The organism is Microbacterium californiense (assembly GCF_047246625.1).
Taxonomy (GTDB): Bacteria; Actinomycetota; Actinomycetes; order Actinomycetales; family Microbacteriaceae; genus Microbacterium.
On sequence record NZ_JBFOKQ010000002.1, the window covers coordinates 56,109 to 112,199 of the forward strand.

The following is a 56,091-nucleotide window of genomic DNA, read 5'->3' on the forward strand; positions in this document are numbered from 1 at the left end:
GCGCGGCACCATGGGCAACCACGCGTTCTACCTGTCGATCCCGCCCAAGGACTTCCCCCTGGTCGCGAAGCAGCTGAAGGACTCGGGACTCGTGGGTGAGGATGCCGATGACGACACGCGCTGGAGGCGCGTCGTCATCGAGAAGCCGTTCGGTCACGACCTCGAATCGGCGCGGGCCCTCAACCAGGCGCTCGAGGTGGCGTTCCCCGCGGACTCGATCTTCCGCATCGATCACTACCTCGGCAAGGAGACGGTCCAGAACATCCTGGCCCTGCGCTTCGCCAACGAGCTCTATGAGCCGATCTGGAACCGCAACTACGTCGACCACGTGCAGATCACGATGGCCGAGGACATCGGTGTGGGCGGCCGGGCCGGCTACTACGACGGGATCGGCGCCGCGCGCGACGTCATCCAGAACCACCTGCTGCAGCTCCTGGCGCTGACCGCGATGGAAGAGCCGATCAGCCTGTCGGCCGAGCACCTGCGGGCCGAGAAGGAGAAGGTCCTCGCTGCGGTGCACGTGCCCGACGACCTGGCGCAGGCCACCGCGCGCGGACAGTACGCGGGCGGCTGGCAGGGCGGCGAAGAGGTCACCGGCTTCCTCGACGAGGAGGGCATGAACCCCGAGTCGACGACCGAGACCTACGCCGCGATCAAGCTCGAGATCGACACGCGTCGCTGGTCGGGGGTGCCGTTCTACCTGCGCACCGGCAAGCGGCTCGGGCGCCGCGTCACGGAGATCGCCGTGGTGTTCAACCGTGCGCCGCAGCATCTCTTCGGCCGGGGCAACGCCTCGGAGCTCGGGCAGAACGCCCTCGTCATCCGCGTCCAGCCCGACGAGGGCGTGACGATCCGCTTCGGCTCGAAGGTGCCGGGCAGCGGCTCGAACGTCCGCGACGTCACGATGGACTTCGGTTACGGGCACGCCTTCACCGAGGCCAGCCCCGAGGCGTACGAGCGCCTCATCCTCGATGTCCTCCTGGGCGACCCGCCGCTGTTCCCGCGGCACGAGGAGGTCGAGCTCTCGTGGAAGATCCTCGACCCGGTAGAGAAGTACTGGGCGGCCGAGGGCGGCCCGGTGGAGCAGTACGCCCCCGGCTCGTGGGGTCCGGCATCCGCCGACGACCTGCTGGCCCGCGACGGACGAGTCTGGAGACGACCGTGATCATCGACCTTCCCGACACGACCGTCAGCCAGGTCGCCAAGCAGCTCGTCAAGGTGCGCGAGGAGGGCGGCGCCGTGGCGCTCGGCCGCGTGCTGACCCTCGTGATCTCGGCCCGCAACGACGTCGCCGAGGCGGCGATCGACGCCGCCAACGACGCATCGCGCGAGCACCCTATGCGGGTGATCGTCCTCACCACCGGCGAGGGCGAGTCCCGCGTGGACGCCCAGATCCGCGTCGGCGGGGACGCCGGGGCGAGCGAAGTCGTCGTGCTGCACGCCTACGGCGAGGCCGCGGGCAACGAGGAGAGCCTCCTCACGGGCCTGCTGCTGCCCGACGCGCCGGTGGTCGCATGGTGGCCCGAGGAGGCGCCGCCCGCGCCCTCGTCGTCGCCGATCGGGCGCATCGCCCAGCGGCGCATCACGGACGCCGCCACGGCGACCGACGTACGCGACCGTCTGGCCCTGCTCGGCAAGACCCATGCCCCCGGCGACACGGATCTGGCGTGGACCCGGCTCACGCACTGGCGCGAGCAGCTCGCCGCCGTGCTCGATCAGCCGCCCTTCGAGCCGATCACGGCCGTCGAGGTCCGCGGCGCCGCGGCGTCGCCGTCGACCGCCCTGCTCGCGGCCTGGCTGCAGATGGCGTTCGATGTGCCGGTGCGCTGGTTCTCGGAGAGCCCCGAGACCTGGCACGACGGCATCCGCTCGGTCCGGCTCACCCGCGAATCCGGCGACATCCTCCTCGAGCGCCCGGCACCCGGCGTGGCCGTGCTCACCCAGCCCGACCAGCCGGACCACGACCTGCACCTCCCGCGGCGCACGCTGCGGGAGTGCCTCGCCGAGGAGCTGCGCCGCCTGGACCCGGACCTGCTGTACGGTCGAGTGATCACCGACGGCTGGGAGCAGCTGGGCCCGCCCGAGACAGGAGAGTGACGTCGATGTCGGCAGCATCCGCCGAGAAGCGGGTCGTGATCGAGGCCACTCCCGCCGCCGTCGCGACGCGCGTCGCCGACAGGTTCCTCACCCGCCTGCGGGCGAGGACCGAGAACGGCCGCCTCGCCCACATCGCTCTGACGGGCGGCTCGATGGGCGGAGCGGTGCTGCGCGCGACCCTCGAGGATCCGCGGTCGTCGACCATCGACTGGGCCCTCGTGCACTTCTGGTGGGGCGATGAGCGCTTCGTGGCGCGCGACGACGACGACCGCAACTCCCTGCAGTCGCGGCAGGCGCTCCTGGACCACATCCCGGTGCCGCCCGAGAACATCCATGAGGTCGCCTCTCCCGAGAGCGGTATGACGCTCGACGAGGCGGCGGCGGCCTACGCCGAGGAGCTCGCCCGCTACGGCACCGACGAACACCCCTGGCCGGCGTTCGCGGTCTGCTTCCTCGGCGTCGGTCCCGACGGGCACATCGCCTCGCTCTTCCCGGACCGCGAGGAGGTCACGGTGACGGATGCCGCGGCACTCGCCGTCCGCGACTCGCCCAAGCCCCCGCCCGAGCGCGTGACGCTCACCCGCCCGGTGATCAACTCGTCCAAGCGCGTCTGGCTCGTGCTCACCGGGGCCGACAAGGCCTCCGCGCTCGGTCTGGCGCTGGCCGGCGCGAACTACGCCAACGTGCCCGCCGCGGGCGCCCGGGGTCGCAAGCGCACCGTGTTCTTCGTCGATGAGGCCGCGGCTTCCGAGGTCTCCCCCGATCTGATCGATCAGGCGTACTGAGCCGGCAGCCGCACGGACCGGGGCGGCCCCGCCTCGTGTGAACGGGTGCCGCCTGTCTCAGGGGCGGTCGGTGTCGCCGGTGCCGCGGTCGGCGCCGGGCGAACCGGGAACGGGCGGCTGCGCGCCGGAGCCGTCGCCGGTGGGCGTCGCGGTCGTGCCGCTGCCGCGGACGATCCCCAGTTCCTGGCTGTCGCTGAGCACCTGCGGGTGGTAGCGGGCGAGCCCCACGACACCCCACACCGCGACCGCGCCGGCGACCCCGAAGATCACGAGCACCCACGGCGGCGCCGCTGCGGCCTCGCCGAGGATGACCATTCCGATGAGCACCGCGATGAGCGGGTCGACGACGGTGAGACCGGCGATGACGAGATCGGGGGGGCCGGAGCTGTAGGCGGTCTGCACGAAGTAGGCGCCGACCGCCGCGGCGGCGACGAGGGCCAGCACGCAGACGGCCGTGATCCACTCGAACTGACCGGCCTCGATGCGCTTGATGACCACCTTGGCCAGCGTCGCCACGAAGCCGTAGAGGATGCCCGCACCGATCACGTAGAACAGGGCGCGCATGCGGTGGCGGAGGATGAGCCAGCAGGCCCCGAGCACGATGATGACGACGAGGAGGATAGCGAGGATGACGAAGAGCTCGCGGTCCGTGACGTCCTGCTCCGTCGCGAACATCGCGGCGAAGAAGACGAAGAGGAAGATGCCGCCGACGCAGCAGACGATGGCCGTGATCGATTGCCTCGTCGGGGAATGCCCGGAGATACGGGCGTTCAGCAGTGTCGTGATGACCAGGGCGATCGCGCCGAGCGGCTGGACGACGATGAGCGGGGCCTGCACGAGCGCCGCCAGCTGGCAGACGATCGCGAGCCCGAGCATGAGCGTTCCGGCGATCCAGGACGGGCGCGTGAGGAGCCTCTTGATCTGATTGAGGCTCAGGCCGCTGGCGCCCTGGGCTCCGCTCAGACGCTCCACCTTCTCGACGCCGCGGTGCTGATACTGCGCGCCCAGCGACATGAAAACGGCTCCGGCGAGGGCCAGCGGGATGCCCAGGAGCAGACCGGGATTCTGGAAGGCGCCGACGAGCTGTTCGCCGACGTCCTCCGCCGTGTTCATCCACACCCCTGCAATCACCCTACGACCCTACCCGGCAGACCCCGCCCAGTAGGGTTGTGACGTGGCCGTACTTCCGATTCGCATCATGGGCGATCCCGTCCTGCACTCCCCCGCCGCCCCCGTCGAGGAGATCACCGACGACGTCCGGCGTCTGGTCGCCGACATGTTCGAGACGATGGATACGGCCCCCGGCGTGGGGCTCGCCGCCCCGCAGGTCGGCGTGCCGCTGCGCATCTACACGTACGCCTACGTCGACGACGACGACCAGCCGTGGCGCGGGGTGATCCTCAACCCGGAGCTGTGGATGACGCCTCTCGAGCCGGGCGAGCCCGACCCCGATCTCGAGTCGGAGGGCTGCCTGTCGTTCCCGGGCGAGCGATTCGCTCTGCGGCGGTCCGAGCGGGTCCGGGTGACGGGGCTCGATCTCGACGGGGCGCCGGTGTCGATCGATGTCGACGGCTGGCGCGCGCGCATCATGCAGCACGAGTTCGATCACCTCGACGGCATCCTGTACGTGGACCGTCTGTCCGACGGTGACTGGAAGACGGTGCAGAAGATCGCCCGCAAGCGCGGCTGGGGGCGTCCGGGCGCGAGCTGGATGCCGGGCGTCGACGACCTCGAGGGCTGAGTTCTCCCGGTCAGCGGGAGCACGGACGGAGTTGCGGCGCAGGTTGCGCCCCCGATACCGTTTCCCCCGTAAGGCATGCTGATATGCCCAGCTCCCTGACGGCCTGGAGGAACGGCGATGAGGAAGATGCGCACGCGACGGACGCTCGCACTGGTCGGTTCCGCGGTGGCCCTCACGGTCGCCCTCAGCGGATGCAGCGCGATCAACAGCATCCTCGGCGGCGGCTCGGGCGACGCGGACCGCGACGAGGAGACCGGTCAGGTCACCGAGAGCGCGAACATCGACATCTTCGCCCTCAAGCTCGGCGACTGCAAGATGGAGAGCCCGAGCGGCCTCATCGAGGATGCGGACGTCGTGCCGTGCGAGGAGCCGCACGACGAAGAGGTCTACTACGAGATCACCATGGACGACGGCGAGTACTCGGAGGACGCGATCAACGCCGCCAGCCAGGAGTGCATCGGCGACGCCTACACGAACTTCGTCGGCATCGGCTACGACCAGTCCACGCTGGAGGTCTACCCCATCACGCCGACCAAGGACACGTGGGACGGCTACGACGACCGCATCGTGCAGTGCGTGATCTCCGACCCGGCGGGACAGACGACCGGGTCGCTCGAGGGCGCCGCTCGCTGATCGCAGCGTCGCCCCGGCAGGCCTGCGGGGAACCCCTTGGCGTGCGCGCCACGGAGATCTAGCCTGTCAGCATGTGCCGGAACATCGTGCCTCTCAACAATCTCGCCCCCGCCGCGACCGACGAGGAATGCCACGACGCGGCGCTGCAGTTCGTCCGCAAGATCTCGGGCAGCACGTCGCCGTCGCGCGCGAACCAGGCCGCCTTCGATCGCGCCGTGCTCGAGATCGCCCGTGCCGCGCGCGTCCTGCTCGACGACCTCGTGACCACGGCTCCGCCCAAGAACAGGGAGGAGCAGGCCGCGAAGCGCCGGGCCCGCTCCGCCGAGCGCTACGAGGCGATCCGGGTGTATCAGGACGCGAAGCGCGCGAGCCGGTCGTCGGCGTCCGCGTGATCCCGATACCTCGCGCCTCCGGAACGGTCAACCCCCTCCTCCCGTCACGTCCCGCGGGTCACCGTGGGACTTCCACGACGAAGGGAGTTCCTGATGTCCGATGCGAAGGACCCGCGCGAGGAGCAGGCCACGGAGGTTCCTGTGGGCAAGACGCGCGACGACGATGCCGGCTTCACGCCGACCGCGCCCGGCCCCGGCGGCCAGAACACGCCGCCGACCGGCCTCGATCACGACAAGAAGAACTCGGCGTCGCGCTTCTGACCGCAAGGGCCGCCGGAGGCGCTCCCGTACATGCGAGAAGCCCCTCCCGAAGGAGGGGCTTCTCGTTGGCTCCCCGGCTTGGACTCGAACCAAGAACCTGCCGGTTAACAGCCGGCTGCTCTGCCAATTGAGCTACCGAGGAATGTGCACCGCTGTGCGGGCAACTCGACAAGCTTAGCAAACTCCGAGGGGTGCACGTGACATCGGGCGGCGTTCGCGCGACGTCGGGCGTGTCGCGTCAGTGGCGCGAATCCGCCTCGGCGTTCGGAACCCACAGGAGGTCTTTGCCCACGCCTCTCGCGACCACGTGCCCGGATCGGAGCATGAGCGTCTCGGCATTGAGCTCGCGGATGAAATCGGCGTCGTTCGTCACCAGCAGGGCAGCCATGGACTGCTCCTTGCGGCGGCGCGTGATCGCATCGAACACCACAGGACGCACCTCGAGATCGAGGTTCGCGAGGATCTCGTCGGCGATGAGCACCTGCGGATCGAGGATGAAGGATCGCGCGATCGCGACCCGCTGCCGCATCCCCGCACTCAGTTCGTACGGGAAGCGGTCGGCGGTGCCCAGCGGCAGATGCAGTTCGTCGAGCAGTGTGGCGACGCGGATGGACAGCGCTCGGGCGTTCACCCGCTTCTCCCGCACGAGGATCGGCTCGGCGATCACCTCGTTCACGGTGAGCCGCGGAGGAAGGTCGGCACCGGCTCCCTGCGGCACGAATCCCGTGCGGTAGGTCAGCAGGCGGTGCCGGCGCCCCGGGCGACGCGCGTCGACGCCGCACACCTCCGCCCGGCCTCCGACGACCTTGACCGACGGATCGGTGGATCCCGCCAGCGCAGCGACGAGACTGGACTTCCCGGAGCCTGTGGGGCCGGCGACGCACAGCAGCTCACCCGGAGCGAGAGAGAACGTCACGCCGTCGACGGCACGGGTCGGCAGGCCGTGCCCGATCCGGTCGATGACCAGATCCGAGCATTCGATCGCATTCGAGGAGGCGTGCCGACGGGACATGTCACCATCCTGCCCTGCCGCTGCGCGCCGAGGCGAATCAGGACTCGGCGAATCGCTGGCGCTCGATGTCGATGTCGCGCAGGCGCACCCGCAGCGCGCGGCCGCCGTCGGAGTCCGCCGGCACGCGCTGCACCGCCCCGAGCAGCTCCTGCTTCTCCTGCTCGAGCTGGCGCAGGATCAGCCGGCGCGCCAGGTCGGTCGCCGAGGCCACCGCGCCCTCCTCGTCGCGCGCGGGGAACGGCATCATCAGCAGTTCCCCCGCCAGCGAGCGGTAGGGCTCGCGCACGCCGTTCACCGCCTCGGTGGCCCACCCCGTCCGAGTGCGGTCCGGGGCCGCCGCGACGGCGGCGCGCACGGCCTCGAGGGCGGGAGTGCGGAACGCGCCGGCGAGGGCCCGCGCCAGCAGCGGCTGATCGATCCGATGACCGTACTGCAGGGTGCCCATCAGCGCGTCGCGCTCGACCGCCACGTCCGCGGAGCGCGGCAGCGTGGCGAGCGTCACCGGCGCGATCCCCGGAGCGCCGGGATCCCCGTGCGCGGGCTGCGGCTCTCTCGCGCGCGCCGCCGTCGGTGCGGCCGCTCCGCGCGCCGTGCGCTCCACCTCGGCGTGCACCTCGGTCGGGTCCATCCCCAGCCGACGGGCCAGCACCCGCTCGTACCCCGGACGGAGGAGGCGGTCGCGGATCTCCGCGACGATGGGGGCGGCTGCGCGAAGGGCACCCACGCGCCCCTCGACGGTCGCCAGGTCGAAGCCCGCGAGCTTGCGGTCGATCGCGAACTCGAACATCGGGACCTTGGTGTCCATGAGCCCGCGCACCGCCGCGTCACCGCGCTGCAGACGCAGATCGCACGGGTCCAGACCGTCCGGAGCCACCGCGACGAAGGTCTGGGCGTTGAACCGGTCGTCTTCGGTGAAGGCACGGAGAGCGGCCTTCTGCCCTGCCTCGTCGCCGTCGAACGTGAACACGACCTCGCCCGACGCGTTGTCGTCTCCCATCACCCGGCGCAACACCTTGATGTGATCGGCACCGAACGCCGTTCCACAGGTGGCGATCGCCGTGGTGATCCCCGCCAGGTGGCAGGCCATGACGTCGGTGTAGCCCTCGACCACGACCACCCGTCGTGGATCGCCGCGGGAGATGTCGCGCTTGGCCAGGTCGAGTCCGTAGAGCACCTGCGCCTTCTTGTAGATCGGCGTCTCGGGGGTGTTCAGGTACTTGGGACCCTGGTCGTCGTCGAAGAGCTTGCGCGCGCCGAAGCCGATCGTCTGGCCGGACACGTCGCGGATCGGCCAGACGAGCCGGCCGCGGAAGCGGTCGTAGACCCCGCGCTGCCCCGTGGAGACGAGTCCGGCGGTGCTCAGCTCCTCCCGGGTGAAGCCCTGCGCCGTCAGCGCCTTCAGCATCCCGTCCCATCCGCGGGGCGCGAAGCCGACGCCGAAGTGCGCGGCGGCCCCCGCGTCGAAGCCGCGCTCCCCCAGGAAGCGCCGCGCCGCCTCGGCATCCGCCGTCAGGAGCTGCGCGCGGAAGAACTCCGCCGCCGCCGAGTTCGCGGCGTACAGGCGACTGCGTCCGCTGGTCTCGGGCGCGGCCCCGCCGTCCTCGTAGTGCAGGGTGTAGCCGATACGGCCGGCCAGCCGCTCCACCGCTTCGGTGAAGCTGACGTGGTCCATCTCCCGGAGGAACGAGTAGACGTCCCCCGACTCGCCGCAGCCGAAGCAATGGTAGTAGCCGACCTGCGGGCGGACGTGAAAGCTCGGGCTCTTCTCGTCGTGGAAGGGGCACAGCCCCTTGAGCGACCCCACACCGGCGGACTTCAGCGCGACGCGCTCACCGACGATGTCCGCGATGTTGGTGCGGGCCTTGACCTCGTCGACGTCGGCCTGACGGATGCGCGGCATCAGCCGACACCTTCGACGACCGACCGCCTCTCGGCATGGCGGGCGGCCGGACGCGCGTGCCGCGGCGTCCAGATGCCGACCTCTGCCGGGTCGATCTCGCCCACGAGGCGGTTGTGCCAGTCGATCGCGCTCTGATCCGTGAGGCTCGCGATCTGGTCGACGACCACGCGCGCCCGTTCGGCGTCGTTCTCAGCCGCGACGAAGTCGGCGGCGAACGCGGGTTCGAGCACGTCGGCACCGGCCGACCAGAGCGTGTCGGTCGACCAGAGGGCGTCGGCGAGTCGCTTCAGCACCCGCCGCTGCTCCTTGTAGACCCCCTTGCGGGCGTCGATCGTCACGATCGCCTGCCCCATGATGCCCTTGAGGACCGCGATCTCGGCCTCGACCACCCGTGGCACGACCACGTGCGCGTTGTACCGGACGAGCACCGGCCCGGCGTACGCCTCGCGCGTCGCCGACACCGCCGCCCGCGCGAAGCGGCCGATCAGGTCGCTCGTGAGGTTCTTCAGACGCGCGAGGTCCTGACGGCTGCGGTCGAAGGAGCGCAGCCACATCGGCTGCGAGGAGAGCCGATACAGCGCGTCCGCGAGCTCCTCGCGGGTGAAGTCGTAGCCGACCCACTGCTGGACGCGGCCGACGAGCGCGTCGTGCGCCGACGGGTCGGAGAGCTGGGCGACGTCGACGTAGCCGTTGACGATCGCGTCCTCGAAGTCGTGCACCGAGTACCCGATGTCGTCGGAGAGGTCCATGATCTCGGCCTCGATGCAGCGCAGACGACCGGGAGCCCCCTCGCGCATCCAGCGGAAGACCGCCTCGTCCTCGGGGTACACGCCGAACTTCAGCCGCCCGCCCGGGTCGGGCACGGGGCTGTCGACGGTCCAGGGGTACTTGCAGGTCGCGTCGAGGCTGGCGCGCGTCAGATTCAGCCCGACCGAGCGCTCGTCGTCGTCGAGCACCTTGGCCTCGAGCCGGGTCAGGATGCGCAGCGACTGGGCGTTGCCCTCGAACCCGCCGATGTTCTCGGCCCATTCGTTCAGCGCGCGCTCGCCGTTGTGCCCGAACGGCGGGTGCCCGAGGTCGTGGCTCAGGCAGGCCGTGTCGACGACATCGGCGGAGACGCCGAGGGCGGCGGCGAGCTCTCGCCCGACCTGGGCCACCTCGAGCGAATGCGTCAGCCGGTTGCGGGCGAAGTCGGCCGTGCTGGCGGGGCTCAGCACCTGGGTCTTGGCCGCGAGACGCCGGAGCGCGGCGGAGTGCAGCACGCGGGCGCGGTCGCGCGCGAAGTCGTCGCGCTCCGAACGGTGGGTCTCGGAGAAGAACCGTTCGGCGTCCCGGGAGTCGTAGCCGTCGGTGCGGGGCGCCCGCGCCACGGACGACGCGTCAGCCGCCACTGTTCTCGATCTCCGCTCCGCGCATCATCTCGGATGCCGAGGCCGCGATCTCGCGCGACTCCAGCCACTTGTCCGGCAGCGCCGGCCGCTTCGGACGGCCCGCACGACCGCGCTGACCCTCGGCATCCGCCCCCGGGTAGGGCGCGGTGTGATCGAGCCGGCCGAGCAGATCGTCGATCTCGGCGAGCCTCGATGCCGTCGCGAGACCCGTGCGGATGTCGCCGCCGACCGGATAGCCCTTGAAGTACCAGGCGACGTGCTTGCGGACGTCCCGGCACCCGCGGTCCTCGTCCTCGAAGAACTCCACCAGGAGCTCTGCGTGACGGCGGAACGCGTCCGCCACGAAGCCGAGCGTCGCATCCACCGGCCGCACCTCGGCACCGAAGGCCGCCGCCAGGTCGCCGAAGAGCCACGGGCGTCCGAGGCATCCGCGACCCACGACGACGCCGTCGCAGTCGGTCTGCTCCATCATGCGCACGGCGTCCTCCGCCGACCAGATGTCGCCGTTGCCGAGCACGGGGATGCTCGTGACGGCCTGCTTGAGCTCGCCGATCGCGTTCCAGTCCGCGTGGCCCGAGTAGAACTCGCTCGCGGTGCGGGCGTGCAGGGCGACGGCCGCGACCCCCGCGTCCTCGGCCGCACGACCGGCGTCGAGGTAGGTCAGGTGGTCGGGGTCGATGCCCTTGCGCATCTTCACCGTGAGCGGGATGTCGCCCGCGGCCTTCACCGCCTGGGTGACGATGTCGGCGAAGAGCGAGCTCTTCCACGGGAGCGCCGCTCCGCCGCCCTTGCGGGTCACCTTCGGGACGGGGCATCCGAAGTTCAGGTCGATGTGATCGGCGTGATCCTCGGCCACGATGATGCGCACCGCCTCGGCGATCGTCTTCGGGTCGACGCCGTACAGCTGGATCGACCGGGGCGTCTCGCTCTCGTGATGGCGGATGAGACGCATGGTCGACTCGTTGCGTTCGACGAGCGCCCGCGAGGTGATCATCTCGCTGACGTAGAGTCCCGCGCCGTACTCGCGGCAGAGACGGCGGAAGGCGGTGTTCGTGATCCCGGCCATGGGCGCGAGGACCACCGGCACGTCGAGGTCGATCGGACCGATGCGAAGCGTGCGCGCGGATGCGGTGGCGAGAGTCATGTCGTCTCCATTCTCCCAGACGCGGGGCCTCGGTCGCCGCACCGACCTATGCTGTGGAGTATGACCGATTCCGCGATCCGTTCCATCCCCTTCGTCGATGCCCAGGGCAACGAGAAGACGCTCGACGATCTCGGTGCGGACGTCGTGCTGGTGGTCAACGTGGCCTCGAAATGCGGCCTCACCCCGCAGTACGAGCAGCTCGAGGAACTGCAGCGCCTCTACGGCGACCGCGGCTTCAGCGTCGTCGGCTTCCCGAGCAACCAGTTCCTGCAGGAGCCGGGGTCCGTCGAGCAGATCATGGAGTTCTGCTCCACGACGTACGGCGTCTCGTTCCCGGTGAACGACAAGGTCAGGGTCAACGGCCGCAACGCCTCGGCGCTCTACAAGGCTCTCAAGGAGACCCCGGATGCGGCGGGCAAGGCCGGACGCGTGGAGTGGAACTTCGAGAAGTTCCTGGTGCTGCCCGACGGCGAGGTCCTCCGGTTCCGGCCGAAGCAGAAGCCGGACGACCCCGCGATCGTCGGTGCGATCGAGGCGGCGCTGACCCGCTAGACCGCCGCCGTCTCGGGCTCGGTCTCGCCGCGCTTGCTCCAGAGGTCTCGCAGCACGTTCTCGAACGCGGCCGGCGGCTGAGCGCCGCTGATGCCGTACTGGCCGTCGATCACGAAGAACGGCACGCCCTGGATGCCATAGGCGCGCGCCTGCGCCTGGTCCTGACGGACGGCCGGGAGGAAGTGCTCGTTCTCGAGTGCGTGACGCACGGCATCCGCCTCGAGTCCGACCTCGACGGCAAGGTCGACCAGGTCGTCGATGCGGCCGACGTGCTTGCCCTCGGTGAAGTAAGCCGACATGAGCCGCTCCTCCATCGCGTGCTGCGCGCCCTGCGCCTTCGCGAAATGCAGCAGCTCGTGGGCCTTGACCGTATTGGTGTGCTGAAGGAGGTCGAAGCGGTACTGCAGACCCGCGTTCTCGGCGACACCGGTCACGTGCGACAGCATCTGCTCGACCTGCTCGCGCGGCATGCCCTTGTGGCCGGAGAGGAAGTCGATCTCGTCGCCGTCGAAGTCGACGGGCGTGTCGGGCGAGAGCTCGAACGAGTGGAAGGTCACCGTGACCTGCGGCGCGTCGTCATCGCCGGCGACGGCTTCGAGCCCCTTCTCGAGATTGCGCTTGCCGATGTAGCACCACGGGCAGGCGATGTCGGACCAGATGTCGATGGAGATGGGTTCGCTCACATCGTCATCCAACCCCACGCCGGCGACTCGTATTCCGACTGCGTGCTCAGGCCGAGGCGTCGGGCGTGTCCACGGCACCGCCGAAGCGACGGTCGCGCGACAGGTAGATGCCGATCGCCCGCCACAGCTCCTCGCGCGAGAAGTCCGGCCAGAGGGTGTCGAGGAACACCATCTCGGCGTAGGCGGACTGCCACAGGAGGAAGTTGGAGGTGCGCTGCTCCCCCGAGCTCCGCAGGAACAGATCGACGTCCGGCATGTCGGGCACGTACAGGTGACGGCGGATCATCTTCTCGGTGATGGCGTTCGGCTTCACGCGGCCCGCGGCGACGTCGTCGGCGATCGAGCGCATCGCGTCGACGAGCTCCACGCGCCCGCCGTAGTTCACGCACATCGTGAGGGTCAGCACGTCGTTGTCGCGCGTGAGCTGCTCGGCGTACTGCAGCTCCTTGATGACGCTGCCCCACAGGCGCGGCTTGCGCCCGGCCCAGCGCACCCGGACGCCCCATTCGTTGAGCTGATCTCGACGTCGGTGCAGCACGTCGCGGTTGTAGCCCATCAGGAACCGCACCTCCTCGGGGGAGCGCGCCCAGTTCTCGGTGGAGAAGGCGTACACCGAGAGATGCTTCACCCCCGCCTGGATGGCCCCGGCGACGACGTCGAGGAGCACCTCCTCGCCGGCCTTGTGCCCTTCGACCCGGCTGAGTCCCCGCCGGTTGGCCCACCGCCCGTTCCCGTCCATGACGATCGCCACGTGCTCGGGCACGGCTCGGAAGGCGGGCGGGTGCACCCCGGTCCAGTCGAGGGGCCGATAGGCCACCGCATCCTTGTGCGTGTAGGGCTTCGGGGTCACCGGGCTCCTCCGGGATCGTCGGACACGTGCGCGAGCGAGCGGATGCCGCGCTCCAGGTGCCATTGGGCGTAGGCGGCGATCAGGCCGGAGGCCGCCGCCGTGTCGGTCGCGGACGCCGCGTCGACGGCATCCCACTCCCCCGCCATGAGGGAGCGCAGCAGAGCCACCGCGCGCTCGCTCACCCTCGGGCTTCCGGCCGGCGCGTCGGCGCTGCAGACGAGGCCGCCCAGCTGGGCGACGAAGGTCGTATGAGGGCCCTGAGCGCCGCAGCGCGCGCAGTCGCCGAGCGACGGGGCCCACCCCGAGAGCGCCATGACGCGCAGCAGATATGAATCGAGGATGCTGCGGGGCGCGTGCTCCCCCCGCGACAGCGCCCGCAGGCCGCCGACCAGCAGCAGGTACTGCTCCGGCGTGGCCTCCGCGTCGCTGAGTCGATCCGCCGTCTCGACCATCGCGCTGGCCGAGGTGAAGCGGTCGTAGTGCGCGACGATGTCGGCGCCGTACGAGCCCAGGGACTCCGCCTGCTGCACGATGTCCAGCGAGCGGCCCTGGTAGAGCTGCACGTCCGCCACCATGAACGGCTCCAGACGAGAGCCGAACTTCGACGAGGTGCGCCGCACGCCCTTGGCCACCGCGCGCACCTTCCCGTGCCGTCGCGACAGCATCGTCACGATGCGATCCGCCTCGCCCAGCTTGTGGGTGCGCAGGATCACCGCTTCATCTCGATAGGTGGGCACCCGTCAATTATCGTCCGTGCGCGAGAATGGACGGGTGACCGAACCGCTCTTCACCATTCCGTTCTGGGCGGATCTGCTCGGCGTCGGGCTCGGCGGCGTCCAGGGGGCGCTGTTCGCCTCGGGGTTCCAGGGTCAGCGCCGTCTCGATTGGCTGGGCGTCGCGATCATCGGCATCATGATCGGCATGGGCGGCGGTCTCATCCGCGACATCCTCCTCGGTCAGACCCCGGCGACCCTGCAGAACCAGTGGTATCTCGTCACCGCGGCCGGTGCCGCGCTCTTCGGCATGCTCCTCGCCGGGATCTTCAGCCGCCTCAACACCGTGATCGTCGTGCTCGACGCGGTCGTCATCGGCATGTTCGGCGCGTTCGGGACCAGCAAGGCCCTCGCCTTCGGCATCCCGGAGGTGCCCGCCGTGTTCATCGGGGTGTGCGCCGCGGTGGGCGGCAGCATCCTCCGGGACATGCTCATGGGCCTGCCCACCGCGATCATGCACGTGGGGTCGCTCTACGCGGTCGCGGCGGGGGCCGGCTGCACGTTCATCGTCGTCGCCGTCGCGCTGGACGTGCCGATCACGCTCGCCGCCGTGATCGGGATCGCCGTCACCGCCGTCATCCGCGTGCTGGCGGTCACGTTCGACGTCTCGCTCCCGGAGCAACGACGACTGTACCGACGCAAGGTGGCGGCCGAGACGGGCACGATCCCGATCGTCAAGCCCTGACGGACGCCCTTCGTCTCGCTGCGCTCGCGCAGGGACCGGGAAGACGCCCGCGCTCGCTCAGGGAGCGGGTGCCGGTCAGACGGCCGCGAGCTCCGACTGCCGTGCGCGGATCGAGCGGTTCACCCCCGACACGATGGCCTTGAGGGACGCGGTGGAGATGTCTCCGTCGATGCCGACGCCCCACAGCCGCTGATCGCCGATCTGCAGCTCCACGTAGGCCGCGGCCTGCGCGTCGCCGCCGGCGCTGAGCGCGTGCTCGACGTAGTCGTAGAGCGTGATGTCGAAGCCCTGCGCCCGGAGCACCTCGATGAACGCGGCGACCGGGCCGTTGCCGTTGCCGACGACCGAGAGCTCCTGGTCGTCGTCGCGCAGCACCACATCCAGCACGACGTCTCCCGACATGTCGCTCCGCGTCTGCGTCGCGAGGAGCTCGAAGCGCCCCCACTTGTCTGCGGTCGACGCCGCGGGGAGGTACTCGTCGCAGAAGATCGACCAGATCTGGTCGCTCGTGACCTCGCCGCCCTCGGCATCCGTCTTCGTCTGCACGACGCCCGAGAACTCGATCTGCAGCTTGCGCGGCAGGTCGATCGCGTGGTCGGCCTTGAGGAGGTACGCGACGCCGCCCTTGCCCGACTGGGAGTTGACCCGGATCACGGCCTCGTACGAGCGTCCGAGGTCCTTCGGGTCCACCGGCAGGTACGGCACGGCCCACTCGATCTCGTCGACCGTGACCCCCTCGGCCTCGGCGCGCGCGGCCATCGCCTCGAAGCCCTTCTTGATGGCGTCCTGATGCGATCCGCTGAACGCCGTGAAGACCAGGTCTCCCGCCCACGGGCTGCGCTCGGGCACCGGCAGCTGGTTGCAGTACTCGACCGTGCGCTTGACCTGGTCGATGTCGCTGAAGTCGATCTGCGGGTCGATGCCCTGCGTGAACAGGTTGATGCCCAGCGCGACGAGGTCGACGTTGCCGGTGCGCTCGCCGTTGCCGAACAGGCATCCCTCGATGCGGTCGGCCCCCGCCATGTAGCCGAGCTCGGCGGCGGCGACGGCGGTGCCTCGATCGTTGTGGGGGTGCAGCGAGAGGATGACGTTCTCGCGGTGATTCAGGTGGCGGCTCATCCACTCGATCGAGTCGGCGTACACGTTGGGTGAGGCCATCTCGACCGTGGCCGGGAGGTTGACGATGACCTTCCGCTCGGGCGACGGCTCGAAGACCTCGATGACCTGGTTGCAGATGTCGGCGGCGAACTCGAGCTCGGTGCCCGTGTAGCTCTCGGGCGAGTACTCGTAGAAGACCTGGGTCTCCGGGATGCGCTTCTCGAACTGCCGGCATAGCCGGGCGCCCTCGAGCGCGATGTCGATGATGCCCTGCTTGTCGGTGCGGAAGACGACCTCGCGCTGGAGCACGCTCGTGGAGTTGTACAGGTGCACGATCGCCTGCTTCGCGCCGGCGATCGATTCGTAGGTGCGCTCGATGAGGTGCTCGCGCGCCTGGGTCAGCACCTGGATCGTGACGTCGTCAGGGATCAGATCCTCTTCGATGAGCTGCCGCACGAAGTCGAAGTCCGTCTGGCTCGCCGACGGGAATCCGACCTCGATCTCCTTGTATCCCATGCTCACCAGCAGCTCGAACATGACGCGCTTGCGCTCCGGCGACATCGGGTCGATGAGCGCCTGGTTGCCGTCGCGCAGGTCGACGGCGCACCATCGCGGTGCCGTGGTGATGCGGGCATCCGGCCAGGTGCGGTCGGGGAGGTCGACGGCGATCTGCTCGTGGAACGGCCGGTACTTGTGGATCGGCATGGACGACGGGCGCTGGGTGTTCTGCATGATGGGGCTTCTTCTCTTCGTCAAGATGAACGGGCCAACACAAGCGCCGCGACGAGGAAGGCCCTAGCTCTTAGGACTCGTCGCGGCAGCTAAGAAGAAGCAGACCGCCGAAAGGCATGTCGTCATGCTAGCAGGATGCGGCGGCGCCGGGTCTCCCAGAGCACGCGGGATCAGAATCCCAGGCGGCCGAGCTGCTTCGGGTCGCGCTGCCACTCCTTGGCGACGCGCACGTGCAGCCCGAGGAAGACCCGGGTGCCGAGGAGCTCCTCGATGGCCGCGCGCGCCCGTGCCCCGACGTCCCGCAGCCGCTTGCCCTTGTGGCCGATGATGATGGCCTTCTGGCTGTCGCGTTCGACGACGATCGACGCGTGCACGTCGGTGAGGTCGGAGTCCTCGCGGGGGGCGATCTCGTCCACCACGACGGCGATCGAGTGCGGGAGCTCGTCGCGTACGCCCTCGAGGGCGGACTCGCGGATGATCTCCGCGATGCGGTCCTCCGCGGACTCGTCGGTCGTGATGCCTTCGGGGTAGAGCGCAGGGCCCTTCGGCATGAGCAGCAGCAGCTCGTCGGCGAGGACCTCGAGCTGCTCTCGGGTGAGCGCCGACAGCGGGATCACCGCCGCCCAGTCCTCGCGGAGCGCATCGACCTCCATCAGACGCTCGGTGATGTCGTCGCGGCTCGCGGCATCCGTCTTGGTGACGATGGCGACCTTCTTCGCTCGCGGGTAGCCGTCGAGCGAAGCGGCGATGCGCCGATCGCCGGGTCCCACCTTCTCCGTCGCCGGCACGCAGAAGCCGATGACGTCGACGTCGCCGAGCACCTGCTCCACCAGGTCGTTGAGACGCTCGCCGAGGAGCGTCCGCGGCTTGTGGATGCCGGGGGTGTCGACGATGACGATCTGCCCGTCCGGACGGTTGAGGATCCCTCGGATCGCCCGACGCGTGGTCTGGGGCTTCTCGCTCGTGATCGCGATCTTCTCGCCCACCAGGGCGTTGGTGAGCGTCGACTTGCCCACGTTCGGTCGTCCGACGAAGGTGACGAACCCGCTCCGGCTCTGCTCAGTCATCGCGTCGCTCTCCTTCTTCCTCGACCGCATCCGCGGCACTGTGCGCCCGCTCCACGAAGACCGAGGCGATCCCCCTGCCCCGTCCGCGCGAGGCGCCTCCGGTCAGGACCAGTCCGTCCACGACGGCCGTGGCGCCGGGCTGCGGGACCTGCCCCAGCGCCTTGCCGAGCAGGCCGCCGATGGAATCGACGTCCTCGTCCTCGAGCTCGAGCCCGAAGAGGTCGCCGACGTCCTCCAACGACGATCGCGAGCTGACGCGGTAGCGTCCGTCGCCCAGGTCGACGAACTCCGCGGACACCTGATCGTACTCGTCCGAGATCTCCCCGACGAGCTCCTCGATCAGGTCCTCGAGGGTGACCAGCCCGGAGATGCCGCCGTGCTCGTCGATCACGAGGCACACGTGCACGGCATCCCGCTTCATCTGCTGCAGCAGGGTCTCGGCGCGCATCGACTCGGGCACGAAGGTCGCCGGGCGCGAGATCGGGCGGATGGACGCTCCGCGCCAGGCGCCTTCGTCGCGGTAGGCGAACTGCACCAGGTCCTTCAGGTACAGCACCCCGACCACGTCGTCGGCCTCGTCGTCGACGACCGGCATGCGCGAGACGCCGCGGTGGAGGAACAGCCCCATGGCTTCGCTGGTCGATGCGGTGGCGTCGACGGTGACCATCTCGGTGCGCGGCACCATGACGGCACGGACGAACTGGTCGGTGAAGTCGAACACGGAGTGGATGAGGTCGCGGTCGTCCTCTTCGATCAGATCGTTGGATGCCGCTTCGTCGACCATGCTCAGCAGCTGCTCCTCCGAGGTGAAGGAACTGCGGCCGGCACCGGGGGTGACGCGATTGCCGAGCACGACGAGGCCCTGGGCGAGAGGGCCGAGGATGATGCGCAGGCCCCGCACGATCGGGGCGGTGGCCCGCAGGAGTCCGTCGGCGTGATGACGCCCGAACGAACGCGGGCTGGCGCCGACCAGCACGAACGTGATCCCGGTCATCAGCACGGCGGCGGCGAGCATGGCCCACCAGATGTTCTCGAACAGCGACGTCAGCGCGACCGTGACGAGCACCGCGGCGGTCGTCTCGGCGAGCACGCGGATGAACGAGACCGCGTTGACGTGCGCGTCGGGATCGGCCGCGATCCGCGCGAGCTGGGCGGCGTTGCGCCCCTCCGATCCCATCTCCTCGAGGTCGGAGCGCGAGCGCACCCCGAAGGCGGCATCGATGGCCGCCATGAGGCCGCCGAAGGCGACGAGGAGGACGGCGCCGGCGAGGAGGAAGACGGCGGCCGCGGTCATCGACCGCGTTCGGCGGCGGCGAAGCCCTGGATGAGCTGCTTCTGCAGGCCGAACATCTCACGCTCCTCGTCGGGCTCGGCGTGGTCGAAACCGAGGAGGTGCAGCAGACCGTGCGTCGTCAGGAGGATGAGCTCGTCCATGAGGGAGTGACCCGCCGCCTGAGCCTGCGTCTCGGCGACCTGCGGGCACAGCACGATGTCCCCGAGGAGTCCCGGAGCGGTGGGGCGGTCCTCCGAGCCCGGACGCAGCTCGTCCATCGGGAAGCTCAACACGTCGGTCGGGCCGGGCTCGTCCATCCACTGGACGTGCAGGGCCTCCATCGCACCCTCGTCGACGAGGACGATCGCGACCTCGGCGTCGGGGCTCACGTGCAGCTGCGCGAGGTTGTAGTCCGTCAGGCGCTGCAGCACCGTCTCGTCGACGTCGATGGCCGACTCGTTGTTGATCTCGATCATGAGAGTCCTCGCTTGGGCATCCGGTCACGGGGTCCGGGGCGCTGGGCGCCTCGGCGCTCGGCGCGATTGGCGAACTCGGCGGCCTGGTCGCGCTCCGCGCGCACTGCGGTGCGCCGCTCGTCGTACTCGCTGTAGGCGTCGACGATGCGCCCGACGAGGGAATGACGCACGACGTCGTCGCTGGTCAGCCGGGCGAAGTGGATGTCGTCGATGCCGTCGAGCACCCGGGTCACCAGGCGCAGACCGGACGCACCCTGCGGCAGATCGACCTGCGTGATGTCGCCAGTGACGACCATCCGCGTGCCGAACCCCAGCCGGGTGAGGAACATCTTCATCTGCTCCGGCGTCGTGTTCTGCGCCTCGTCGAGCACGACGAACGAGTCGTTGAGCGTGCGGCCGCGCATGTACGCGAGAGGGGCGACCTCGATGGTGCCGGTCGCCATCAGGCGAGGCACGATCTCCGGGTCCATCATCTCGTTGAGGGCGTCGTAGAGGGGCCGCAGGTAGGGGTCGATCTTGTCGGTCAGGGTGCCGGGCAGGAACCCGAGCCGCTCCCCCGCCTCCACGGCCGGACGCGTGAGGATGATGCGGGTGACCTCCTTGCGCTGCAGCGCCTGGACGGCCTTGGCCATCGCGAGGTAGGTCTTGCCCGTGCCGGCCGGCCCGATGCCGAAGACGATCGTGTTCTGCTCGATCGCGTCGACGTACTCCTTCTGACCGAGGGTCTTGGGGCGGATAACCTTGCCGCGCGTCGAGAGGATCGCCTCGCCCAGCACCTCGCTCGGGCGGGGACCGCCCTCCTGCCGGAGCATGCGGGCCGAGCTCGTCACATCGCTCGGAGCCAGGTCGTGTCCCGCCCGGGACATCTGCAGCAGCTCCTCGACCAGGCGCGCGGCCGCCGCGACCGCCGCCGTCGAGCCGCTGAGGGTGATCTCGTTGCCGCGCACGAGCACCTGCACCTCGGGATGCTCCTTCTCGAGCATCCGCAGCAGGCGGTCCTGCGGGCCGAGCAGCTGCACCATCGCGACACCGTCGGCGTAGATCGTCTGGACCGACTCGGGCGCGGGGGTGCCGGAGCGACGTTCGGGGACCCCGTCTCCGCGATCGTGATTGTCAGGCACCGACGCTCTTCTCATCCAGTCCGCCGCCCAGCACATGCGCGTGGACGTGGAACACCGTCTGTCCGGCGTTCTCGCCGGAGTTGAAGACGAGGCGGAAGTCGCCGTCGTCCGTGTGCTGCGCGGCGAGCTCCTTCGCCAGCGACACCATCTCGGCGAGCAGCGTGGGGTCGCCCGCCGCCAGTTCGGCGACGTCGCGGTACTCCGCCGTCTTGGGGATCACCAGGAGGTGCACCGGCGCCTTCGGCGCGATGTCGCGGATCGCGAAGACCCGATCCGTCTCGGCGAGGACCTCTGCGGGGATCTCCCCTTCGAGGATGCGCGTGAAGATCGAGGGCTCGGTCATGCGTCCAGTCTAGACGCCGGGCACCCGGCGACGGCCGGAACGACGCGGATCACCAGCGTCCGAGCGCGACGGAGAGCACCGCGATCGCCGCGGGTCCCGCGGTCGAGGTGCGCAGGACGGTGTCGCCGAGGAGCACGCGCTCCGCCCCGGCATCCGTCAGCCGAGCCAGCTCGTCGTCGGAGATCCCGCCCTCGGGGCCGACCACCAGGACGAGGTCGCGTCCGTCGGCCTCGATCTCCGACAGACGGGTGGATGCTGAGGGGTCGAGCAGCAGCACCCGGTCGGTCGCAGCGCGCTCCGCCAGGGCGGCCGTCGTCTGGGGCGCCCGCACGTCGGGCACCCAGGCACGATGGGCCTGCTTCGCGGCCTCGCGGACGATGGTCGCCCATCGCTCGCGTCCCCTGACCGCCTTCGGTCCCTCCCAGCGCGAGATGCTCCGGCTGGCCTGCCACGGCACGATCTCGTCGACCCCGAGCTCGCAGGCCGCCTGGACGGCGAGCTCGTCGCGGTCCCCCTTCGCGAGCGCCTGCACCAGCACGATCCGCGGGCCCGGAGCGGCGTGCACGGTCCGTGCGGCGATCCGCACGTCCACGCGCGACGGCGTCACCTCTTCGGCGACGCCCTCCAGCCAGACCCCGACCCCGTCGCCGACGGTGACCGGCTCGCCGACCCGCAGCCGGCGCACCACCGCGGCATGCTTCGCCTCGGCCCCCGTCAGCGACACCACGGAGCCGACCTCGGCCTCGGACGCCGATTCGACCAGGAAGTGCAGAGCCATGGCTCAGTGCGCGCGGAAGCGGTCGCGGAGCTTCGAGAACAGCCCCTGCTGGAACTGGGCGAGCTGCGGCCCGGGGGTCTTGGCCTTCTTGGCGAAGTCCTCGATCAGCGCGCGCTGCGCCGCGTCGAGCTTCGTCGGGGTCACGACCTGCACCCCCACGCGCAGATCCCCGCGCTGGGTGCCGCGGAGCGGCGTGATGCCGCGGCCCTTGATGGTCAGCACGTCGCCCGACTGCACGCCGGGACGGATCTCGAGATCGACCTCGCCGTCGAGCCCGTCGATCGACGTCTCTGTCCCGAGGATCGCATCCGTCATCGAGACCTCGAGGGTCGCGAGCAGGTCGTCGCCGTCGCGGCTGAACGCGGGGTGCGGGTTGACCGTGACCTCGACGTAGAGGTCGCCGTGGGGCCCGCCGGCCTTGCCGACCTCGCCCGATCCGGGCAGCTGCAGGCGGAGGCCGGTCTCGACGCCGGCGGGGATGTCGAGCGACACGGTGCGCCGCGAGCGCACCCGTCCCTGGCCGCCGCACGTGCCGCACGGGAACGGGATGGTGGTGCCGTAGCCCTCGCACGTGCCGCAGGGCTGCGAGGTGACGACGTTGCCGAGCAGGCTGCGCACCTGGCGCTGGACGTGACCGGATCCGCCGCAGATGTCGCAGGTCACCGGCGAGGTGCCCTCCTGGCAGCACGAGCCCTGGCAGGTCTCGCACAGCACGGCCGTGTCGACCTCGATGTCGCGGTGCGCGCCGAACACGACGTCGCCCAGATCGAGGGTGACGCGCACGAGGGCGTCCTGGCCGCGCTCGCGCCGGGACCGCGGACGCGCGCGCCCCCCGCCCTGCCCCGCCCCGAAGAACGTCTCGAAGATGTCGCCGAACCCGCCGAAGCCGCCGAAGTTGCCGGCCGCGCCGTCTCCGCCGCCCATGTCGTAACGGCGACGCGAGTCCTCGTCGCTCAGCACGTCGTAGGCGTGGGTGACGAGCTTGAACTGCTCGGCCGCGTCCTCCCCCGGGTTCACGTCCGGGTGCAGCTGGCGCGCCAGCCGGCGATACGCCTTCTTGATCTCATCGGTGGAAGCGTCCCGGGACACCCCGAGAACCTCATAGTGGTCCGCCACAATCGCCTTTCTGCGTGGTCTTCCTGCGGGAGCCGCTCAGCGGCTCGCCTCGTCTTCGTCGAGCATCCGCGACAGGTAGCGGGCCACGGCCCGCGCCGCCGCGAGGTTGCTCGGATAGTCCATGCGGGTCGGGCCCATCACGCCCACCCGCGCCGTGCCGCTCGGCGCGGCGTAGTTGCTCGCCACGATCGACGCCTCGCCGAGCCCGAACGACGCGTTCTCGGTGCCGATGCTGGCGGCGAGGCCGTGCTCGTCGGCGACCATCTCGCTCATCAGCCGCAGCAGGGTCACCTGCTCCTCGATCGCTTCGAGGAGCGGATGGATGCTGCCGCGGAAGTCCTGCTCGCGCCGTGCGAGCGTCGCGGCGCCCGCCATGACCAGCCGCTCCTGCCGGAACGCGCCCAGCTCCTCGACGATGACCCCGGCGAGCGTGTGCAGCACCGGATCCTTCGCGACAGCATCCGGGGCGGCGAGGAGGGCGTCGAGGCGCTCGGAGGCGTCGCTCACGGCCTGGCCGGTGATGAGCGACGCGAGACGGGCGCGCAGCACCGCGATGTCGGTGTCGTCGATCTCGCGCGGGAGCGGCGTGACGCGCTGCGAGACCCCGCCGGCGTCGGTCACGAGCACGACGAGCATGCGGGTGGGAGCCAGCGCCACGAGTTCGATGTGCGTCAGATGGGCGCGCGCGAACGACGGGTACTGGGCCAGCGCGACCTGGCCGGTCAGCTGGGTCAGCACCCGCACCGTGCGGACCATGAGGTCGTCGAGGTCGCTCGGGGCGGCGAGGAACGACTCGATCGCCGTGCGCTGCGCCGTCGACAGCGGACGCAGCTGCGCGAGGTGGTTCACGAAGACGCGGTAGCCCTTGTCGGTCGGGACGCGGCCGGACGACGTGTGCGGGGCCGTGATGAGCTCCTCGTCCTCGAGGAGCGCCATGTCGTTGCGGATCGTCGCCGCCGAGACGCCGAAGGAGTGACGGTCGACGATGGACCGGCTGCCGACCGGCTCATGGGTCTCGACGTAGTCCTGCACGATCGCGCGGAGGACCTGGAGGCCTCGCTCGGTGACCATGGCGCTTCCCTTCCGCTGGCACTCGGACGTTCAGAGTGCCAATCCTACTCCTCGCTCCGGGGAACGCGCCGCGCGACGGACCGAGGCGGCGACGGCGTCAGTCGGTGAGCTCGCGCACCACGGCGTCGGCGAGCAGCCGCCCGCGCAGTGTCAGCCGCACCTGGCCGCGCACCGCCGCCGGGGCGTCGACGAGCCCGTCGGCGATGAGGCCCGCGACGTTCGCCCGGTTGTCCGACGGCAACTCTGACACCGGGATCCCCTCGGCGAGCCGGCTCTGCAGCAGCACCCGCTCGAGGATGCGGGCCTCGGCGTCCGGCCGCTCCGTGCCTGCGGCCGGGGACTCCCCTGCGGCCAGCCGCTGCGCGTAGGCCGCCGGATGCTTCACGTTCCACCAGCGCAGCCCTGCCACGTGGCTGTGTGCTCCGGGGCCGAAGCCCCACCAGTCGCTCCCCCGCCAGTAGGCGAGGTTGTGCCGGGAGCGCTGCTCGGGGGTGCGCGCCCAGTTGCTGACCTCGTACCAGTCGAACCCGGCGTCGGCGAGCCTCGCGTCCACCAGCTCGTACATGTCGGCCTGGAGATCGTCGTCCGGTCGGGGCACCTCGCCGCGGCGGATCTGCCGAGCGAGCTTCGTACCATCCTCGATGATCAGGGCATAGGCCGAGATGTGATCCGACTCGAGGGCGAGGGCGGCGTCGACGGACGACTCCCAGTCGCTCAGCGATTCGCCCGGCGCCCCGTAGATCAGGTCGACGCTGACGTCGAGACCGGCCTCGCGCGCCGCATCGACGGCGGTGCGCACGTTCTCCGGGCGGTGCGTGCGGTCGAGGGCGGCGAGCACGTGCGGCACCGCCGACTGCATGCCGATCGAGAGGCGCGTCACCCCGGCGTCGGCGAGCGTGCGCGCGACGTCCGGCGTCACGGTGTCGGGGTTCGCCTCGACCGTCACCTCGGCGCCCGACACGAGTCCGAAGGCGGATGCCGCGGCGTCGAGCATCCGCGCCAGGTCGCCCGCCGGCAGCAGCGTCGGCGTGCCCCCTCCGAAGAAGACGGTGTCCATCGGACGCAGCGCGCCGGCATCGCCCAGGACCCGTCGGGCCATCTCGATCTCGGTGAGGAGCGTGGAGGCGTAGTCCTCCTGACGGGCGCCGCGCAGCTCGCCCGCGGTGTAGGTGTTGAAGTCGCAGTAGCCGCAGCGCACGCGGCAGAAGGGCACGTGCAGGTACGCCGAGAACGGCACGGCGGGGTCGACGGGCAGATCGGCCGGAAGCCGGCCGTCGCGCGGTGCGGGATCGCCGAGGGGAAGAGGACCCGCCATCAGACCGGGGTCGCGTAGAGCGGGGAGATCGCGCGGAGGTAACGCGCGAAGAGCTCGCGGCGCCGGCGCTTCACGAGAGCCGGGACGAGGCGGTACAGGAGACCGGTGGGCGCGTCGAAGGCGCGGACGGTGAACCACACCTCGTCGTTGTCCTCGCGCCACTCGACGTCGAACGACTCCTCGCCGCTGACGACCGAGCCGCCGACCGTGCCGAGCACGAATCCGATGCGGCGGGCCTCCTCGGTGACCGAGATGACCCGCAGCTCGGCGTCGGCGCGCATGCCGGCGACCCTCCCACGGAGGCGCAGCGTCATGCCCGCGCCGACGAAGGGGGTCCCCTCGGCGTCGTACCGCGGCTCGACATCGCGCTTGCTCGGAGCGATCGGATTGCCCTCGCTGTCGAAGCTCACTCCGGCGTAGGCCGGGCCCGGCGCCGGGCGCACGTCTTCGACCGCGAGTCCGGCGACGCGCTGGGCGGTCCAGGACAGGAGGGCCTCTCCGGCGGTCTGGAAACGGTCCGCGCCGGATCCGATCCGCCAGGACTCCTCGGCCGGGATGCTGCGCTCCGGCGGGTACTGCATGAGATCGGGCGCGTGGGTGGCACCCACGGCCGCATAGTCCACCGTGTCGTCTCGGAAGTTCCCGCGCCGCATGTCATCCAGCCTACTTCGGGTTGCCTGAGCGAACACCCCCGCTGCGTGCCGAGACCGCCTCGCCCGCTCACTTTCTCCGTGGCGCGGAGGCCCCCGCAGCCTCCGCGTCGACGATCCGCGTGTAGCGGGCATGCGTCCTGCGCTGCAGCAGCAGGAGCGCCGGAGAGAGCAGCTTCCAGAGCGGTGCGGACGGACGGGAGATCGACCGTGCGGTGAACACGCCGTCCTCCAGGACGAACGACTCCTCGCCGTAGACCGGATGCCCGGGCCGGGTCTCGTAGCCGAACCCGTGCTCGTCCGCCCAGACGACGCGGATCGGCTCCGAGAAGCGGATTCCGAGCACCCGCTTCGACAGCAGCCCCTCCGCGCCGGGGACGGGAGCTCCGTCGGGGACGTCGAACCCGGCCCGCCGCTTGAACTCCCAGCTGCGGATCAGCGCGGCCACGGCATCGTGGTCCGATGACGCCACCGCGGTCGAGTGCTCGGAGAGGCGCATCCCGGCCGGCGCGGCGAGGAGGGCACCCCTCGTGATCCCGCGCTCGTACGCCGGCAGCGGCATCCCTACTTCTTGTCCTTGCCCTCGACGTCGCCGGAGAGCGCGGCGATGAACGCCTCCTGGGGGACCTCGACGCGGCCGACCATCTTCATGCGCTTCTTGCCCTCCTTCTGCTTCTCGAGGAGCTTGCGCTTGCGGGTGATGTCGCCGCCGTAGCACTTGGCGAGAACGTCCTTGCGGATCGCGCGTATCGTCTCGCGGGCGATAATGCGCGCGCCGATCGCCGCCTGGATCGGCACTTCGAACTGCTGGCGGGGAATGAGCTTGCGCAGTCGCTCGGCCATCATGGTGCCGTAGCTGTAGGCCTTGTCGCGGTGCACGATCGAGCTGAAGGCGTCGACCTTCTCACCCTGCAGGAGGATGTCGACCTTCACCAGGTCGGCCTCCTGCTGCCCTGCGGGCTCGTAGTCGAGCGAGGCGTACCCCTGCGTCTTGGACTTCAGCTGATCGAAGAAGTCGAAGACGATCTCCCCGAGAGGGATCGTGTAGCGCAGCTCGACGCGTTCCTCGGAGAAGTACTCCATCCCGAGCAGCGATCCGCGGCGCGACTGGCACAGCTCCATGACGGTGCCGACGTAGTCCTTCGGCAGGAGGATGGCCGCCTTCACCATCGGCTCCGAGACCGAGCCGATCCGTCCGTCCGGGTACTCGCTCGGGTTCGTGACCGTGACGGTCTCGCCGGTGTCGGAGGTGAGCACCTCGTAGATGACGCTCGGGGCGGTCGTGATGAGGTCGAGGCCGAATTCCCGGGCCAGGCGCTCGGTGATGATCTCGAGGTGCAGCAGCCCGAGGAACCCGCAGCGGAAGCCGAAGCCGAGCGCCACGGACGTCTCGGGCTCGTAGACGAGCGAGGCGTCGGAGAGCTTCAGCTTGTCGAGCGCCTCGCGCAGTTCGGCGTAGTCGCTGCCGTCGATCGGGTACAGGCCCGAGAACACCATCGGCTTGGGGTCGGTGTAACCCGGCAGGGCGTCGGATGCCGGCTTGCGGGAGCTCGTGACCGTGTCTCCCACCTTCGACAGACGCACGTCCTTCACGCCGGTGATGAGGTAGCCCACCTCACCCACGCCCAGACCCTTGGTCGGGATCGGCTCGGGGCTGGACACGCCGATCTCGAGCGCCTCGTGATTGGCGCCCGTCGACATCATCTGGATGCGCTCGCGCGGGGCGAGGCTGCCGTCGACCATCCGCACGTAGGTGACGACGCCGCGGTAGGCGTCGTAGACGGAGTCGAAGATCATGGCGCGCGCCGGTGCGTCGGCGTCGCCCTTCGGCTCCGGGATCTCCCGCACCAGCCGGTCGAGGAGCTCCTCGACGCCGGCGCCGGTCTTGCCGGAGACGCGGAGCACGTCCTCGGGCTTGCCGCCGATGAGGGAGGCGAGCTCCTTGGCGTACTTCTCGGGGTCGGCGGCCGGCAGGTCGATCTTGTTCAGCACCGGGATGATGTGGAGGTCGTTCTCGAGCGCGAGGTAGAGGTTCGCCAGCGTCTGAGCCTCGATGCCCTGAGCGGCGTCGACGAGCAGGATGGCGCCTTCGCAGGCGGCCAGCGAGCGCGAGACCTCGTAGGTGAAGTCCACGTGCCCGGGGGTGTCGATCATGTTGAGCGCGAACACCTCGCCGTCGAGCTCCCACGGCATCCGCACGGCCTGGCTCTTGATGGTGATGCCGCGTTCGCGCTCGATGTCCATGCGGTCGAGGTACTGGGCCCGCATGTCGCGATCGGCGACGACGCCCGTGATCTGGAGCATGCGGTCGGCGAGAGTCGACTTGCCGTGATCGATGTGCGCGATGATGCAGAAGTTTCGGATCTGCGTCGCCGGAGTCGCGGCAGGCTGAAGCGGAGTGAGGGCGCGTGGGGACATGTTCCGTCGATTCTACGGTGAGGGGAGGCTAATGCTCGATTCCCCCGAACCGGTGATAGTCTCCCGAAGTTGCCCGGGAGCAATCCGTGACACCGGATCCCGTGGGCGATAAGACTCCGTCACAGACACGGTGCGGGTGTCGCGTCGCGCAGGTATCGGCAGATGGTGGTTGACTGTCTTCCCGACTCAGCGTTGCGTCGGCGGATCCGAGGCGCGTCTGGAGAAGAGAAAGACTCATCACCTTGATCAAGTACCTCGCGCGCCGGTTCCTCGGCTGGTTGCTCATGATCGTGGTCGCGACCAACCTGACGTACTTCCTCGCGTGGCTGTATCTGGACCCGCGCAGCAACTACGTCGGCCGCCGCCCGCCGCTCACCGAAGAGCAGATCGTCAACCAGCTCGCGCCGCGCAACCTCAGCGACACCGTGCCGCTCCTCGAGCGGTGGTGGAACTGGATCACCGGCATCGTCCTGCGCTGGGACTGGGGCGTCAGCCCCGTCGGCCAGTCCGTCAACGAGCAGATCTCGTACCGCATGTGGGTGAGCGCCGAGCTCGTCCTCGGCGCCACCATCATCACCACCGTGCTGGGCATCGCGCTCGGCGTCTACACCGCATCGCGGCAGTACAAGCTGGCGGACCGGATCGGTCAGGCGACGTCGATCATCACGATGAACATCAACATCGTGGTCGCGGCGCTGGGCGTCGTGCTCCTCGCCATCGGGTTCAACGAGTTCGTCGGTCAGCGCGTGTTCTACGTCACGGGCTCGTCGAGTCGGGGGGTGACCGGGTTCTTCCCGGTGCTCGTCGATGTGCTGCAACACCTCACCCTGCCGACCATCGCCCTCGTGATCACCGGGTATGCCAGCATCCACTTCCTGCAGCGCTCCCTGCTGCTCGACAACATCAAGGCCGACTACGTGCGCACGGCGCGCGCGAAGGGCCTCACCAAGCAGCAGGCGATCCGCAAGCACGCCCTGCGCACGTCGATGATCCCGGTGGCGACGCAGGTCGCGTTCACCATCCCGACCGTCTTCACCGGCGCCATCCTGACCGAGGCGATCTTCGCCTGGAACGGGATGGGCCAGTACTTCACACAGACCATCGCCAAGAACGACATCCACGGCACCGTCGCGATCGCCGCGTTCGGAGCCGTCCTGACGGCCATCGGCGCGATCCTCGCCGACATCGCCATCGTCGTCCTCGACCCGCGCGTGAGGGTGAACTGATCATGACCGACACCATGTCCCCCGTCGAAGCCGTCGCACCGGCCGTCGACAAGCCGATGTCGAAGCTGACCCTCTACCGCCGGCGCTTTATGCGCAACAAGCCGGCAGTCGCCGGCGTCGTCATCTTCCTGCTGCTCGTGCTCTTCGCAGTGGTCGCCCCGCTCTTCTCCCCGTGGGACCACATCGAGCTCGACTTCCTCAACCTCGGCACCGGCCCCTCCGCCGATCACTGGTTCGGGACCACCGCCTCGGGCAACGACACCTTCGCCCAGACCGCCGTCGGACTCCAGCGATCGCTCATGATCGCCGTGACCGTCTCGCTCGGCACGACGGCCGTCGCCGCCATCGTCGGCACTGCCGCCGCGTACTTCCGCGGCTGGACCGAGCGCATCTCGCTGCTCGTCATCCACTTCATGATGGTCGTGCCGAACTTCCTCATCCTCGCGATGATCTCGAACAGCGCCGGAGGCGACTGGCGGGTGATCGCGCTGATCATGATCTTCGTCGTCGGCTGGTTCTTCCCGGCCCGGGTGATCTGGACGATGGCGCTCTCGCTGCGCGAGCGCGAGTACGTGCAGGCCGCCCGGTACATGGGCGTGCGCGGCATGGTGATCGTGTTCCGCCACATCATCCCGAACATCGGCTCGCTGCTCGTCATCAACTTCACGCTCGGCGTCGTCACCGCGGTGATGACCGAGACCGGCCTGTCGTTCCTCGGCTTCGGCGTGAAGATCCCCGACGTCTCGCTCGGCTCGCTCATCGGCTCCGGCGCGAGCACCATCACCAGCGCCCCGTGGCTGTTCTACTTCCCCGCGGCCGCCCTCACGCTGCTGACCGTCTCCATGGCGCTCGTCGCCGACGGCCTGCGCGACGCCCTCGATCCCACCTCGGCGGCAGGAGGCCGCGCATGAGCACCATCCTCTCCGTCCGCGACCTCACCGTCAGCTTCCCCTCCGAGGCCGGTCGCGTCGACGCCGTCCGCGGGGTCAGCTTCGACCTCGAAGCCGGCAAGACGCTCGGCATCGTCGGCGAATCCGGCTCCGGCAAGTCCGTCACCTCGCTCGCGATCATGGGACTCCTCGACGAGAACGCCCGCGTCGGCGGCTCCATCGTCTTCGACGGCCAGGAGCTGCTGGGCAAGAGCGACCGCCAGCTGTCGGCCATCCGCGGCAACGGCCTCTCGATGATCTTCCAGGACCCGCTGACGTCGCTGACCCCGGTGTACACCGTGGGCGACCAGCTCATCGAGGCGCTGACCATTCACCGCAGCATGAGCAGCCGAGACGCCTTCCTCCGCGGCGTCGAGCTGCTCACGCTGGTCGGCATCCCGAACCCCGAGAAGCGGATGAAGTCGTTCCCGCACGAGTTCTCGGGCGGTATGCGGCAGCGCGTGGTCATCGCGATCGCGATGGCCAACAACCCCAAGCTCATCATCGCGGACGAGCCGACCACGGCCCTCGACGTGACCATCCAGGCGCAGATCCTCGACCTGATCGAGAAGGCGCAGCAGGAGACGCACGCGGCCACCATCATGATCACCCACGACATGGGCGTGGTCGCCCGCATGGCGGACGACGTCATGGTCATGTACGCCGGCAAGCCGGTCGAGCACGCTCCCGCCCGCGAGCTCTTCCACAACACGCGGATGCCGTACTCGATCGGCCTGCTCGGCGCGATCCCGCGCGTGGACAAGACCGAGAAGCAGCCGCTCATCCCGGTCAGGGGCAACCCTCCCCTGCTGATCGATCTCCCGGACGCGTGCCCCTTCGCCGACCGCTGCCCCATCGCGATCAGCGCCTGCCGCGACGGCGAGCCGCCGCTGCTGGACGTGCCCTCCGTCGGCGGCGTGCCGCACCAGGCCGCCTGCATCCGGGCGCACGAGATCGACGAGAACGGCCTGATCGGCGGGCAGCCGGTCTACCCCGTTCCCGTGATCCCGGAGAGCGCGCTGACTCTCACCCCGCGCGAGGAGCGCCCGATCACGCTCGAGGTGCGCAACCTCACCAAGACGTTCCCCCTGATGAAGGGCTCGCTGTTCAAGCGCAAGGTGGGCGAGGTCCACGCCGTCAAGAACGTCAGCTTCGACATCCGCGAGGGCGAGACGATGGCCATCGTCGGCGAGTCCGGCAGCGGCAAGACGACCACGCTGCTGCAGATCATGGACCTGGTGAAGCAGCACGACGGCGACATCGTGATCAACGGCACGAGCGTCAACGACATCACCTCGCATGCGATCGAGCGCCAGGTGCGCCGCGACATCCAGATCGTCTTCCAGGACCCGATGGGCGCCCTCGACCCCCGGTTCACGGTCGCGGACATCATCGGGGAGCCGCTGCGCACCATCGGCACCTCCAAGGCCGACACCACGCGCCGCGTGCGGGAGCTCATGGACATCGTCGGCCTCAACCCCGCGCACATCGATCGCTTCCCTCAGGCGTTCTCGGGTGGTCAGCGCCAGCGCATCGGCATCGCCCGCGCCCTGTCGACCAACCCCAAGATCGTCGTGCTCGACGAGCCCGTCTCGGCGCTCGACGTGTCGATCCAGGCGGGAGTGCTGAACCTGCTCGACGAGCTCAAGGTGTCGCTCGGCATCTCGTTCCTGTTCGTGGCCCACGACCTCTCGGTGGTGCGCCACATCGCCGACCGGGTGGCCGTGATGTACCTCGGCGACTTCGTCGAGCACGGAGACGTGGACGAGGTGTTCGACAACCCGAAGCACCCGTACACGCAGGCCCTGCTGTCGGCGATCCCGGTGCCGGACCCCGACATCGAGCGCACGCGGAAGCGCGTCGTCTTCAACCCGGAGACCATGACCACGGAGGCCGCCTCGGTCTGACTCCGGGCCTCGGGCCGGGGTCGATGACTTCGCACGCACAGGTGGGTCACCGTCCGATAACAGTTAGGCGCCATTCACTATCGGCCGCCCCGCATCCCGAGATGCCGAACTATTCTTCCAACTGACACGCCGAAAGGCGAAAGGAGCACCATGAAGCAGCAGAAGCTGATCGGGGTCTTCGCGGCAACCGCGGCCCTGGCACTCGCGTTGGGCGGGTGTGCAGCCAACTCCGGCACGACCGGGGAAGGCGACAACGGCGGCGGCGAGGACACCACCGTCAAGGCAGCGGACTACAACCCGCAGCCGCGCGAGAACCTGCAGGAGGGAGGCGAGGTCCGCTTCCCGATCAACGAGATCCCCGAGCAGCTCAACGCCTTCAACAGCGATGCCAGTGCTGACACCTCTCGCGTGGCCTATTGGTACATGCCCCAGATCCTCCTGGTCACGCCGGAGGGCGAGGTCACGAAGAACGACGCGTACCTCGACGACTGGAAGATCGAGACCGTCGACGGCAACACCACCGTCACCTTCACGTTCAACGAGAAGGCGCACTGGAACGACGGCACCGACATGGACTGGACCGCGGTCGAGAACACCTGGATCGCCAACCGCTCCTACGACGAGGGCTACAACCCCAACGCGACCGACGGCTACAAGCAGATCACCTCCGTCGAGGAGGGCGACAGCCCCAAGACGGCGATCGTGACCTTCGACGGCGAGTACGCCTGGCCGTCCATGGCCTTCCTCACGGGCGGCCTGCTGCACCCGGCGATCAACACGCCGGATCTCTTCAACTCCGCCTTCATCGGCGACCCGCACCCGGAGTGGGGTGCCGGTCCGTACACGATCGACGAGTTCGACGCCAACGCCGGCTTCATCTCGTTCAAGCCGAACACCGAGTGGTGGGGCAACGCTCCGCTCCTCGACTCCGTCTCCTTCCAGGCGATGGAGGCAGCGGCCTCGCTGAACGCCTTCAAGAACGGTGAGATCGACCAGGTCGGCGCGAACACGAAGGACCGTCTCGAGCAGGTCAAGGACATGGAGGACACGGTCATCTACCGTGCCCAGCAGACCGCGAAGACGATCATCATGGTCGACGCCGACAAGCCGCAGTTCGAGGACATGGACGTCCGCAAGGCGTTCTTCCTCGCGATCGACATCGATCAGCAGAAGCAGATCGCATGGAACGGCCTGGACTACGAGGAGGAGCCGGCCGGCTCGCTCAACATGTACGGGTTCCAGGAGGGCTACTCCGACTCGTTCGCGGAGGCCGGCCTCAAGCACGACCCCGAAGAGGCGCAGAAGCTGCTCGAGGACGCGGGCTGGGAGCTCAACGACGACGGCATCCGTGAGAAGGACGGCGAGACGCTGAGCGTCATCTACCCGGTCTTCGGCGACGACCCCACGCAGGAGGCGCTCGCCAAGGCCCTGCAGGCGCAGCAGAAGGAGGTCGGCATCGATCTCCAGATCGAGGTCCGTCCCTCCAGCGATTTCTCGAGTGACCTCACCTCGAAGAACTGGGACGTCGCGAGCCTCCGCTTCACCGACTCCGACCCGTTCGGTCCGGCCTGGTTCTGCCAGCTGTACTGCTCGGACAGCGGCCTGAACCTGTCGGCGACGGGCACGGAGGAGATCGACGAGAAGATCCACTCCGAGGTCGAGTCCAAGACCACGGCCGAGGAGTGGACCACGGCGTCGATGGAGCTCGAGCCGGAGATCATCGCCGAGACCTGGGGCGTCATCCCGCTCTACAACGGTCCGTCGATCTCGGTCGTCAAGAAGGGCCTCGCCAACCTCACGCCGGAGCCCTACGTGGGCCTCGACCTCTTCGGCATCACGCCGGTGGAGAACGTGGGCTGGGAGAAGTAATCCCCTACGCAGGAGCGGGGTCGGTGGTTCGTCCACCGGCCCCGCTTCCGTCTGTCCCGCCGACGCCCGGTCCTAGGCTGACGGGATGAGCGTCCAGATCGTCCTCGTGCACGGCATCCGCACGTCGGCCACCATGTGGCGGTCCCAGTGCGTCCACCTCGAGAACCACGGCTACGCCGCTACCGCGGTCGACCTCCCGGGCCACGGCACGCGCCGCGACGAGGACTTCACCCTGCACGAGGCGCTCCACACCATCGATGTCGCGGTGCGCACCGCCGCCGAGCGGGGTCCGGTGCTGCTCGTCGGCCACTCGATGGGCGGCCTGCTCTCCCTCGCCTTCACCGGCGGGGCCGACGCTCCCCCGGTCGCCGGTCTCGTCGCGGCGTCCTGCACCTCGCTGCCCGTCGGCGCCGGGCTGGCCGCCTACCGGTGGATCGCCCGCGCGGTGGATTCGCTCCCGGACCGCGGCCGCTGGATCTCCGAGCGCATGCTCGCCGCGACCATCCCCCTCGAGACGCGCGGCGACTTCGGGGCCGGCGGCTATGCGCTCGACGTGCAGGACATCGCCCTCGCCAGCCTCTCCGCCCTGGATCTCGCGGTGGCGGTCGAGCGCATCGCGGTGCCGCTGTGGTTCGTGAACGGACAGTACGACCAGCTCCGCCGGCACGAGCGGCTCTTCTGCCGCCTCGCACCCCACGCGGAGCTCATCGTCGTCCCCCGCACGACGCATCTCGTCACCGCCATGCGCCCCCGCGTGTTCAACGCGGTGTTACGGCTGGCCATCGCCTCGCTCGAGCAGCGCGACGGCTGAACGCTCGGGCGAGCGGGCGAGGCCGGTGAGCACCCCGCCGACCGCCGACAGCACCGTGGCCGCGGTGAACACCAGCCAGAATCCGCCGACCAGCGCCACGAGACCGGCACCCAGCACAGGGCCGATCAGCTGTCCGAGTGCCGCGGTGACGTTCACGATCCCCAGGTCCCGGGCGTGGTCGGTCTCGCGCGGCAGCAGATCGGCGGCGAAGGCGAGGCCGACGGTCGAGAAGGCGCCGTAGCCCACGCCCATCAGCGCGGCGGCGACGAGGGTCATCTCGAAGGTCGGGAAGGCCACGATGGCCACGCCCGATGCGGCCTGCACGACGGTCGCCGCGACCGCGAGCCGGCGCCGGTCTCCCGTGCGATCCGACCAGATGCCGGTCAGGACGGACGCCGCGACGACGAACACAGTGTAGACGACGATCAGCAGCAGGAGATTGTCCTGCGCCAGCGTCGTCGGCTGGCCGAGGCCGTGCAGGAGGAAGAAGAGGAAGAGGGCGGTGCCGAGGGCGTTGCCGATGTTCGTCACCAGGCGCCCGGCGAGCATCCACGCGAAGTCCCGGTCCCGCAGAGAGGCGAGCCGCTCCGGTCGGCCGGGGCGCGGTGCGAGCGCCCCGGTCGTCGGCGGATCCGGGAGCAGCATCGCGCAGGTCGCCCCGACCAGTGCCACGATCGCGGCGAGCAGCAGATAGCCCGCCAGGATGTCCAGACCGAGCAGCACGACCAGGCCGCCGCCGAGCACGATGCCGACCGCCTGGCTCGATCCGACCGCAGCGGACGCGGCCCCGCGCTGCGTGGTGGGCAGCTGATCGGCGATCAGAGCGGTGAAGGCGGCGGAGGAGACCGCCACGCCCACCGACACACCGACCCACGCCGCACCCACCGCCCACGGTCCGCTGGCGAAGCCGGTGAGCCCGAGGCAGAGCGCGGTCAGCCAGACCCCGCCGAGCACCCAGGGTCGCCGGCGCCGGCTCCCGGGTCGCGCGCGGTCGGACAGCGCCCCCGAGACCGGGCCGGCCACGACCCCGGCGAGGCCGCCGATGCCGAGCACGAGCCCGGAGGAGACCACCCCGCGGATCCAGTCGTCCTCGGGGGTGTCGAGCTGCAGCGGGAGCAGCAGCTGCACCGGCGTGAGCTGGACGGTCCAGATCGCCAGCCACGCGAGCGTGAACAGCGTCATCCATCGGGCGCCGACGCGCATCGCGGCGTTCACAGCATGCTCTCCTCGATCGCGGCGAGGGCCCGAGCGCGCACGATCGCCTCGCGATACCAGTCGTAGGAGGCCTTGGGGGTGCGCTCCCCCGTGACGACGTCGACATGCACCAGGCCGAATCGCTGCGTGAACCCGTCGGTCCACTCCCAGTTGTCCAGCAGCGACCACACCGTGTACTCCTCGACGCGCACGCCGGCGCCGATCGCCTCGCCCATCGCCGCGATGTGGGCCGCGAGGTAGGCGATGCGGTCCGCGTCGTCGATGCGCGCGGCTCCCTCGGGCTCGGGGAAGGACGCCCCGTTCTCGGAGATGATGATCGGCGGCATGCCGGGGTGGCGCCGGTGGAGCAGCACGAGCAGGTCGCGCAGCGCCGAGGGCAGGATGGGCCAGAGCTGCCCGAAGCCCGTGACGGGGACTCCCGGAGTCGGCACGATCTCGAAGGGGATCTCGGCGCCCGGCGGCGCGGCCGTGACCGTCGTCGGAGTGTAGAAGTTGATGCCGTAGAAGTCGAGCGACGAGCCGATCGCCTCGAGATCGCCGTCGCGGACGGGGAGCGCCGGAATGCCCCAGGCCTCCAGGTCGGGATATGCGCCCGTGAGCAGCGGATCGCTGAACAGACGGTTGTGCAGAGTGTCGTAGATCGCAGCGGCGGCGCGATCCTCATCGGTGTCGTGACGTGGCAGGACGAGCGTGTGGTTGTTCGCGAGACCGATCGCCGTCGCGCCGCGCGCGCGCAGGACCTCGGCCGCGCGCGCATGGGCCAGCAGCTGGTGGTGCACGGAGGGGAGCGCGCCGAAGAGCAGCTGACGCCCGGGCGCGAGCTCGCCGGTCCCGTATCCCTGCAACGCGGTCATCGCGGGTTCGTTCACCGTGTACCAGTGCTCGACCCTGTCACCGAGCCGATCGGCGACGATGGCGGCGTAGTCGGCGAAGCGCGAGACCGTGTCCCGGTGCAGCCACCCGCCGTCCGCCTCGACGGCGCTCGGCAGCTCCCAGTGGTACAGGGTCGGGAACGGGGTCACTCCCGCTTCGCGCAGCTCGTCGACGAGCCGCGAGTAGTGATCGAGGGCGGCCGGGTTGCCGCTCCCCCGGCCGTCGGGCTGGACCCTGGCCCACGGGATCGAGAACCGGTACCGGTCGATGCCGAGGCCGGCGGCGAGGGCGACGTCGGATTCCGGATGCCGGTAGCTGTCGGTGCCCGGATCGCCGGTGGATCCGTCCCGCACGGCCCCGGGAGACGCCGCGAGATCGTCCCAGATCGAGCGCCCGCCGCCGTCGGCAGTGCGGGACCCCTCGATCTGGAGGGCGGAGGTCGCGGCCGACCATCGCAGACCCGTGGGCAGAGCGGATTCGTGGGAGGCAGAACTCATGTCGCTCCTTGACGTCGGTGTCGGGTGATCCCGATTCTGCACCCCGTGCCGCGTCCACCGCGACCGAGTTCCGCGAAGTCCCGGGCCCGGCGGCATCCGATCGACGTCGAGAACCGCCGTTTCGCGCGAGGAGGCCTCCTGCTGGTAGAGTTGACTCTTGGCTTGCGTGTGGGTTCTTCCCTCACGACCGCTGTGCAGCAGCCCTCTTCTGCTGCCGGCATTCCGAATAACTCCTGTACAGAAAGCGTCCACACGTGGCAAACATCAAGTCGCAGATCAAGCGCAACAAGACCAACGAGAAGGCGCACGAGCGCAACAAGGCCGTCAAGAGCGAGCTCAAGACCCTCGTCCGCCAGACGCGCGCCGCCGTCGCCGCCGGCGACAAGGCCGCCGCCGAGGCGACGCTGAAGAAGGCGTCCGTCAAGCTCGACAAGGCCGTCAGCAAGGGCGTCCTGCACAAGAACCAGGCGTCGAACCGCAAGTCGGCGATCGCCAAGCAGGTTTCCGCTCTCTGAGTCGCACACTCTGAGAAAGGCCCGTCCCGTTCGCGGGGCGGGCCTTCTTCGTGCCCGGTGATCGTGCGGGAGGCGCGCGACCGCGGGGCGCAGACCCGTCGGCGCTACTCGCCGAACGGGTTGCGGGTGGCGATCACGGTCACCATGCGCTCGAGCGCGAAGACCGGGTCGCGGGACGCCCCCTTGACCTCCGCATCGGCGCGCGCCGTGGCCTGGATCGCCATTCCGAGCGAACGCTCGTTCCACCCCGCGAGGTCCCGGCGCGCCCGGTCGACCTGCCAGTCCTTCATACCGAGGCGCTGGGCGAGCTGCCTGCTCGGCTCCCGGTTGCCCGCGACCCGCGCCATCGTGCGGAGCTTCACGGCGAAAGCCGCCACCATCGGCACCGGATCAGCCCCCGAGGCCAGGGCGTGACGCAGAGCGATCAGCGCCTCTCCGTACCGCCCCGCGATCGCCGTGTCGGCCACCACGAAAGCCGACACCTCGACACGGCCGCCGTAGTACTTCGTGACGACCTCGTCGGTGATGTCGCCCTCGACGTCGCCGATCAGCTGCTGGCACGCGGCGGCCAGCTCCGTCAGATCATCGGCGAAGGCCGACACCAGCGCGCGCAGAGCCGAGGGCATGATGCGCTTCTTGGCGGCCTTGAACTCGCCGGCCGCGAAGTCGACGCGGTCGCCGTCGCGCTTGATCGCCGGGCACGGGATCTCGATGCCCCCGCCGGTGCCGGCGCGCAGGGCGTCGAGCAGCTTCTTGCCCCGGACGCTGGCCCCGGTGTGCCGGAGGACGACGGTGGCGCCGTCCTGCGGCTGCTCGAGGTAGGACACGGCCTCCTGCAGGAAGGCGTCGGAACAGCGTTCGACACCCGAGACCCGCACGAGCCGCGGTTCGCCGAACAGCGACGGGGACGTCAGGGAGAGCAGGGTCCCGGGCGCGTAGTCGTCGGCCCGGACGTCGCTGACCTCGAGCGCGGGATCCTCGGCTCGCAGGTAGTCGCGGAGGCCGGCGATGGCGCGCTCGGCGCAGATCTCCTCGGGCCCGGAGACGAGCACGACGGGGGCGGGGCGGGGCTCGCGCCACGACACCTGGGGGATCTTCGCGGGCTTCGCGGCGCTGCGGGACGAGGAACGCGGAGCTGCCATACCGCAAGCCTACTGGCGAGCCCCGACGTCCGACTCGGTCCACACCGCGATCTCGCCTCCGCGGAGGCCCAGCAGGATCCGCCCCTGTCGATCCGTGCGCAGCGCGTGCGCGCCGGCGGCGTCGAGCAGATCGAGCGTCTCGTCGCGCGGATGCCCATAGTCGTTGTCCGCTCCGGCGCTGAAGAGCGCGACGGCCGGCGCGAGCGTGTCGTAGAGGGCCGGGTCCTGATCGGCGCTGCCGTGGTGGGCGACCTTCACCACGGCGAACGGTCCGGTCAGGCGCGCGGTCCTCGCCAGCATCCGCTGCGACTCGGCCGACAGGTCGCCGAGGAAGATCGACCGCGGCACCCCTCCGCCCGCGAACTCCAGGACCGCGCTGGTGTCGTTGCCCGCAGGGAAGGCGGCCGAGTCGCGCAGGGGCCAGTGCACCCGCCAGGCGGCACCCCCGAGCGACCCGCGCTGGCCGGCGAAGGCTTCGTCGAGGGTCGCTCCTCCCGCGCGGAGGCGCTGCAGGATGCGCTGGTCGGCGGGCTCACCGCTCGGCCCGTGCAGAACCCTCCCGACGCGCCCTTGAACCGCCGCCACTCCCCCGATGTGGTCCAGGTCGAAGTGCGTGAGCACGAGCAGGTCGATCCTTTCGATGCCGAGCGAGCGGAGGCACTCCTCCAGCGGCCCCGGCTCGGGTCCGGTGTCGATGAGCGCCACGTCACCCGCCGACCTCACGAGCAGCGCGTCGCCCTGCCCCACGTCGCACGCCGCGATCGACCACCCGTCCGGCGCAGACATCGCTGCGAGCGGGCCGGTGAGCGCGAGATGAGCGGCTGCGAGGGACACCGCCATCACGAGGATCAGGCCCGAGACGCGGTGCATCGCGGCGACGGCGACCGAGCGATGGCCGAGAACGGCAGACCGACGCGGTCGTCCGCTCACCACGACGGCGAGAGACGCCCCGAGCACGGCGACGATCGCCGCACTGCCGATGCCTGGGACGAGCTCGGTCTGCGCGAGCGGGAGCGCCGCGCTCACCGACGCCGTGGTCGCGATCCAGGCGGCGGGCAGCCAGGCCGACGCCGCGAGCAGGTCCGCGAGCGGCGGAACCGGCGCCGCGAGGCACGCGAGCAGGCCCATCACCGTCGCGACGGGTGCTGCGGGTGCCGCGAGGAGGTTCGCGGCGACGCCGATCAGCGACTGCTGCCCCGCGAACAGCGCGATGATCGGCGCGCACGCGATCTGCGCGGCCATCGGGACCGAGATCGCGAGTGCGAGGGGTGAGGGCATCCACCGAGACATCCCGCGCGCGAGGGACGGCGCGAGCAGGATGAGCGCGGCGGAGGCTGCGACCGACAGCGCGAACCCGGGTGTCGCCGCCAGCCACGGGTCGGCGAGGAGGATGCCGGTCGCGCAGAGCGCCAGCATCCCGGCCCCCGCAGACGGCCTCCCCAGAAGCACCGTCGTCATGGCCGTGCCGGCCATGACGGAGGCACGGATCACGCTGGGCTCCGGGGTGACCAGCACGACGAAGCCCGCCAGCGCCGCACCCGCCGCGACCACCCGCATCGTGCGCCCGCCGCCGACGAGCGCGACGAGCCAGAAGACCGCCGCCACCACGATCGCGCAGTTCGCTCCGCTGACGGCCGTCAGATGGCTCAGTCCGCTCGTGCGCATGTCGTCGTTCAGGCTGGAGGACACCGCCCTGGTGTCGCCCACGGCGAGCCCCGGCAGGAGTCCGGCGCCGGGGTCCGGCAACCGCCCGGAGCGCTCGACGAAGGCATGGCGTGCTCCCGCGGCGACCGCGAAGACGCCGGCGGCCGGACGCTCCACCTCCGCCTCCCGGGCGAAGATCACCAAGGCCGCGCGTTCCCCGGCCCGCGAGGCCTTGGCCTGTCCTCGGACCCGGATCGTCGCGCCCGGGTCGACGCCCTCCGCCGGCTCGATGCCGATGCGCACCGCCACCGCCGTCGACTGTACGGTGTCGCCGGCCTCGACCGAGAGCGTCTGGGCGTCCACCCAGACCCGGCCGTCCGCGCCGGGCGCCGCCGACGAGGAGACCTGGGCGACCACCTCCACGAACCGACCGTCGTGCGCGGCCGCGGAGTCGCGTCCCGGCGCGGCCAGAGCGGCGGTCATCGCCACCGCCGAGGCCGTGGCGAGCATCACGACGATCATCCCGCCCCTCGCACGTCGGGATGCCGCAGCGGACCGCCTTCGACGGACCGCGGCCCACACGGCGAGCCCTCCCGCCCCGACGCCGCAGAGGGTCGCGACGCCCGCAGCCAGCTCGGTGACGTACACGCCGACGAGCGCAGCAGTCCAGGCCGCGGCGAGGACGGGCAGCAGCCGCAGGTCGCGCCGCCTCACACGCGCGCGCCGTCGCGGATGCCCTCGAGCAGCTTCTCCCCGATCCCCGGAACGGCGAGGAGGTCGTCGACGGACGGGAACCTCCCGTTCTCCTCGCGCCACGCGATGATGCGCTCCGCAAGAGACGGTCCTATCCCCGGCAGGCTCTCGAGCGCCGCCTGGTCGGCCGTGTTGAGGTCGATGAGGTCGTCGGCGGGGGCGGGGGCTCCGGGTCCGACCTCGGCGACGCCGATCACGGGGATGACGACCTGCTCGCCGTCGGTGACGAGTCGCGCCAGGTTGATCGCCGCGAGGTCGGCGTCAGCGGTCGTGCCACCGGCAGCCGCGACCGCGTCGACGATCCGTGCGTCGAGGTCGAGGACGTACAGCCCGGGGTGCTCGACCGCCCCGAGGACATGCACGAAGAGCTCCCCGTCGGCCTCGACGGCGGAATCCTCCTCGGCGGAGTCCGTCAGCGCGACGCTCTCGACCGGCGTCGCCTGCCCGCGCAGCAGCCCGAGTCCGACGGCCGCGGAGAGGACCACCAGGGCCACGACCACGGCCGCACCGACACTCAGTCGGAGACGGCGGGCGACGGGCGCAGCGGCGGGCGGAGGCTCTTCGGTCGTCGGCATCCGCCCACGCTAGGACGCCGCACCGTCGCCCTGGTGCGGATCCCCGACCGCGGTGGAGAAGAGCTCGTCCGGCGGGAGCAGTGGAGGACGTAGCGCCGCGTCCTCCGCCAAGACCGCCGCCCGGTATCCGGACGGCGGTCGCGATCGCGTGAGCCGATCAGCCCTTGACGACGATGCTGACGATCTTCGGGGCGCGCACGATGACCTTGACGATCTCCTTGTCGCCGATCGACCGGATCACCCGCTCGTCGGCGCGGGCGAGCGCCTCCAGCTCGGCCTCGCCGATGCGGGCGGAGACCTCGAGCTGCGCCCGCACCTTGCCGCCGATCTGCACCACGGCCGTGACCGTGTCCTCGACCAGGAGGGCCGGGTCGGCGGAGCGCCACGACACCAGGCCCACCGACGGCTCGTGCCCGAGCAGCTCCCACATCTCCTCCGCGGTGTGCGGAGCGACGAGGTCGAGCATCACAGCGACGGTCTCGGCGGCCTCGCGCACGGCCGGATCCGCCGCTCCGGGGCCGCTGTCGATCGTCTTGCGGATCGTGTTGACCAGTTCCATCAGACGGGCGACGAGCACGTTGAACTTCGTCTGCTCCACCAGGGCGGGCGCCTCCGACAGGAGCTTGTGCGTCGCGCGGCGGAGCGACGCATCGCCACCGTCGAAGACCACGTCGACCGGGCTGGAGACCTCGCGGGCGATCCGCATCGCCCGCGATAGGAACTTCTGCGCGCCCGTCGTCGAGACGTCGGCCCAGTCCTTGTCGTCCTCCACGGGTCCGGCGAACGCCAGGCCCACGCGCAGGGCGTCGGCGCCGTGAGCGTCGAGCTCGTCCTGGAACAGCACCAGATTGCCCTTGCTCTTCGACATCTTCGTGCCGTTGAGGATGACCATGCCCTGGTTGATCAGGTTCGAGAAGGGCTCCGTGAAGTCGATGAGCCCCATGTCGAACAGCACCTTCGTGATGAAGCGCGCGTACAGCAGGTGCAGGATCGCGTGCTCCACCCCGCCGATGTACGAGTCGACGGGTGCCCAGCGAGACGCCTGCTTCGGGTCGAAGGCCACCGTGTCGCTGTTCGGCGACAGGAAGCGCAGGAAGTACCAGCTGCTGTCGACGAAGGTGTCCATGGTGTCGGGGTCGCGGAGCACCGGGTCGCCCGTCTCGGGGTCCACGGTGCGCACCCAGCCCTCGGCGCCGCCGAGCGGGGAGGTGCCCTTCGGCGACAGATCGAGGCCCTCGACGCTCGGCAGTCGCACCGGCAGCTGCTCCTCGGGCACCGGGATGATCCGGCCGTCCTCGGCGTGCAGCATGGGGATCGGGGTGCCCCAGAAGCGCTGTCGCGAGATGAGCCAGTCGCGCAGGCGGTAGTTCTTGGCCGCACGACCCGTGCCCGAGGCCTCCAGCCGCTCGATCGCCCGCGCGATCGCGTTGCGCTTGGAGAGCCCGTTGAGCTCGCCGGAGTTGATCATGCGCCCCTCGCCCGTCAGCGCGACGCCCGTGACGGAGGGATGCTGGTCGTCGAGGCTCTCGGCGGTGTCGATCGGCACGCCGTCCTCGTCGACCTCGATGACCGGCATCGCCCCGGTGACGGGGGCAGTGGTGTCGACGACGACCTTGACCGGGAGGTCGAAGGCGCGCGCGAAGTCCAGGTCGCGCTGGTCGTGCGCGGGAACGGCCATGACGGCGCCGTGTCCGTAGTCTGCCAGGACGTAGTCCGCCGCCCAGATCGGCAGCTTCTCCCCGTTCACGGGGTTGATCGCGTGACGCTCCAGGAACACGCCGGTCTTCGGACGATCCGTCGACTGGCGCGTGATGTCGGTCTCCTTCTGCACCTGCTCCAGATACTCCTGGAAGCGCTCGCGCACCTCGGCCGGGGCATCCGCCGCCAGCTCGGCGGCCAGGTCGGAGTCGGGTGCGACGACGAAGAACGTCGCCCCGTGCAGCGTGTCGGGCCGCGTGGAGAAGACGGTGACCGGCTCCTCGCGCCCTTCGATGCGGAAGTCGACGTCGGCGCCGACCGAGCGGCCGATCCAGTTGCGCTGCATCTGCAGCACCTTGTGCGGCCAGAATCCCTCGAGCTGGTTCAGGTCGTCGAGCAGGCGGTCGGCGTAATCCGTGATGCGGAAGTACCACTGGGTGAGCTTCTTCTTCACGACCTCGTAGCCGCAGCGCTCGCAGCGACCGTCGACGACCTGCTCGTTCGCGAGCACCGTCTGGTCGTTGGGGCACCAGTTGACCGCGCTCTTCTTTCGGTACGCCAGACCGCGCTCGTGCAGCTTCAGGAAGAGCCACTGATTCCAGCGGTAGTACTCGGGGTCGGACGTGTGCAGCACCCGCGACCAGTCGAACGAGACGCCGTACGCCTGGAACCCCGTCTTCTGCTGGGCGATGTTCTCGTACGTCCACTCGCGGGGGTCGGCGCCGCGACGGATGGCCGCGTTCTCGGCGGGGAGCCCGAAGGAGTCCCAGCCGATCGGGTTCAGCACGTTGTGCCCGCGGTGACGCCAGAAGCGCGCCACGATGTCGGAGTAGAGGTAGTTCTCGGCGTGGCCCATGTGCAGGTCGCCGGAGGGGTACGGGAACATGGCCAGCACGTAGCGGCGTGGCCGCGTGTCGTCGTCGCCGCCCGTCAGGAAGGTCTCGTTCTCCGCCCAGTACTTCTGCCACTTGGCCTGGATCGCGTGCGCCGAGGACGTCTCGTCATCGGCAGGGGCGGTGGACAGGTTCTCAGACAACGAACGCACGACCAATCTGGAAGGAAAATCGGGATCAGTTCAGGATATCGGAAGCCCAGCGGCCGGGCAGGACGGCCCCCAGGGCGGCGAGCGGCGCCCGCGCCTTGGTCGCGACCTCGGCGACCTCGGCGTCGGGACGCGACCCCCAGGTGATGCCCCCGCCCGCGCCGACGTACGCCCGCTCCCGCTCCACGACGATGCTCCGGATGACCATGGCCAGGTCCACCGCGCCGTCGCTCCCGATGTAGCCGAAGCAGCCGGCGTAGATGCCGCGCGGTCCGCCCTCGAGGGCATGCAGGCGCGTCATGGCCGACAGCTTCGGCGCGCCCGTCATGCTTCCCGCGGGGAACGCCGCCCTGAGAAGGTCGCCGACGATCGTGCCCTCCGCGGCGCGTCCGCTCACCGTGCTGACCAGCTGGTGCACCGCGGGATAGCTCTCCACGACCCAGAGTCCCTGGACCCGGATCGACCCCGGCTCGCAGACGCGGGACAGGTCGTTGCGCATCAGGTCGACGATCATGACGTTCTCCGCCCGCTCCTTCGCGTCGTCCCTCAGCTCGGCGGCGAGCGCGGCGTCGTGCAGAGGGTCGGCGGCGCGCGGGCGCGTCCCCTTGATGGGCCGGGTCCGGATCGTCCCGTCCTGCACGTGGAGGAACTGCTCGGGGCTGGCGCTGAGGAGCGAGCGCCCGCCGATGCGCACGAACCCTCCGTGATGGGCGGGGGTCGCGTGGCGCAATCGCCGGTAGGTCGACACGGGATCGTGGGCGCCCGGCACGGTGAAGCGGGTGGTGAGGCACAGCTGGTAGGCGATGCCCGAGCGGATGAGCTCCCGGCACTGCTCGATCAGCGTCGCGTAGGCGGCGGGCTCATGGCGCGCGTCGGCGATCGCCTCGCGGGGCGGGTCGGGGATGGGAGCGGATGCCGCATCTGCGGCGACCTGCAGGAACTCCGTCCAGTCGTCGAGCTCGTCGGCTGCGGCGAGCGCCCAGCACCGCCGTGCCGTGTGGTCGAACGCCACCATGCGCGTCGTGCGGATCCAGCGGGGGCCGGCAGCGGCGTCCGGTGACGCCGTGGGCGCTCCGGCTGCGTCGGCTCCGCTCTCGTAGTCGTGCCAGCCGACCCATCCCCCGCGGAACGGCGGAAGGTCGGCGTCTCCCCTGGGCCGGTCGATGCGCACGCCGGTGGGCAGCGAATCGGGATGGCCGAGACCGATGTAGCTCCACCCGTCGACCGCTCCCGGCCCGGCGTCGAGCCAGAACACGGCCGGCGCCTCGCTCTCGATCCGGGTGAAGATCCCGTCCGGATCCGTCCAGGAGCCCAGCGGACGAGCGCTCAGTCGATGGGGCACGTTTCCAGACTAGAGCGAGCCCGCTCCCGTATCCTCATGGAGTGGATGACCTGCTGACCTGGCTGTTCGATTCCATCCGTCTGATCGATCCGGTCGCCCGTACTCTGATCGCCGGACTCGCCGTCATGCTCGAGACCAGCGTGCTGATCGGTCTCATCGTCCCGGGTGACACCGTCGTCATCATCGCCTCCATGGGCATCGACGGCCCCGTGCAGGCGGTCGCGATGGTGATCGCAGTCGTGATCGGCGCGCTGATCGGCGAGAGCATCGGCTTCTTCCTCGGACGATGGCTCGGCCCCCGCATCCGCGTCTCCTGGCTCGGCCGGCGCATCGGGGAGCGCAACTGGGTGCGGGCGGAGCGCTACCTCCAGCGGCGCGGCGGCATCGCCATCTTCCTCTCGCGCTTCCTCCCCGTGCTCCACTCGCTGGTGCCGCTGACCGTGGGGATGAGCGCCTACTCCTACCGTCGCTTCCTGGCGTGGACCGCGCCGGCCTGCGTGCTGTGGGCGGCGGCGTACGTGAGCGTCACCTCGCTCGCGGCCGGCACGTTCCGTCAGCTCGTCGACCAGGTGCACTACGCCGGCTACATCTTCGTCGGCATCATCGCGGCGTTCCTGCTGCTCGTGCTCATCGGCAAGAAGGTGCTCCAGCGGATCGAGCACCGTCACCTGGACGCACAGGAGGCGGAGCCGGGAGCCGACGTGAAAGACTGAGGCAATGGCTTCCGCACCCCCGGCGCCCCGGATCCACTGGTTCGCCCGCCTCGAGCACCGCTTCCACGTCTGGCGGGAAGGCCGCGCGCGCCGGCGCGGGCGCACGCCCACGGTCGTCCCCTTCCCGGGGTACGGCGGACCGGGCTGGGTGCGCGTGGTCGGGCGCGTGCTCATCGTGCCGGCTCCGCGCCGCGGCAAGGACGGCGAGCTGGCCAGCATCCGCGGATGGCGGAGCTTCGTCGGCATCCCCGTGAGCTTCGCGACCGTGACGGTGCGCGTCGGAGACGTCGAGCACGAGGTCGTCGCTGATCGCGGCGGTGTGGTCGACACGGTCATCCCCGCCGACCTCGAGCCGGGCTGGCAGACCTTCCACGTCTCGTCCGAAGGGCAGGAGCCGGCGGAGGCCACCGCCTTCATCGTCGCGGAGTCGACGCGGTTCGGCGTGGTGTCGGACGTCGACGACACGGTGATGGTGACCGCGCTCCCCCGGCCACTCATCGCGTTCTGGAACTCGTTCGTGCTGGATGAGCACGCCCGCATCCCCGTCCCGGGGATGAGCGTGCTGCTCGATCAGCTGCTGCGCGAGCATCCGGGTGCCCCGATGGTCTACCTCTCGACGGGCGCCTGGAACATCGCGCCCACGCTGCGACGGTTCCTCGGCCGGCACCTCTTCCCCGCCGGGAGCATGCTGCTGACCGACTGGGGTCCCACGCACGACCGCTGGTTCCGCAGCGGACGGGATCACAAGCTCTCCAACCTCCGCCGACTCGCCACCGAGTTCCCGCAGGTGAAGTGGCTGCTGATCGGCGACGACGGCCAGCACGACGAGGCGATCTACTCCCAGTTCATGGACGAGCATCCGGACTCCGTCGCCGGCGTCGCGATCCGTCGACTGCTGCCGGCGGAGGCGGTGCTCGCGGGCGGTCGCGCCGACAAGGAGGAGCACGCCGAGCACGTCGCACCGTGGGTGAGTGCCGAGGACGGATCGCGGCTGCGCGATCTGCTCGGCGATGCGGGCATCCTGGACTGACATGGCGCTCTCCCGCACCGACTGGGGCGCTCGCGAGCAGGCGCATCGGGAGCGCGCGGATGCCCTGACCGCCGAGCATCGCGCCCGCGCGGCCGTGGGCGAGAGGCATCCGGTCTGGGACTTCCTCTTCACCTACTACGCGTACAAGCCCGCGCAGCTGCGGCGCTGGCATCCGGGCGCGGGCGTCGAGCTCGCCGATGCGCCCGAACGCCTCGACTGGCGCTGGTACCGGCCCGGTGCCGCTCCCGGCGCCGCCGTTCCGGATGCCGCGGCGTTCGTGCAGGAGAAGCCGGATCTCGCGTCGCTGGTCGAGCGGATGCTCCGCCGCACCGCCTCGCGGCCCGGCCAGTTCGGCTGCTTCGGGCTGCACGAGTGGGCCATGGTGTACCGGGCGGAGGAGAACCGGCACCCCGTGCCCCTCCGTCTCGGCCGTGCCGGAACCGACGCGGTGGTGGAGGCGCACGACCTCCGCTGCACGCACTTCGACGCGTTCCGGTTCTTCACGCCCCCGGCCGTCCCGCGCAACCGGACCTCCCTCACGCGCGAAGAGCAGCCGCTGTTCGAGCAGCCCGGGTGCCTGCACGCGGGGATGGACCTGTACAAGTGGGCGGTCAAGCTCGGTCCGCTCGTGCCCGGAGAGCTGCTGCTCGACGCGTTCGAGCTCGCGCGCGACATCCGTCTGCTCGACATGCAGGCCGCACCCTACGACCTCGCCGCCTGGGACATCTCCCCCGTCGCGATCGAGACCCCGGAGGGCAAGGCCGAGTACGTGCGTCGGCAGCGGGTGTTCGCCGAGCGAGGAGCCCGCCTGCGGGCGGCGCTGCTCTCCGCATGGCGGGGCGAGCACACCGTCGCGGCGTGAGCGTCAGCCTGCGGGCGCGCAGTCGGCGCACACCGACCACGTGGCCGTGTCCGCGGCGAGCTGCATCCGGAGGCTCATGACCCGGGTCGCCGCGTCTTCCAGACGCTCGGCCGGAAGCGCACCCGACGCCACGGCTGCGGCGATGCCGGTCGCCATCTCCCCCGCGGTGGCCGGCGTCGACCCGGCGATCATGAGGACGAGATCGTTTCCCGCGGCGACCGCGGCGATCCCGTTCGCGACCGGATCCGCGTAAGCCGGGTCGCCCGACGACAGCAGCATCCCCAGATCGTCCGTCACCATCACGCCCTCGAAGCCGAGCTCGTCGCGCGCGATCCCGTGCCACGTCGGCGAAAGCGAGGCGGGGAGCGGATCGACGCTGGGGTACGCGAGATGGCCGAACATCAGGAGCGAGGCGCCCGCATCGATGCCCGCGGCGAACGGCACGGCATCCGTCCGACGCCACTCCTCGAGGGACCGGTCGGTCGCGGGGGTCGCGTGGTGCGAGTCTCCCGCCGCCGCCCCATGCCCGGGGAAGTGCTTGAGGGTCGAGGCGACGAACGGCTCCTGCGCCTCGGTCGCCGCCTCCACTCGGTCGGCGGCGCCCGCCGGGTCGGATCCGAGCGCGCGTCCGAAGATGAACGACCCGGAATCGCCCGTCACGTCGGCCACGGTCCCGAAGTTCACGGTGACGCCCGCCCGCGCGACCAGGGAGCCGCGGGCGGCGAACGCCGCGGCCACCTCCTCGGGCGGGCTCGTCTTCAGCGTGGTCGCGGCGGGGTACGCGTCGTCGTGCATCCTCGACACGATCCCGCCCTCCTGGTCGATCGCGATGAGCGGCGGCAGGGCGCGGTCGACGGTGAGCGCAGCGGTCACCGCGGGCAGACCCGCATCGGTCGCCGGGACGTTCGCGCCCATCAGGATGAAGCCGCCGAAGCCCTGCGACATGTAGTCGCGCAGAGCCGCCGGATCCGTCCCCCCGATGTGGCCCATGACGATGCTCCGGGCCTGCTCGTCGGCGCTCATCGCCTCGACTCGTCTCTCCGCGGCCGCCGTCGGCCCGGCGTGCTCGGCCGTCGCCGCTGCGCGCGCGACGGTCCGCGGTTGTGCGATCGCCGGGGTGGAGCAGGCGATCACCGCCGCCGCGACGAGAGCGGCGAGCACCGCGGATCGACGACCGGGCATGCGAGCGGCGGCACAGGCTCAGGCGCGGACGGCCTGCTCGATCGGCACCGCCGTCTCGCCCGTCCCGTTGCCGAAGCGGAGGGTCCGCCCGAAGGTCGACGGCTCCGGCAGCGCGGCGGCGATGACCGCGGCGACATCCGCACGCGACACGTCTCCCCGGCCGGTGGGGTCGAGCTCGATCAGGCCCGTCGGATCGTCGAGCGTCAGCGCGCCCGGCCCGAGGATCGTGCCGTCGAGGTCGGTCCCGCGCAGGTGCTCGTCGGCGGCCCACTTCGCATCGGCGTAGGCGAAGAACCCGTCGTCCTCGGGAACGCCGTGCTCGGCGGTCGAGCCGATCCACGACACCATGACGTAGCGCCGCACCTCCGCCCGGGCGGCGGCGTCCATGGACCGGATGGCGGCGTCGCGGTCGACGCCGTAGGTGCGCTGAGCGTCGCCGCCCCCGGCACCGGCCGACCAGACCACGGCGTCGTGTCCGCGGATGATGTCGGCGAGGGCGTCCGTGTCCATGTCCTCGATGTCGGCGACGAGCGCGACGGCTCCCGTCGCCTCCACGTCTGCCACGTGGTCGGGGTTGCGGATCACGGAGGTGACCTCGTCGCCACGGGCGACGAGCAGGGGTGCGAGCAGCAGGGCCACGCGGCCGTGCCCTCCGAAGACGATGATGCGGGACATGCGGTTCTCCTCACTCCGACAGCGCGCTGCCGATCGGTGGGCGTGCGGATGGCTCGCACGCCAGCCTACGGTGCCCCGGGGAGGCTGCGGCCGGTGGGGGCCACGCCGACGGGTGCGCGGGCGAGAAGGTGTCACCGGATCGACGGTGCAGCCGCCAGAGCCGCACGCACTCCCCGAGCGGCCGCACGACCGGCCCTGTTCGCGCCGATCGTGCTGGCGGACGGCCCGTAGCCCACCAGCTGGATCCGCGGATCAGCGACCGCCGTGGTGCCCCGGCCGTTCCGATCCAGCTGGATGCCGCCGGCGGCGCTGCGCAGTCGGAGCGGTGCCAGATGGGCGATCGCCGGACGGAACCCGGTGGCCCACAGGATCACGTCGACGCGTTCGAAGGCGCCGTCGGCCCAGCGCACCCCATCGGGCTCGATCCTCGCGAACATGGGGCGGCGTGCCGCGTACACGCCGAGTCGCTCGGCCGCGCGCTCCTGCTCGCGGAGCATGAGTCCCGTCACGCTGACGACGCTCTCCGGCGGGAGCCCGCGCGCCACCCGTTGCTCCACCAGGGCAACCGCCGCAGCCCCGGCCTCGGGCGTGAAGTCGTCGGTGCGCCAGACGGGCTCGCGCCGCGTGACCCACAGGGTTTCGGTGAGAGGTGCGAGCGCCCCCAGGAACTGCACCGCGGACGCGCCGCCCCCGACGACCAGCACCCGCTTGCCGATGAAGTGCTCGGGGCCCGGGTAGTCGACGGTGTGCAGCTGCTCGCCGAGGAACGTCTCCATACCCGGGTAGTGCGGGAGGAACGGGTGCGTCCACGTCCCGGTCGCGTTGACCAGCGTGCGCGTGCGCCACTCCCGCTCCCCCGCGTGCACGACCAGGATCCCGTCCTCGTCGTCCACCCGGTCCACCCGTACGGGACGGAGCACCGGGAGTCTGTGCGTGCGCTCGTAGGCGGCGAAGTACGCGGGCACCGCCACGTTCGCACGCTCGTCATCGCGCGGCGGCGGCGTGTCGCCGGGCAGCTCTGCCACGCCGTGCACGTCGCGCATCGTCAGCGCGTCCCAGCGATGCCGCCACGCGCCGCCGGGCTCGGCATCCGCGTCCAGCACGACATGCCGGACGCCCGACCGCCCCAGGTGGTACGAGGTCGACAGCCCGGCCTGTCCCGCGCCGATCACGATGCTGTCGAGGATGCTCACACCGCCTGCAACACGGCGACCGGCACGGTTGTTCCGCAGGCGGCGACGCGCCCGGGCGCCCTGCCTCGATTGGTGCTCGCGACGATGCGTGTAGTACTCTGTTCAAGTTGCTCCGGCCGGTTCGGAGTGATTCTGGGCCTGTGGCGCAGCTGGTAGCGCACCTGCATGGCATGCAGGGGGTCAGGGGTTCGAGTCCCCTCAGGTCCACCAGAGAATCCCGCGAGAGATCGCGGGATTTCTTCGTTTCCGGGTGGTGCGCAGGGTCGTCATCCGGCAGCGCGCTCAGCGAGCAGGGCGCGGCACGCCGATCATTGCCGAGTACCCCTCGACGTAGGACGGGTACTCGAGCCGCGGCAGGATCGTGCGCAGGAGCGCACCGTCGATCACGTGCCCGCCGGGTCCGTCGCCCGGCGCGTGCGGCGGGACGGGCAGCGCGAGCATCCGGGCGATCTCAGCCACGACGTCGCCGAGCGGCGCGGGGGTCCCGTCCACCGCATGCACGAGCGCGGGAGCCTCGGCCGTTCGCAGGAGTGCCTCCAGAGCGCGCACGAGGTCGGTCTCGTGGATCCGGTTCGTCCACCGTTCGTGGTCGATCGGTGCCTGCTCCCGCACCCGGCGCAGCAGGAACTCGCGGCCCTCGCCGTAGATGCCGGCGGGGCGGACGACGACGGCGGAGAACAGCTCCTGCGCCGCGCGCTCCCCGTCGCGGAGGGCGCGCGCTCGATCGGTGGTGAGCGGCGGCTCGTCGGCCTCGGTCAGTCGCGGTTCCGGAGCAGCGCCCTCGAACACGCCCGTGGACGAGACGAAGACGGTGCGCTCGGGCCGGTGCGGAAGCGCGTCGGCGAGGTGTCCGAGTGCCGTACGGTAGTCGTGGTCGCCCGGACCGGGCGGCAGCGTGATCACCATCGACTCCACCGCCGGGAGCTCCGGGAGAGGGCTCGAGACGTCGGCCGAGATGCCGACCACGCCGGCCGGGAGCTCCGCCTCGGTTCGACGGAGGGCGCACACCTGCTCGCCCGCGGCCACGAGCGAATCTGCGAGGCGCGCCCCGAGCCGACCGTACCCGACGAGCAGGGTGCGGCCGAGCGGTCGAAAAGCGGCGGACGCGTGTGCGGATGTCACCGTCCCAACCTGCCACATCCTGCGCCGAGGGTCCGCACGGGCCGATGTCGGTCGCCCCGGTTATCGTGCGAGCGTGACCGAACCGGTGCGGCTGTGGTGGGCGAGACGGCAGTTCTCCCGCGGCTCGTCCGTGCCCTACGCCGTGGGCACCTACCGGGCGGCCTGGGCGGCCTACCCCGAACTCGTCCGCCAGTACCACCCCGAGCTCAACCACGGCGTCGTGCTCTCGCAGGTCCCCCTCGCGGCCGACGTGCTGCTGTGCTGGGAGTGCCCGGTCGGCCACCGTTTCGCCGCGACACCCACCGAGCAGCGGGAGCGTCCGGGACGCGTGCGCCGACGATCCTCCTGGTGCCCGGAGTGCACGGCGCTCGCTCGGCCGCAGCCGATGGTGCTGGGCGAGCCGCGCGCGATCCCCCGCAGACCCGCCCGGCCCGCCCCGGCGCTCTGCGGCAAGACCCCCGACCTCCCCGCGGGCGAGCCCTTCCTCAGCGCCTGCGCACCGGCTCCGGCATCCGCGGCGGAGGGTCGGCTGCGGGCCGCCCTGCGCGAGCGCATGTCGTTCACGCTGGACCTCAACGCGGTGAAGGTGTCCCGACCGTTCTTCCGCCATACGGAGGTGTGGCCCGACATCGTGCTGCCCGAGCTGCGCGTCGCGCTCGAGTACGACACCCTGGGCCGCCACGGCCTCGAGCACGTCGGCCGACGCCAGGACGCCGACCTCCGGAAGGACCGCGCCCTGCGCGCTGCGGGATGGGAGGTGGTGCGCATCCGGACCGGAGCCCTCGAACCGCTGGGACCGTACGACCTGCGGATGCCCGGCCTCAGCGCACGGGGAATCGAACGCCTCCTCGACACGCTGCGAACCATCCGGGGCCCGCTGCTGGTCGACGCGTACCTCCTCGGCGGCGCCTAGCGTTCACCGTGCCGCGAATCAACCCGTTCCCGATCATGGGGTCCGGGGCTAACGTCGATCTCCACACGAGTAGGAGGCTGAGATGTCCGACATGAGCGACGCACCGCGAATGGTCCCGCCGTACCTCAACACCGAGGACGACGCGGGGGGTCCGACGACGGAGATCGACGGCGAACAGGGACTCGACCCTGACGCCGACGACGCGCAGATCGACAGCGCGGAGGCGGATCGCCTCGCCGCGGAAGAGGGAACCGCCGACGGCGACGTCTGATCCCGAACGCGGAGGACGACGGGCGCCCGTCCGGGGCCCGTCGTCCTCTTCCGTTCTAGTCCGCCATGAGCGGAGGCAGATGCGGGATCGGCACGGGACGCGTGGCCCGGCTCGATCCGTGCATCCGTTCGACGTCGGCGAGCACGTCGAACGCGTTCGAGTAGCGCATCGCCAGCGGCAGATCGCGCACCCACACCACCTCGACCTCGGTCTCCGCGAACTCGTACACGCACGCCACGATGTGACGCGGGTCGTTCGACGGATAGCGCAGGTCGTTGATCACCCACTCCGACGACGTGATGCGACGCAGCACATAGCGCGGGTCCGGATCCTCTGACATCTCACAGCCCTCCAAGACTTGCTCCCCCGAGTAGCGAGTCTGCGTGGGACCTGTGTGCCCGAGAACCCCCTTGACATCTGCGTCGCGACAAGGGAGACGCGGTCTATCGCACTGCTTCGCGCATCGTGGCGCGAAGATTCACGTACTCGTCGACACTCGCGGGCGACAGCACCTCGCGCGCGACCATGATCGCCGCGCCGAGCACCGCGGCGCGCTCCCCCGCCTGCGACTGGACGATCGCGAGATGCTGGGTGGCGAGCGGGATCGAACGCCGGTAGACGACCTCGCGGACGCCCGCCAGCAGATGCTCGCCCGCCCGCGCGATGCTCCCTCCGAGGACGATGATCGACGGGTTGAGCAGGTTGACCACGGTGGCCAGCACCTCCCCCACGTCGCGTCCCGCCTGGCGGGTGGCCTCGATGGCGGCCGCGTCGCCCGCGCGGACGAGAGCGACGACGTCGGAGGCATGATGCACCTCGCGACCGGTCGCACGCAGATCCCGCGCCAGCGCGGATCCGCTGGCGAGCGCCTCCAGATCCCGCTCGTCGCCGGGCGGGCGCGCCGTGTCGGCACTCGCCGGGACCTGCACATGCCCCATGTCTCCGGCCGACCCCTGCGCCCCGCGCTGCAGCTGGCCGCCCGCGATGATGCCGGCGCCGATACCCGTCGCCACCTTCACGTAGATGAGATCGTCGACCTGCGGCCAGCTGGTGGCCTGCTCGCCGAGCGCCAGGATGTTGACGTCGTTGTCGACCAGCACGGGAACGTCGAAGGTGCGCTGCACGTAGCCCGGCACGTCGAACCGGTCCCATCCCGGCATGATCGGCGGGTTGGTCGGCCGACCGGTGGAGTGCTCCACTGGTCCCGGCACACCGATGCCGATGCCGAGCAGGGGGACGTCGTCGGCGCGCTCGAGCAGCCGCGATCCGTCCGCGAGGAGCGCGTCGAGCACGGGCTCGGGACCGATGCCGAGGTCGATGTCCCGGGTGGACGAGTCCAGGATCCGGCCCGAGAGGTCCGACGTGGCCACGGTGGCGTGAGTGGCGCCCAGATCGATCGCCAGGACGAGACCGGCGCGGGGGTTGAAGGCCACGCGCGCGGGAGGGCGTCCCCCAGTCGAGGCGGCCTCCCCCGCGGGCCGCACGAGGTCGGCCGCGAGCAGCGCGTCGACCCGGAGCGCGACCGTGGACCGGGCCAGTCCGGTGAGGGACGCGAGTTCGGCCTTGGTGCGCGCATGGCCGTCGCGGAGGATCTGGAAGATCTCTCCCGCTCCGGGGCTGGGCGCGGGCACCCTCTGGACGTCGACCATTGCGTCAGTAAATCACAGGGCTTCCGCTCGGCGCCGCTTTACTTCGAATTTCGATCCGACAACTTTTGACGAAGTACTAGCAAAAG

The 56,091-nt window shown here is 70.5% G+C and carries 54 protein-coding genes and 2 tRNA genes (1 of these 56 cut by a window edge); 21 read left to right on the plus strand and 35 right to left on the minus strand.

Going from position 1 to position 56,091, the window contains the following annotated elements; translation table 11 throughout:
- The 3 genes in view from zwf to pgl are tightly spaced (at most 5 nt apart) and all read left to right on the plus strand, a layout consistent with a single transcriptional unit that may run on beyond the window.
- On the plus strand, positions 1 to 1,165 hold the 3' portion of the coding sequence (gene zwf / locus AB3M82_RS11535; RefSeq protein ID WP_412958088.1) for a glucose-6-phosphate dehydrogenase. It extends 386 nt beyond the left edge of the window; the window shows 1,165 of its 1,551 coding nt (coding positions 387-1,551); its start codon lies beyond the left edge, outside the window; its stop codon occupies positions 1,163 to 1,165.
- Positions 1,162 to 2,097, plus strand: a complete 936-nt coding sequence (locus AB3M82_RS11540) for a glucose-6-phosphate dehydrogenase assembly protein OpcA (RefSeq protein WP_412958089.1) — start codon at positions 1,162 to 1,164, stop codon at positions 2,095 to 2,097. The genes zwf and AB3M82_RS11540 overlap by 4 nt, the downstream gene beginning before the upstream one ends.
- A gap of 5 nt (positions 2,098 to 2,102) precedes the next feature.
- Positions 2,103 to 2,882 carry a 6-phosphogluconolactonase gene (gene pgl / locus AB3M82_RS11545; protein WP_412958090.1) on the plus strand — a complete coding sequence of 260 codons (780 nt, stop codon included), beginning with the start codon at positions 2,103 to 2,105 and terminating at the stop codon, positions 2,880 to 2,882.
- A gap of 57 nt (positions 2,883 to 2,939) precedes the next feature.
- Here pgl and AB3M82_RS11550 read toward each other — a convergent pair whose 3' ends face one another.
- Positions 2,940 to 3,995: a DMT family transporter gene (locus AB3M82_RS11550; protein WP_412958091.1), complete on the minus strand. Its 1,056-nt coding sequence runs from the start codon at positions 3,993 to 3,995 to the stop codon at positions 2,940 to 2,942.
- Between the two features lie 61 nt (positions 3,996 to 4,056).
- Between AB3M82_RS11550 and def the strand changes: the two genes are divergently transcribed.
- The 4 genes from def to AB3M82_RS11570 all read left to right on the plus strand — a co-directional run bounded on the left by def (position 4,057) and on the right by AB3M82_RS11570 (position 5,909).
- Complete coding sequence (gene def / locus AB3M82_RS11555; RefSeq protein WP_412958092.1) at positions 4,057 to 4,623, plus strand: peptide deformylase; 567 nt, start codon at positions 4,057 to 4,059, stop codon at positions 4,621 to 4,623.
- Positions 4,624 to 4,740: 117 nt separating this feature from the next.
- Positions 4,741 to 5,256 (plus strand): septum formation family protein, encoded by a 516-nt coding sequence (locus tag AB3M82_RS11560; protein ID WP_412958093.1) that lies wholly within the window; start codon positions 4,741 to 4,743, stop codon positions 5,254 to 5,256.
- A 71-nt stretch (positions 5,257 to 5,327) separates the two neighbouring features.
- Positions 5,328 to 5,648: a DUF2277 domain-containing protein gene (locus tag AB3M82_RS11565; protein ID WP_412958094.1), complete on the plus strand. Its 321-nt coding sequence runs from the start codon at positions 5,328 to 5,330 to the stop codon at positions 5,646 to 5,648.
- Between the two features lie 93 nt (positions 5,649 to 5,741).
- Complete coding sequence (locus AB3M82_RS11570; protein ID WP_412958095.1) at positions 5,742 to 5,909, plus strand: hypothetical protein; 168 nt, start codon at positions 5,742 to 5,744, stop codon at positions 5,907 to 5,909.
- A gap of 66 nt (positions 5,910 to 5,975) precedes the next feature.
- Here AB3M82_RS11570 and AB3M82_RS11575 read toward each other — a convergent pair.
- From AB3M82_RS11575 to dusB, 5 genes are all read right to left on the minus strand, one after another.
- Positions 5,976 to 6,051, minus strand: a tRNA-Asn gene (locus AB3M82_RS11575).
- Positions 6,052 to 6,147: 96 nt separating this feature from the next.
- Complete coding sequence (locus tag AB3M82_RS11580) at positions 6,148 to 6,921, minus strand: ATP-binding cassette domain-containing protein (RefSeq protein WP_412958096.1); 774 nt, start codon at positions 6,919 to 6,921, stop codon at positions 6,148 to 6,150.
- 37 nt (positions 6,922 to 6,958) lie between these two features.
- Positions 6,959 to 8,821: a DNA primase gene (dnaG, locus tag AB3M82_RS11585; protein WP_412958097.1), complete on the minus strand. Its 1,863-nt coding sequence runs from the start codon at positions 8,819 to 8,821 to the stop codon at positions 6,959 to 6,961.
- Positions 8,821 to 10,212, minus strand: coding sequence for a deoxyguanosinetriphosphate triphosphohydrolase (locus AB3M82_RS11590; RefSeq protein WP_412958098.1), 1,392 nt, complete (start codon positions 10,210 to 10,212; stop codon positions 8,821 to 8,823). The genes dnaG and AB3M82_RS11590 overlap by 1 nt, the downstream gene beginning before the upstream one ends.
- Entirely contained in the window at positions 10,202 to 11,356 is a 1,155-nt protein-coding gene (gene dusB / locus AB3M82_RS11595) for a tRNA dihydrouridine synthase DusB (RefSeq protein ID WP_412958099.1), read from the minus strand. Before dusB ends, AB3M82_RS11590 begins: the two co-directional genes overlap by 11 nt.
- 60 nt (positions 11,357 to 11,416) lie before the next feature.
- Between dusB and AB3M82_RS11600 the strand changes: the two genes are divergently transcribed.
- Entirely contained in the window at positions 11,417 to 11,908 is a 492-nt protein-coding gene (locus AB3M82_RS11600; protein WP_412958100.1) for a glutathione peroxidase, read from the plus strand.
- Here the strand turns inward: AB3M82_RS11600 and AB3M82_RS11605 are convergent.
- The 3 genes from AB3M82_RS11605 to recO are packed head-to-tail and all read right to left on the minus strand — an operon-like array spanning position 11,905 to position 14,178.
- Positions 11,905 to 12,591, minus strand: a complete 687-nt coding sequence (locus AB3M82_RS11605; protein WP_412958101.1) for a DsbA family oxidoreductase — start codon at positions 12,589 to 12,591, stop codon at positions 11,905 to 11,907. The genes AB3M82_RS11600 and AB3M82_RS11605 overlap by 4 nt on opposite strands.
- A gap of 46 nt (positions 12,592 to 12,637) precedes the next feature.
- Positions 12,638 to 13,441: an isoprenyl transferase gene (locus AB3M82_RS11610; protein WP_412958102.1), complete on the minus strand. Its 804-nt coding sequence runs from the start codon at positions 13,439 to 13,441 to the stop codon at positions 12,638 to 12,640.
- Positions 13,438 to 14,178: a DNA repair protein RecO gene (gene recO, locus AB3M82_RS11615; protein ID WP_412958103.1), complete on the minus strand. Its 741-nt coding sequence runs from the start codon at positions 14,176 to 14,178 to the stop codon at positions 13,438 to 13,440. Before recO ends, AB3M82_RS11610 begins: the two co-directional genes overlap by 4 nt.
- Positions 14,179 to 14,212: 34 nt before the next feature.
- Here recO and AB3M82_RS11620 point away from each other — a divergent pair, with 34 nt between their 5' ends.
- Complete coding sequence (locus AB3M82_RS11620; RefSeq protein WP_412958104.1) at positions 14,213 to 14,899, plus strand: trimeric intracellular cation channel family protein; 687 nt, start codon at positions 14,213 to 14,215, stop codon at positions 14,897 to 14,899.
- A gap of 75 nt (positions 14,900 to 14,974) precedes the next feature.
- Here the strand turns inward: AB3M82_RS11620 and leuA are convergent, their stop codons facing one another.
- The 13 genes from leuA to lepA form a co-directional block, all read right to left on the minus strand.
- Entirely contained in the window at positions 14,975 to 16,729 is a 1,755-nt protein-coding gene (gene leuA, locus AB3M82_RS11625; protein ID WP_412958105.1) for a 2-isopropylmalate synthase, read from the minus strand.
- A gap of 170 nt (positions 16,730 to 16,899) precedes the next feature.
- Complete coding sequence (era, locus tag AB3M82_RS11630; protein WP_412958106.1) at positions 16,900 to 17,796, minus strand: GTPase Era; 897 nt, start codon at positions 17,794 to 17,796, stop codon at positions 16,900 to 16,902.
- Positions 17,789 to 19,090: a hemolysin family protein gene (locus AB3M82_RS11635; protein ID WP_412958107.1), complete on the minus strand. Its 1,302-nt coding sequence runs from the start codon at positions 19,088 to 19,090 to the stop codon at positions 17,789 to 17,791. The genes era and AB3M82_RS11635 overlap by 8 nt, the downstream gene beginning before the upstream one ends.
- Positions 19,087 to 19,545, minus strand: a complete 459-nt coding sequence (gene ybeY / locus AB3M82_RS11640; RefSeq protein ID WP_412958108.1) for an rRNA maturation RNase YbeY — start codon at positions 19,543 to 19,545, stop codon at positions 19,087 to 19,089. The genes AB3M82_RS11635 and ybeY overlap by 4 nt, the downstream gene beginning before the upstream one ends.
- Positions 19,542 to 20,567 carry a PhoH family protein gene (locus AB3M82_RS11645; protein ID WP_412958592.1) on the minus strand — a complete coding sequence of 342 codons (1,026 nt, stop codon included), beginning with the start codon at positions 20,565 to 20,567 and terminating at the stop codon, positions 19,542 to 19,544. Before AB3M82_RS11645 ends, ybeY begins: the two co-directional genes overlap by 4 nt.
- Positions 20,568 to 20,658: 91 nt before the next feature.
- The gene (locus AB3M82_RS11650; protein WP_412958109.1) at positions 20,659 to 21,009 is read right to left on the minus strand and encodes a histidine triad nucleotide-binding protein; all 351 of its coding nucleotides are present in this window, start codon (positions 21,007 to 21,009) and stop codon (positions 20,659 to 20,661) included.
- Positions 21,010 to 21,058: 49 nt separating this feature from the next.
- Complete coding sequence (locus tag AB3M82_RS11655; RefSeq protein WP_412958110.1) at positions 21,059 to 21,787, minus strand: 16S rRNA (uracil(1498)-N(3))-methyltransferase; 729 nt, start codon at positions 21,785 to 21,787, stop codon at positions 21,059 to 21,061.
- Positions 21,788 to 21,790: 3 nt separating this feature from the next.
- Positions 21,791 to 22,903 carry a molecular chaperone DnaJ gene (dnaJ, locus tag AB3M82_RS11660; RefSeq protein ID WP_412958111.1) on the minus strand — a complete coding sequence of 371 codons (1,113 nt, stop codon included), beginning with the start codon at positions 22,901 to 22,903 and terminating at the stop codon, positions 21,791 to 21,793.
- A gap of 36 nt (positions 22,904 to 22,939) precedes the next feature.
- On the minus strand, positions 22,940 to 23,974 hold the full coding sequence (gene hrcA, locus AB3M82_RS11665; protein WP_412958112.1) for a heat-inducible transcriptional repressor HrcA: 1,035 nt from the start codon (positions 23,972 to 23,974) through the stop codon (positions 22,940 to 22,942).
- 97 nt (positions 23,975 to 24,071) lie between these two features.
- Positions 24,072 to 25,289: a radical SAM family heme chaperone HemW gene (hemW, locus tag AB3M82_RS11670; RefSeq protein WP_412958113.1), complete on the minus strand. Its 1,218-nt coding sequence runs from the start codon at positions 25,287 to 25,289 to the stop codon at positions 24,072 to 24,074.
- Complete coding sequence (locus AB3M82_RS11675; protein WP_412958114.1) at positions 25,289 to 25,942, minus strand: DUF1990 domain-containing protein; 654 nt, start codon at positions 25,940 to 25,942, stop codon at positions 25,289 to 25,291. The genes hemW and AB3M82_RS11675 overlap by 1 nt, the downstream gene beginning before the upstream one ends.
- 67 nt (positions 25,943 to 26,009) lie before the next feature.
- Complete coding sequence (locus tag AB3M82_RS11680) at positions 26,010 to 26,501, minus strand: DUF1990 family protein (RefSeq protein WP_412958115.1); 492 nt, start codon at positions 26,499 to 26,501, stop codon at positions 26,010 to 26,012.
- Between the two features lie 2 nt (positions 26,502 to 26,503).
- On the minus strand, positions 26,504 to 28,357 hold the full coding sequence (gene lepA, locus AB3M82_RS11685) for a translation elongation factor 4 (RefSeq protein WP_412958116.1): 1,854 nt from the start codon (positions 28,355 to 28,357) through the stop codon (positions 26,504 to 26,506).
- 242 nt (positions 28,358 to 28,599) lie between these two features.
- Between lepA and AB3M82_RS11690 the strand changes: the two genes are divergently transcribed.
- The 5 genes from AB3M82_RS11690 (at position 28,600) to AB3M82_RS11710 (ending at position 35,099) form a co-directional block, all read left to right on the plus strand.
- Complete coding sequence (locus tag AB3M82_RS11690) at positions 28,600 to 29,583, plus strand: ABC transporter permease (protein WP_412958117.1); 984 nt, start codon at positions 28,600 to 28,602, stop codon at positions 29,581 to 29,583.
- A 2-nt stretch (positions 29,584 to 29,585) separates the two neighbouring features.
- Entirely contained in the window at positions 29,586 to 30,494 is a 909-nt protein-coding gene (locus AB3M82_RS11695) for an ABC transporter permease (protein ID WP_412958118.1), read from the plus strand.
- Entirely contained in the window at positions 30,491 to 32,419 is a 1,929-nt protein-coding gene (locus AB3M82_RS11700) for a dipeptide ABC transporter ATP-binding protein (RefSeq protein ID WP_412958119.1), read from the plus strand. Before AB3M82_RS11695 ends, AB3M82_RS11700 begins: the two co-directional genes overlap by 4 nt.
- Positions 32,420 to 32,569: 150 nt before the next feature.
- Positions 32,570 to 34,288: an ABC transporter family substrate-binding protein gene (locus AB3M82_RS11705; RefSeq protein WP_412958120.1), complete on the plus strand. Its 1,719-nt coding sequence runs from the start codon at positions 32,570 to 32,572 to the stop codon at positions 34,286 to 34,288.
- Between the two features lie 85 nt (positions 34,289 to 34,373).
- Entirely contained in the window at positions 34,374 to 35,099 is a 726-nt protein-coding gene (locus tag AB3M82_RS11710) for an alpha/beta fold hydrolase (RefSeq protein ID WP_412958121.1), read from the plus strand.
- Here AB3M82_RS11710 and AB3M82_RS11715 read toward each other — a convergent pair.
- Complete coding sequence (locus tag AB3M82_RS11715) at positions 35,058 to 36,314, minus strand: MFS transporter (RefSeq protein WP_412958122.1); 1,257 nt, start codon at positions 36,312 to 36,314, stop codon at positions 35,058 to 35,060. The genes AB3M82_RS11710 and AB3M82_RS11715 overlap by 42 nt on opposite strands.
- Complete coding sequence (locus AB3M82_RS11720; RefSeq protein ID WP_412958123.1) at positions 36,311 to 37,684, minus strand: glycoside hydrolase family 1 protein; 1,374 nt, start codon at positions 37,682 to 37,684, stop codon at positions 36,311 to 36,313. Before AB3M82_RS11720 ends, AB3M82_RS11715 begins: the two co-directional genes overlap by 4 nt.
- A gap of 254 nt (positions 37,685 to 37,938) precedes the next feature.
- On the opposite strand from AB3M82_RS11720, the gene rpsT reads away from it, so the two are divergent.
- A complete protein-coding gene (gene rpsT, locus AB3M82_RS11725; protein WP_412958124.1) occupies positions 37,939 to 38,199 on the plus strand; it encodes a 30S ribosomal protein S20 in 261 nt (86 codons plus the stop codon).
- A gap of 104 nt (positions 38,200 to 38,303) precedes the next feature.
- Here the strand turns inward: rpsT and holA are convergent, their stop codons facing one another.
- The 5 genes from holA to AB3M82_RS11750 form a co-directional block, all read right to left on the minus strand.
- Positions 38,304 to 39,341: a DNA polymerase III subunit delta gene (holA, locus tag AB3M82_RS11730; RefSeq protein WP_412958125.1), complete on the minus strand. Its 1,038-nt coding sequence runs from the start codon at positions 39,339 to 39,341 to the stop codon at positions 38,304 to 38,306.
- Positions 39,342 to 39,350: 9 nt separating this feature from the next.
- Complete coding sequence (locus AB3M82_RS11735) at positions 39,351 to 41,699, minus strand: ComEC/Rec2 family competence protein (RefSeq protein WP_412958126.1); 2,349 nt, start codon at positions 41,697 to 41,699, stop codon at positions 39,351 to 39,353.
- The gene (locus AB3M82_RS11740) at positions 41,696 to 42,313 is read right to left on the minus strand and encodes a ComEA family DNA-binding protein (RefSeq protein WP_412958127.1); all 618 of its coding nucleotides are present in this window, start codon (positions 42,311 to 42,313) and stop codon (positions 41,696 to 41,698) included. Before AB3M82_RS11740 ends, AB3M82_RS11735 begins: the two co-directional genes overlap by 4 nt.
- A 157-nt stretch (positions 42,314 to 42,470) precedes the next feature.
- A complete protein-coding gene (gene leuS / locus AB3M82_RS11745) occupies positions 42,471 to 45,047 on the minus strand; it encodes a leucine--tRNA ligase (protein WP_412958593.1) in 2,577 nt (858 codons plus the stop codon).
- A gap of 34 nt (positions 45,048 to 45,081) precedes the next feature.
- Positions 45,082 to 46,395: an anthranilate synthase component I family protein gene (locus tag AB3M82_RS11750; protein ID WP_412958128.1), complete on the minus strand. Its 1,314-nt coding sequence runs from the start codon at positions 46,393 to 46,395 to the stop codon at positions 45,082 to 45,084.
- Between the two features lie 41 nt (positions 46,396 to 46,436).
- Between AB3M82_RS11750 and AB3M82_RS11755 the strand changes: the two genes are divergently transcribed.
- From AB3M82_RS11755 to AB3M82_RS11765, 3 genes are read left to right on the plus strand one after another with little or no spacing between them, the layout of a single operon-like run.
- On the plus strand, positions 46,437 to 47,108 hold the full coding sequence (locus AB3M82_RS11755) for a DedA family protein (protein WP_412958129.1): 672 nt from the start codon (positions 46,437 to 46,439) through the stop codon (positions 47,106 to 47,108).
- A gap of 4 nt (positions 47,109 to 47,112) precedes the next feature.
- Complete coding sequence (locus AB3M82_RS11760) at positions 47,113 to 48,138, plus strand: App1 family protein phosphatidate phosphatase (RefSeq protein WP_412958130.1); 1,026 nt, start codon at positions 47,113 to 47,115, stop codon at positions 48,136 to 48,138.
- Between the two features lies 1 nt (position 48,139).
- Positions 48,140 to 49,000: a 3-methyladenine DNA glycosylase gene (locus AB3M82_RS11765; protein ID WP_412958131.1), complete on the plus strand. Its 861-nt coding sequence runs from the start codon at positions 48,140 to 48,142 to the stop codon at positions 48,998 to 49,000.
- Between the two features lie 3 nt (positions 49,001 to 49,003).
- On the opposite strand, the gene AB3M82_RS11770 is transcribed toward AB3M82_RS11765, so the two are convergent.
- The 3 genes from AB3M82_RS11770 to AB3M82_RS11780 form a co-directional block, all read right to left on the minus strand.
- Positions 49,004 to 50,182, minus strand: a complete 1,179-nt coding sequence (locus tag AB3M82_RS11770) for a glycoside hydrolase family 3 N-terminal domain-containing protein (protein WP_412958132.1) — start codon at positions 50,180 to 50,182, stop codon at positions 49,004 to 49,006.
- Positions 50,183 to 50,200: 18 nt separating this feature from the next.
- Positions 50,201 to 50,857 (minus strand): NAD(P)H-binding protein, encoded by a 657-nt coding sequence (locus tag AB3M82_RS11775; protein ID WP_412958133.1) that lies wholly within the window; start codon positions 50,855 to 50,857, stop codon positions 50,201 to 50,203.
- Positions 50,858 to 50,988: 131 nt separating this feature from the next.
- Positions 50,989 to 52,050 carry an NAD(P)-binding domain-containing protein gene (locus AB3M82_RS11780; RefSeq protein ID WP_412958134.1) on the minus strand — a complete coding sequence of 354 codons (1,062 nt, stop codon included), beginning with the start codon at positions 52,048 to 52,050 and terminating at the stop codon, positions 50,989 to 50,991.
- Positions 52,051 to 52,184: 134 nt separating this feature from the next.
- Here AB3M82_RS11780 and AB3M82_RS11785 point away from each other — a divergent pair.
- Positions 52,185 to 52,260, plus strand: a tRNA-Ala gene (locus tag AB3M82_RS11785).
- Between the two features lie 72 nt (positions 52,261 to 52,332).
- Here the strand turns inward: AB3M82_RS11785 and AB3M82_RS11790 are convergent.
- Complete coding sequence (locus tag AB3M82_RS11790; protein ID WP_412958135.1) at positions 52,333 to 53,172, minus strand: Rossmann-fold NAD(P)-binding domain-containing protein; 840 nt, start codon at positions 53,170 to 53,172, stop codon at positions 52,333 to 52,335.
- 73 nt (positions 53,173 to 53,245) lie between these two features.
- On the opposite strand from AB3M82_RS11790, the gene AB3M82_RS11795 reads away from it, so the two are divergent.
- Together AB3M82_RS11795 and AB3M82_RS11800 are read left to right on the plus strand one after the other, a co-directional pair.
- Positions 53,246 to 54,085: a zinc-ribbon domain-containing protein gene (locus tag AB3M82_RS11795; protein WP_412958136.1), complete on the plus strand. Its 840-nt coding sequence runs from the start codon at positions 53,246 to 53,248 to the stop codon at positions 54,083 to 54,085.
- Between the two features lie 82 nt (positions 54,086 to 54,167).
- Entirely contained in the window at positions 54,168 to 54,356 is a 189-nt protein-coding gene (locus tag AB3M82_RS11800) for a hypothetical protein (protein ID WP_412958137.1), read from the plus strand.
- Between the two features lie 55 nt (positions 54,357 to 54,411).
- Here the strand turns inward: AB3M82_RS11800 and AB3M82_RS11805 are convergent, their stop codons facing one another.
- A complete protein-coding gene (locus tag AB3M82_RS11805) occupies positions 54,412 to 54,696 on the minus strand; it encodes a hypothetical protein (protein ID WP_412958138.1) in 285 nt (94 codons plus the stop codon).
- Between the two features lie 103 nt (positions 54,697 to 54,799).
- Positions 54,800 to 56,005 (minus strand): ROK family protein, encoded by a 1,206-nt coding sequence (locus AB3M82_RS11810; RefSeq protein WP_412958139.1) that lies wholly within the window; start codon positions 56,003 to 56,005, stop codon positions 54,800 to 54,802.
- Positions 56,006 to 56,091 lie beyond the last annotated feature (86 nt).

Bases quoted from the DNA above. Each gene is read 5' to 3' on its own strand.
- pgl (WP_412958090.1), top strand. From the start codon at position 2,103: ATGTCGGCAGCATCCGCCGAGAAGCGGGTCGTGATCGAGGCCACTCCC.
- AB3M82_RS11550 (WP_412958091.1), bottom strand. From the start codon at position 3,995: ATGAACACGGCGGAGGACGTCGGCGAACAGCTCGTCGGCGCCTTCCAG.
- AB3M82_RS11560 (WP_412958093.1), top strand. From the start codon at position 4,741: ATGAGGAAGATGCGCACGCGACGGACGCTCGCACTGGTCGGTTCCGCG.
- AB3M82_RS11565 (WP_412958094.1), top strand. From the start codon at position 5,328: ATGTGCCGGAACATCGTGCCTCTCAACAATCTCGCCCCCGCCGCGACC.
- AB3M82_RS11570 (WP_412958095.1), top strand. From the start codon at position 5,742: ATGTCCGATGCGAAGGACCCGCGCGAGGAGCAGGCCACGGAGGTTCCT.
- AB3M82_RS11580 (WP_412958096.1), bottom strand. From the start codon at position 6,921: ATGTCCCGTCGGCACGCCTCCTCGAATGCGATCGAATGCTCGGATCTG.
- dnaG (WP_412958097.1), bottom strand. From the start codon at position 8,821: ATGCCGCGCATCCGTCAGGCCGACGTCGACGAGGTCAAGGCCCGCACC.
- dusB (WP_412958099.1), bottom strand. From the start codon at position 11,356: ATGACTCTCGCCACCGCATCCGCGCGCACGCTTCGCATCGGTCCGATC.
- AB3M82_RS11600 (WP_412958100.1), top strand. From the start codon at position 11,417: ATGACCGATTCCGCGATCCGTTCCATCCCCTTCGTCGATGCCCAGGGC.
- leuA (WP_412958105.1), bottom strand. From the start codon at position 16,729: ATGCAGAACACCCAGCGCCCGTCGTCCATGCCGATCCACAAGTACCGG.
- era (WP_412958106.1), bottom strand. From the start codon at position 17,796: ATGACTGAGCAGAGCCGGAGCGGGTTCGTCACCTTCGTCGGACGACCG.
- AB3M82_RS11635 (WP_412958107.1), bottom strand. From the start codon at position 19,090: ATGACCGCGGCCGCCGTCTTCCTCCTCGCCGGCGCCGTCCTCCTCGTC.
- ybeY (WP_412958108.1), bottom strand. From the start codon at position 19,545: ATGATCGAGATCAACAACGAGTCGGCCATCGACGTCGACGAGACGGTG.
- AB3M82_RS11645 (WP_412958592.1), bottom strand. From the start codon at position 20,567: ATGGTGCAGCTGCTCGGCCCGCAGGACCGCCTGCTGCGGATGCTCGAG.
- AB3M82_RS11650 (WP_412958109.1), bottom strand. From the start codon at position 21,009: ATGACCGAGCCCTCGATCTTCACGCGCATCCTCGAAGGGGAGATCCCC.
- AB3M82_RS11655 (WP_412958110.1), bottom strand. From the start codon at position 21,787: ATGGCTCTGCACTTCCTGGTCGAATCGGCGTCCGAGGCCGAGGTCGGC.
- hrcA (WP_412958112.1), bottom strand. From the start codon at position 23,974: ATGGTCACCGAGCGAGGCCTCCAGGTCCTCCGCGCGATCGTGCAGGAC.
- hemW (WP_412958113.1), bottom strand. From the start codon at position 25,289: ATGGCGGGTCCTCTTCCCCTCGGCGATCCCGCACCGCGCGACGGCCGG.
- AB3M82_RS11675 (WP_412958114.1), bottom strand. From the start codon at position 25,942: ATGCGGCGCGGGAACTTCCGAGACGACACGGTGGACTATGCGGCCGTG.
- AB3M82_RS11680 (WP_412958115.1), bottom strand. From the start codon at position 26,501: ATGCCGCTGCCGGCGTACGAGCGCGGGATCACGAGGGGTGCCCTCCTC.
- lepA (WP_412958116.1), bottom strand. From the start codon at position 28,357: ATGTCCCCACGCGCCCTCACTCCGCTTCAGCCTGCCGCGACTCCGGCG.
- AB3M82_RS11695 (WP_412958118.1), top strand. From the start codon at position 29,586: ATGACCGACACCATGTCCCCCGTCGAAGCCGTCGCACCGGCCGTCGAC.
- AB3M82_RS11700 (WP_412958119.1), top strand. From the start codon at position 30,491: ATGAGCACCATCCTCTCCGTCCGCGACCTCACCGTCAGCTTCCCCTCC.
- AB3M82_RS11705 (WP_412958120.1), top strand. From the start codon at position 32,570: ATGAAGCAGCAGAAGCTGATCGGGGTCTTCGCGGCAACCGCGGCCCTG.
- AB3M82_RS11710 (WP_412958121.1), top strand. From the start codon at position 34,374: ATGAGCGTCCAGATCGTCCTCGTGCACGGCATCCGCACGTCGGCCACC.
- AB3M82_RS11720 (WP_412958123.1), bottom strand. From the start codon at position 37,684: ATGAGTTCTGCCTCCCACGAATCCGCTCTGCCCACGGGTCTGCGATGG.
- holA (WP_412958125.1), bottom strand. From the start codon at position 39,341: ATGGCAGCTCCGCGTTCCTCGTCCCGCAGCGCCGCGAAGCCCGCGAAG.
- AB3M82_RS11740 (WP_412958127.1), bottom strand. From the start codon at position 42,313: ATGCCGACGACCGAAGAGCCTCCGCCCGCCGCTGCGCCCGTCGCCCGC.
- AB3M82_RS11760 (WP_412958130.1), top strand. From the start codon at position 47,113: ATGGCTTCCGCACCCCCGGCGCCCCGGATCCACTGGTTCGCCCGCCTC.
- AB3M82_RS11765 (WP_412958131.1), top strand. From the start codon at position 48,140: ATGGCGCTCTCCCGCACCGACTGGGGCGCTCGCGAGCAGGCGCATCGG.
- AB3M82_RS11770 (WP_412958132.1), bottom strand. From the start codon at position 50,182: ATGCCCGGTCGTCGATCCGCGGTGCTCGCCGCTCTCGTCGCGGCGGCG.
- AB3M82_RS11775 (WP_412958133.1), bottom strand. From the start codon at position 50,857: ATGTCCCGCATCATCGTCTTCGGAGGGCACGGCCGCGTGGCCCTGCTG.
- AB3M82_RS11800 (WP_412958137.1), top strand. From the start codon at position 54,168: ATGTCCGACATGAGCGACGCACCGCGAATGGTCCCGCCGTACCTCAAC.
- AB3M82_RS11805 (WP_412958138.1), bottom strand. From the start codon at position 54,696: ATGTCAGAGGATCCGGACCCGCGCTATGTGCTGCGTCGCATCACGTCG.
- AB3M82_RS11810 (WP_412958139.1), bottom strand. From the start codon at position 56,005: ATGGTCGACGTCCAGAGGGTGCCCGCGCCCAGCCCCGGAGCGGGAGAG.